Source organism: Agarivorans sp. QJM3NY_29 (genome assembly GCF_050870835.2).
Lineage (GTDB): Bacteria > Pseudomonadota > Gammaproteobacteria > Enterobacterales > Celerinatantimonadaceae > Agarivorans.
Genome location: NZ_CP194036.2, coordinates 3,526,996 through 3,584,666 on the forward strand (window position 1 = coordinate 3,526,996; position 57,671 = coordinate 3,584,666).

Annotated in this window: 45 protein-coding genes and 6 tRNA genes (2 of these 51 only partly in view); 13 read left to right on the forward strand and 38 right to left on the reverse strand. The window is 45.5% G+C overall.

The genetic code is table 11. From position 1 onward, the window contains the following. Positions 1–496: the 5' portion of a uracil phosphoribosyltransferase gene (upp, locus tag ACRRS0_RS16065; RefSeq protein ID WP_432452203.1), read on the reverse strand. 131 nt of this gene lie to the left of the window's left edge; the window shows 496 of its 627 coding nt (coding positions 1–496); it begins with the start codon at positions 494–496; its stop codon lies off the left edge, out of view. A gap of 171 nt (positions 497–667) precedes the next feature. Here upp and purM point away from each other — a divergent pair, with 171 nt between their 5' ends. Both purM and purN read left to right on the forward strand, forming a co-directional pair. Continuing rightward, positions 668–1,708: a phosphoribosylformylglycinamidine cyclo-ligase gene (gene purM / locus ACRRS0_RS16070; RefSeq protein WP_432452202.1), complete on the forward strand. Its 1,041-nt coding sequence runs from the start codon at positions 668–670 to the stop codon at positions 1,706–1,708. 8 nt (positions 1,709–1,716) lie between these two features. Further along, a complete protein-coding gene (gene purN / locus ACRRS0_RS16075) occupies positions 1,717–2,358 on the forward strand; it encodes a phosphoribosylglycinamide formyltransferase (RefSeq protein WP_432452201.1) in 642 nt (213 codons plus the stop codon). Positions 2,359–2,381: 23 nt separating this feature from the next. Here the strand turns inward: purN and ACRRS0_RS16080 are convergent, their stop codons facing one another. Together ACRRS0_RS16080 and lpcA are read right to left on the reverse strand one after the other, a co-directional pair. After that, on the reverse strand, positions 2,382–3,146 hold the full coding sequence (locus ACRRS0_RS16080; RefSeq protein WP_432452200.1) for a class II glutamine amidotransferase: 765 nt from the start codon (positions 3,144–3,146) through the stop codon (positions 2,382–2,384). A gap of 33 nt (positions 3,147–3,179) precedes the next feature. Continuing rightward, positions 3,180–3,755 carry a D-sedoheptulose 7-phosphate isomerase gene (lpcA, locus tag ACRRS0_RS16085; protein WP_432452199.1) on the reverse strand — a complete coding sequence of 192 codons (576 nt, stop codon included), beginning with the start codon at positions 3,753–3,755 and terminating at the stop codon, positions 3,180–3,182. A 212-nt stretch (positions 3,756–3,967) separates the two neighbouring features. On the opposite strand from lpcA, the gene fadE reads away from it, so the two are divergent. After that, complete coding sequence (gene fadE, locus ACRRS0_RS16090; RefSeq protein ID WP_432452198.1) at positions 3,968–6,439, forward strand: acyl-CoA dehydrogenase FadE; 2,472 nt, start codon at positions 3,968–3,970, stop codon at positions 6,437–6,439. A 121-nt stretch (positions 6,440–6,560) separates the two neighbouring features. After that, complete coding sequence (locus ACRRS0_RS16095) at positions 6,561–8,087, forward strand: DUF3369 domain-containing protein (protein ID WP_432452197.1); 1,527 nt, start codon at positions 6,561–6,563, stop codon at positions 8,085–8,087. Positions 8,088–8,271: 184 nt separating this feature from the next. Here ACRRS0_RS16095 and ACRRS0_RS16100 read toward each other — a convergent pair. The 6 genes from ACRRS0_RS16100 to dnaQ all read right to left on the reverse strand — a co-directional run bounded on the left by ACRRS0_RS16100 (position 8,272) and on the right by dnaQ (position 10,777). Further along, positions 8,272–8,348 (reverse strand) — tRNA-Asp (locus ACRRS0_RS16100). Positions 8,349–8,387: 39 nt separating this feature from the next. Further along, positions 8,388–8,464: transfer RNA gene (locus ACRRS0_RS16105), tRNA-Asp, on the reverse strand. A 23-nt stretch (positions 8,465–8,487) separates the two neighbouring features. Further along, a tRNA-Asp gene (locus tag ACRRS0_RS16110) sits at positions 8,488–8,564 on the reverse strand. 32 nt (positions 8,565–8,596) lie between these two features. Continuing rightward, positions 8,597–8,673: transfer RNA gene (locus tag ACRRS0_RS16115), tRNA-Asp, on the reverse strand. A 125-nt stretch (positions 8,674–8,798) separates the two neighbouring features. Next, positions 8,799–10,049 carry a TIGR03503 family protein gene (locus tag ACRRS0_RS16120; protein ID WP_432452196.1) on the reverse strand — a complete coding sequence of 417 codons (1,251 nt, stop codon included), beginning with the start codon at positions 10,047–10,049 and terminating at the stop codon, positions 8,799–8,801. Further along, positions 10,046–10,777 carry a DNA polymerase III subunit epsilon gene (dnaQ, locus tag ACRRS0_RS16125; protein WP_432456154.1) on the reverse strand — a complete coding sequence of 244 codons (732 nt, stop codon included), beginning with the start codon at positions 10,775–10,777 and terminating at the stop codon, positions 10,046–10,048. The genes ACRRS0_RS16120 and dnaQ overlap by 4 nt, the downstream gene beginning before the upstream one ends. 105 nt (positions 10,778–10,882) lie before the next feature. On the opposite strand from dnaQ, the gene rnhA reads away from it, so the two are divergent. Beyond that, positions 10,883–11,392 (forward strand): ribonuclease HI, encoded by a 510-nt coding sequence (gene rnhA / locus ACRRS0_RS16130; RefSeq protein ID WP_432452195.1) that lies wholly within the window; start codon positions 10,883–10,885, stop codon positions 11,390–11,392. Here rnhA and ACRRS0_RS16135 read toward each other — a convergent pair. Continuing rightward, the gene (locus ACRRS0_RS16135) at positions 11,352–12,068 is read right to left on the reverse strand and encodes a class I SAM-dependent methyltransferase (RefSeq protein ID WP_432452194.1); all 717 of its coding nucleotides are present in this window, start codon (positions 12,066–12,068) and stop codon (positions 11,352–11,354) included. The two genes, rnhA and ACRRS0_RS16135, sit on opposite strands and share 41 nt — an antisense overlap. Positions 12,069–12,139: 71 nt before the next feature. Here ACRRS0_RS16135 and gloB point away from each other — a divergent pair, with 71 nt between their 5' ends. After that, positions 12,140–12,910: a hydroxyacylglutathione hydrolase gene (gloB, locus tag ACRRS0_RS16140; RefSeq protein ID WP_432452193.1), complete on the forward strand. Its 771-nt coding sequence runs from the start codon at positions 12,140–12,142 to the stop codon at positions 12,908–12,910. Between the two features lie 60 nt (positions 12,911–12,970). Then, positions 12,971–14,569: a LysM peptidoglycan-binding domain-containing protein gene (locus ACRRS0_RS16145; protein ID WP_432452192.1), complete on the forward strand. Its 1,599-nt coding sequence runs from the start codon at positions 12,971–12,973 to the stop codon at positions 14,567–14,569. On the opposite strand, the gene ACRRS0_RS16150 is transcribed toward ACRRS0_RS16145, so the two are convergent. Beyond that, positions 14,544–15,437: an endonuclease/exonuclease/phosphatase family protein gene (locus ACRRS0_RS16150; RefSeq protein WP_432452191.1), complete on the reverse strand. Its 894-nt coding sequence runs from the start codon at positions 15,435–15,437 to the stop codon at positions 14,544–14,546. The genes ACRRS0_RS16145 and ACRRS0_RS16150 overlap by 26 nt on opposite strands. 111 nt (positions 15,438–15,548) lie before the next feature. On the opposite strand from ACRRS0_RS16150, the gene ACRRS0_RS16155 reads away from it, so the two are divergent. From ACRRS0_RS16155 to ACRRS0_RS16165, 3 genes are all read left to right on the forward strand, one after another. Further along, complete coding sequence (locus tag ACRRS0_RS16155; protein ID WP_432452190.1) at positions 15,549–16,418, forward strand: patatin-like phospholipase family protein; 870 nt, start codon at positions 15,549–15,551, stop codon at positions 16,416–16,418. Positions 16,419–16,526: 108 nt separating this feature from the next. After that, positions 16,527–18,188 carry a methyl-accepting chemotaxis protein gene (locus tag ACRRS0_RS16160; protein WP_432452189.1) on the forward strand — a complete coding sequence of 554 codons (1,662 nt, stop codon included), beginning with the start codon at positions 16,527–16,529 and terminating at the stop codon, positions 18,186–18,188. A gap of 369 nt (positions 18,189–18,557) precedes the next feature. Continuing rightward, entirely contained in the window at positions 18,558–20,219 is a 1,662-nt protein-coding gene (locus ACRRS0_RS16165) for a methyl-accepting chemotaxis protein (RefSeq protein ID WP_432452188.1), read from the forward strand. Positions 20,220–20,292: 73 nt separating this feature from the next. Here the strand turns inward: ACRRS0_RS16165 and purL are convergent, their stop codons facing one another. Then, positions 20,293–24,186 (reverse strand): phosphoribosylformylglycinamidine synthase, encoded by a 3,894-nt coding sequence (gene purL, locus ACRRS0_RS16170; protein WP_432452187.1) that lies wholly within the window; start codon positions 24,184–24,186, stop codon positions 20,293–20,295. A 179-nt stretch (positions 24,187–24,365) separates the two neighbouring features. Here purL and mltF point away from each other — a divergent pair, with 179 nt between their 5' ends. Both mltF and ACRRS0_RS16180 read left to right on the forward strand, forming a co-directional pair. Beyond that, the gene (mltF, locus tag ACRRS0_RS16175) at positions 24,366–25,835 is read left to right on the forward strand and encodes a membrane-bound lytic murein transglycosylase MltF (protein ID WP_432452186.1); all 1,470 of its coding nucleotides are present in this window, start codon (positions 24,366–24,368) and stop codon (positions 25,833–25,835) included. Between the two features lie 92 nt (positions 25,836–25,927). Then, complete coding sequence (locus ACRRS0_RS16180) at positions 25,928–26,062, forward strand: hypothetical protein (protein WP_432452185.1); 135 nt, start codon at positions 25,928–25,930, stop codon at positions 26,060–26,062. Position 26,063: 1 nt separating this feature from the next. Here ACRRS0_RS16180 and tadA read toward each other — a convergent pair whose 3' ends face one another. The 15 genes from tadA to rlmE form a co-directional block, all read right to left on the reverse strand. Next, positions 26,064–26,552, reverse strand: coding sequence for a tRNA adenosine(34) deaminase TadA (gene tadA, locus ACRRS0_RS16185; protein ID WP_432452184.1), 489 nt, complete (start codon positions 26,550–26,552; stop codon positions 26,064–26,066). Positions 26,553–26,931: 379 nt separating this feature from the next. Beyond that, positions 26,932–29,046, reverse strand: coding sequence for a polyribonucleotide nucleotidyltransferase (gene pnp / locus ACRRS0_RS16190; RefSeq protein ID WP_432452183.1), 2,115 nt, complete (start codon positions 29,044–29,046; stop codon positions 26,932–26,934). 186 nt (positions 29,047–29,232) lie between these two features. Further along, entirely contained in the window at positions 29,233–29,502 is a 270-nt protein-coding gene (rpsO, locus tag ACRRS0_RS16195; protein ID WP_432452182.1) for a 30S ribosomal protein S15, read from the reverse strand. Between the two features lie 101 nt (positions 29,503–29,603). Further along, positions 29,604–30,551, reverse strand: coding sequence for a tRNA pseudouridine(55) synthase TruB (truB, locus tag ACRRS0_RS16200; protein WP_432452181.1), 948 nt, complete (start codon positions 30,549–30,551; stop codon positions 29,604–29,606). Further along, positions 30,551–30,979, reverse strand: coding sequence for a 30S ribosome-binding factor RbfA (gene rbfA, locus ACRRS0_RS16205; RefSeq protein WP_432456153.1), 429 nt, complete (start codon positions 30,977–30,979; stop codon positions 30,551–30,553). The genes truB and rbfA overlap by 1 nt, the downstream gene beginning before the upstream one ends. 91 nt (positions 30,980–31,070) lie before the next feature. Further along, positions 31,071–33,722, reverse strand: coding sequence for a translation initiation factor IF-2 (infB, locus tag ACRRS0_RS16210; protein ID WP_432452180.1), 2,652 nt, complete (start codon positions 33,720–33,722; stop codon positions 31,071–31,073). A 23-nt stretch (positions 33,723–33,745) separates the two neighbouring features. After that, complete coding sequence (gene nusA / locus ACRRS0_RS16215; RefSeq protein WP_432452179.1) at positions 33,746–35,242, reverse strand: transcription termination factor NusA; 1,497 nt, start codon at positions 35,240–35,242, stop codon at positions 33,746–33,748. 12 nt (positions 35,243–35,254) lie between these two features. Beyond that, positions 35,255–35,713: a ribosome maturation factor RimP gene (gene rimP, locus ACRRS0_RS16220; protein WP_432452178.1), complete on the reverse strand. Its 459-nt coding sequence runs from the start codon at positions 35,711–35,713 to the stop codon at positions 35,255–35,257. 145 nt (positions 35,714–35,858) lie between these two features. Further along, positions 35,859–35,935: transfer RNA gene (locus ACRRS0_RS16225), tRNA-Met, on the reverse strand. 54 nt (positions 35,936–35,989) lie between these two features. Then, positions 35,990–36,075: transfer RNA gene (locus ACRRS0_RS16230), tRNA-Leu, on the reverse strand. Positions 36,076–36,083: 8 nt separating this feature from the next. Further along, the gene (gene secG / locus ACRRS0_RS16235) at positions 36,084–36,428 is read right to left on the reverse strand and encodes a preprotein translocase subunit SecG (RefSeq protein WP_432452177.1); all 345 of its coding nucleotides are present in this window, start codon (positions 36,426–36,428) and stop codon (positions 36,084–36,086) included. A 171-nt stretch (positions 36,429–36,599) separates the two neighbouring features. Further along, the gene (glmM, locus tag ACRRS0_RS16240; RefSeq protein WP_432452176.1) at positions 36,600–37,937 is read right to left on the reverse strand and encodes a phosphoglucosamine mutase; all 1,338 of its coding nucleotides are present in this window, start codon (positions 37,935–37,937) and stop codon (positions 36,600–36,602) included. Then, positions 37,937–38,767, reverse strand: a complete 831-nt coding sequence (gene folP, locus ACRRS0_RS16245; protein WP_432452175.1) for a dihydropteroate synthase — start codon at positions 38,765–38,767, stop codon at positions 37,937–37,939. The genes glmM and folP overlap by 1 nt, the downstream gene beginning before the upstream one ends. A 61-nt stretch (positions 38,768–38,828) precedes the next feature. Then, positions 38,829–40,751, reverse strand: a complete 1,923-nt coding sequence (gene ftsH / locus ACRRS0_RS16250; protein ID WP_432452174.1) for an ATP-dependent zinc metalloprotease FtsH — start codon at positions 40,749–40,751, stop codon at positions 38,829–38,831. Positions 40,752–40,798: 47 nt separating this feature from the next. Beyond that, on the reverse strand, positions 40,799–41,428 hold the full coding sequence (rlmE, locus tag ACRRS0_RS16255) for a 23S rRNA (uridine(2552)-2'-O)-methyltransferase RlmE (protein ID WP_432452173.1): 630 nt from the start codon (positions 41,426–41,428) through the stop codon (positions 40,799–40,801). A 114-nt stretch (positions 41,429–41,542) separates the two neighbouring features. Between rlmE and yhbY the strand changes: the two genes are divergently transcribed. After that, complete coding sequence (yhbY, locus tag ACRRS0_RS16260; protein ID WP_432452172.1) at positions 41,543–41,839, forward strand: ribosome assembly RNA-binding protein YhbY; 297 nt, start codon at positions 41,543–41,545, stop codon at positions 41,837–41,839. Positions 41,840–42,223: 384 nt separating this feature from the next. Here the strand turns inward: yhbY and ACRRS0_RS16265 are convergent, their stop codons facing one another. From ACRRS0_RS16265 to dnaK, 11 genes are all read right to left on the reverse strand, one after another. After that, entirely contained in the window at positions 42,224–42,829 is a 606-nt protein-coding gene (locus ACRRS0_RS16265) for an HAD family hydrolase (RefSeq protein ID WP_432452171.1), read from the reverse strand. Between the two features lie 60 nt (positions 42,830–42,889). After that, positions 42,890–43,366: a transcription elongation factor GreA gene (gene greA, locus ACRRS0_RS16270; RefSeq protein WP_432452170.1), complete on the reverse strand. Its 477-nt coding sequence runs from the start codon at positions 43,364–43,366 to the stop codon at positions 42,890–42,892. 145 nt (positions 43,367–43,511) lie between these two features. Continuing rightward, positions 43,512–46,730 (reverse strand): carbamoyl-phosphate synthase large subunit, encoded by a 3,219-nt coding sequence (carB, locus tag ACRRS0_RS16275; RefSeq protein WP_432452169.1) that lies wholly within the window; start codon positions 46,728–46,730, stop codon positions 43,512–43,514. Positions 46,731–46,749: 19 nt separating this feature from the next. Then, positions 46,750–47,892: a glutamine-hydrolyzing carbamoyl-phosphate synthase small subunit gene (gene carA, locus ACRRS0_RS16280; RefSeq protein ID WP_432452168.1), complete on the reverse strand. Its 1,143-nt coding sequence runs from the start codon at positions 47,890–47,892 to the stop codon at positions 46,750–46,752. A gap of 460 nt (positions 47,893–48,352) precedes the next feature. After that, complete coding sequence (gene pulA, locus ACRRS0_RS16285) at positions 48,353–52,321, reverse strand: pullulanase-type alpha-1,6-glucosidase (RefSeq protein WP_432452167.1); 3,969 nt, start codon at positions 52,319–52,321, stop codon at positions 48,353–48,355. A 333-nt stretch (positions 52,322–52,654) separates the two neighbouring features. Beyond that, positions 52,655–53,467: a 4-hydroxy-tetrahydrodipicolinate reductase gene (dapB, locus tag ACRRS0_RS16290; protein ID WP_432452166.1), complete on the reverse strand. Its 813-nt coding sequence runs from the start codon at positions 53,465–53,467 to the stop codon at positions 52,655–52,657. A gap of 444 nt (positions 53,468–53,911) precedes the next feature. Beyond that, entirely contained in the window at positions 53,912–54,532 is a 621-nt protein-coding gene (locus tag ACRRS0_RS16295) for an FKBP-type peptidyl-prolyl cis-trans isomerase (RefSeq protein ID WP_432452165.1), read from the reverse strand. A gap of 66 nt (positions 54,533–54,598) precedes the next feature. Then, positions 54,599–55,072 (reverse strand): GNAT family N-acetyltransferase, encoded by a 474-nt coding sequence (locus tag ACRRS0_RS16300; protein ID WP_432452164.1) that lies wholly within the window; start codon positions 55,070–55,072, stop codon positions 54,599–54,601. Positions 55,073–55,076: 4 nt separating this feature from the next. Continuing rightward, entirely contained in the window at positions 55,077–55,901 is an 825-nt protein-coding gene (locus ACRRS0_RS16305) for a M48 family metallopeptidase (RefSeq protein WP_432452163.1), read from the reverse strand. A gap of 327 nt (positions 55,902–56,228) precedes the next feature. Next, positions 56,229–57,371: a molecular chaperone DnaJ gene (gene dnaJ / locus ACRRS0_RS16310; protein ID WP_432452162.1), complete on the reverse strand. Its 1,143-nt coding sequence runs from the start codon at positions 57,369–57,371 to the stop codon at positions 56,229–56,231. Between the two features lie 114 nt (positions 57,372–57,485). Beyond that, positions 57,486–57,671, reverse strand: partial view of a molecular chaperone DnaK gene (dnaK, locus tag ACRRS0_RS16315; protein WP_432452161.1) — the final stretch only. It continues 1,731 nt past the right edge of the window; 186 of the gene's 1,917 nt are visible here — the last part of the coding sequence; its start codon lies beyond the right edge, outside the window — the gene reads right to left on this strand; its stop codon occupies positions 57,486–57,488.

Sequence of the window (57,671 nt, forward strand, 5' to 3'; positions counted from 1 at the left end):
AACCTTCTGGTGCAGCGACCAATACTAATACCACAATATTCTTACAGCCTTGTTCTTTGAGCAAATCGATGGTCGCGATCATCGATCCACCAGTCGCTAGCATCGGATCAACAACAATGGCTAAACGCTCTTCTATTTGCCCCACCAATTTATGGAAATACGGCACAGGCTCTAAAGTTTCTTCGTTCCGATAAATCCCTACCACACTGGTTTTTGCTGAAGGCATATGCTCTAACACACCATCCATCATGCCAAGTCCAGCGCGCAAAATGGGGACCACTGTGGCTTTTTTACCTTTAATTTGCTCAATGGTCACCGGACCATTCCAACCATTAATTGTGACCTCTTCCAACTCCAAATTAGCCGTTGCTTCATAAGTGAGCAAAGTAGAGACTTCACGCGCTAACTCACGAAAACGCTTAGTACTAATATCGGCTTCGCGCATTAAGCCAATTTTATGACGAACCAGTGGGTGCTTTACTTCAACAACTTTCATGTTTATTCCTATAATTTAGCGAATTGTGAGCCGCCAGTGTAAACCAAGCTCAATCAAGATATGTTAGCAAATATCAACAAAATGTTTTAGTTCTCGTTTACTACTGTTCCAGCGCAGCTAACACTGCTAAAATGTCGCCAAATTTTTCTCAGTTCGCTGCAAGGTAATCCTGTGACCAAACAAAACACCCCTCTGAGCTATAAAGATGCTGGCGTTGATATCGAAGCTGGTAATGCATTAGTTGAACGAATCAAGAGCGTGAGTAAACGCACCCAACGTCCGGAAGTGATGGGCGGACTCGGAGGCTTTGGTGCCTTATGTCAATTACCTTCCGGTTACAATGAACCGGTATTGGTTGCAGGCACCGATGGTGTAGGTACTAAACTTCGTCTTGCTTTAGACTTAGAAAAACACGATACCGTCGGGATTGATTTAGTCGCCATGTGTGTCAACGACTTAATTGTTCAAGGGGCTGAGCCACTATTCTTCTTAGATTACTATGCCACCGGCAAGCTCGATGTCGATACCGCTGCCGACGTAGTGAAAGGGATAGGTCATGGTTGTGAGTTATCCGGTTGCGCTCTAATCGGTGGTGAAACCGCGGAAATGCCTGGCATGTATCACGGTGACGACTACGACATCGCAGGCTTCTGTGTTGGAGTTGTAGAAAAAGCCGAAATCATTGATGGGACTAAAGTGGTTGCCGGGGATGCGCTGATTGCACTCGCTTCAAGCGGCCCTCACTCAAACGGCTATTCATTGATTCGTAAAATTCTTGAAGTCTCGAATGCCGATCCGAAGCAAATGTTAGGTGAGAAAACGTTGGGTGAAGCGCTGTTAACCCCAACCAAAATCTACGTGAAGTCGGTACTTGCCTTGCTCAAGCAATGTGAAGTACATGCCCTATCGCATATCACTGGTGGTGGCTTCTGGGAAAATATTCCTCGGGTATTACCTGCAGGTGCAAAAGCTGTGGTAGATGAGAATAGCTGGCAGTGGCCTGAAGTATTCAACTGGCTACAAGAACACGGTAACGTTGCTCGTGAAGAAATGTACCGCACCTTTAACTGTGGGGTTGGTATGGTGATTGCGCTTCCTGAAGCAGAAGTAGAGGCGGCCTTAGCTCTGTTAGCAGAACACGGCGAGAGCGCTTGGAAAATTGGTCACATTGAAGATGTAGCCACTGACGAGAATCAAGTCGAGTTCAAATAGGACACATAATGGCTGGCAACATTGTTGTATTAATTTCAGGTTCAGGGACTAACCTGCAAGCCATTATCGATGCCTGTTATGAGGGGCGTGTCAACGCCTCCATTTGCACAGTAATAAGCAATAAAGCGGAAGCTTATGGCTTAGAACGAGCAGCGCAAGCAGGCATTCATACGGTGGTACTCGACCCCAAACCGTATACTGATCGCGAAACTTATGATCAAGCCTTAGGCGATATCATTGAACAGCAGCAAGCTGATCTGATCGTAATGGCTGGCTTTATGCGGATCTTAAGTGAACCATTTGTGCAGCGTTTTAGCGGAAAAATGCTGAATATTCACCCTTCGTTATTGCCAAAATATCAAGGTTTACATACTCATCAACGCGCTATCGATGCTGGCGATCAAGAACACGGTTGCAGCGTCCACTTTGTGACGCCGGAATTAGATGGCGGACCGGTGATCTTACAAGCCAAGGTGCCAGTATTTAGCGAAGACAATGCCAATCAACTTGCTGCCAGAGTGCAAGTTCAGGAGCATGCCATCTATCCGGTGGTGGTGAACTGGTTTGTGGAACAACGACTGCTGATGCAACAAGGTAAAGCGGTACTCAACGGTCATATCCTACCAAGTGGTGGTTACGCCAATAATTAAAAAAGCGCCAACTAGGCGCTTTTTTATTGCACTTCGCCTTCCTTAAACAACACATACTCACCAATGGCGATTTTTTGCCACTGTTCATTATTGGTTAAAGGTTGAGTCGCAATCATCGTGACCACATCATTGGGTGTGGTTTCTTTACAAAAATCGATGGTGACATCGGCATCGGCTAATTGTGCTTCACCAAAGGGGGCTCGACGAGTAATCCAGTGTAAGTTCGTGGAACAATAAGCCATCACATATTCACCATTGCTCAGTAACATGTTAAACACGCCCCGCGACCTGAGTTGCTCCGCCAAGCTTGCCACAAACTTAAACATGGCGTGCATATTGTTGGGTTTACGCGGGTATTTCAGGCGTAATTGCTCTAATAACCAACAAAAAGCATGTTCGCTATCGGTGGCCCCTACCGGGCGAAAAAAACCGGTGTCGAGCTGTTTATAGCCTTTTAGCTGGCCGTTATGCGCGTAGGTCCAATTTTGTCCCCACAATTCTCGGGTAAAAGGGTGGGTATTCTCCAAAGAAACACACCCCCGGTTGGCTTGGCGAATATGGCCAATCACCGCCTTACTCTTAATCGGAAAAGCCTGCACTAACTCAGCTATTTTAGACTCACTGCTTGGGGCTGGGTCTTTAAAACTACGACAGCCCTTGCCTTCATAGAAGGTAATCCCCCAGCCATCCACATGCGGGCCAGTCACCCCACCACGCTGCACTAATCCAGTAAAAGAAAAACAAATGTCGGTGGGTACATTTGCACTCATTCCCAATAACTCACACATATTACCGCTCGCTCAATACGCTATTTGAATGGCTTATTGAGCCATATGCTTTTCAATTAATTGGATCAAAATGTGGATCACTTTAATATGAATTTCTTGGATACGATCAGCAAAACCAAAATGTGGTACCCGAATTTCAATATCCGCTTGACCAGCCATTTTCCCGCCATCTTTACCCGATAGAATAATCACCTTCATTCCTTTCGCTTTGGCCGCTTCAATTGCTTTAATAATATTACCTGAATTACCACTGGTACTAATCCCAAACAACACATCGCCCTTCTGGCCCAAGCCCTCGATATAACGCGAGAAAACAAATTCATAGCCATAATCGTTACTCACGCAAGAGAGGTGACTGGGATCAGAAATCGCGATCGCAGGCAACGCAGGACGATTTTCACGGTAACGACCCGTGAGTTCTTCAGCAAAGTGCATGGCATCGCAATGCGAACCACCATTGCCACAGGCAAGCACCTTACCTTGCTGCTTAAAGCTATCCGCAAGTAGCTGAGCCGCATTATCGATGGCGTCAATATTATTTTGATCCGTGATAAAAGCATTCAACACGTTTGCGGCTTCTTGTAACTCTTCAACTATCAGACTTTTCATTAAAACTATCTCATTTTATGCAAGCTATCAGGCTGACACTATAACGTTTTTTAATAGGATATTCAGCGCTCAAAACGAGCCTAATGCTCATTTTGTTAAACAGATATTACGCCACCAATATGTTGAGCAATTGTAAATTACTTGCGATCTTTTAACCTTTGAGTTACAAATAGCAAGAGGTCAGACCTCTTAACGAGACCAAGGAGATATTCATGCTAAGTTATTCACCGCTATTTGCCATTGTTGGTATTGGCCTACTCATCTGTGGGCTAGCCTACTTTAGGGCTTCGTTATTAGCCTTTAGCCTCGCCGTTACTGCCGCTTTAGTGGCTTACAGCGCCATCACACCATTAAGTGAAATCTTTTGGCTCGGCTTTTTAGTTGTGGTCGGAGGGATTAATTTTAAACCTTTAAGGCAACAGCTCATTTCCAAACCGATATTTAAAATCTTTAAAAAGATCATGCCAGAGATGTCACGAACAGAGAAAGAAGCAATTGATGCGGGCAGCACCTGGTGGGAAGGTGAATTATTTCGTGGGGATCCGAATTGGAAAGTGCTACACAGTTACCCCGCACCGCGTCTCAGCCCGGAAGAACAGGCTTTTATCGATGGTCCTGTAGAGCAGGTCTGCGCCATGACCAATGATTGGCAAATCACTCACGAACTCGCTGACTTACCTCCGGAAATTTGGGACTTTCTTAAAACCCATAAATTCTTCGCGATGATCATCAAGAAACAATATGGTGGCCTCGAATTTTCAGCCTACGCACAGTCCTGTGTATTACAAAAACTAGCCAGTATCTCTGCCGTACTATCAAGTACCGTCGGAGTCCCCAACTCCTTAGGTCCCGGTGAATTGCTACAACACTATGGCACCAAACAACAGCAAGACTATTACTTGCCACGCTTAGCCGAAGGGAAAGAAATTCCTTGTTTTGCACTCACCAGTCCAGAAGCTGGGTCCGACGCGGGCTCAATCCCCGACTCAGGCATTGTATGCATGGGTGACTGGCAAGGTGAACAAGTACTGGGGATGCAACTTACCTGGAATAAACGCTATATCACCCTCGCGCCTGTAGCAACCATTCTTGGGCTGGCTTTCAAACTCTCGGATCCCGAGGGATTACTGGGCGATCAAAAAGAGCTTGGGATTACCTGCGCACTAATCCCCACCGATATTGAAGGCGTTGAGGTCGGTCGTCGCCATTTCCCGCTGAATATCCCTTTTATGAATGGCCCTACAACCGCTAACCAACTATTTGTTCCTATCGATTACATTATCGGCGGCCAAGCCATGGCTGGCCAAGGTTGGCGAATGCTGGTCGAGTGCCTATCGGTCGGTCGCGGCATCACCCTGCCCTCAAGTGCAACTGGCAGTATTAAAAATGCAGCTTTAGCGACTGGCGCCTATGCCCGTATACGTCGCCAATTTAAACTGCCCATTGGTAAGATGGAAGGGATTGAAGAGCCATTGGCTCGTCTCGCCGGTAACGCTTATATGATGGGCGCGGCATCGGATCTAACCGTGACTGCCATCGATTTAGGTGAAAAACCCTCGGTGGTATCAGCTATCGTTAAATACCATTTAACCCATCGAGGACAACGCGCCAGCATCGATGCCATGGATATCGTCGGCGGCAAGGGGATTTGCCTTGGGCCAAAAAACTTCCTCGCCCGAGCTTATCAAGGTGCACCGATTGCCATTACCGTTGAAGGTGCGAATATCCTCACCCGCAGTATGATTATCTATGGACAAGGGGCCATTCGTTGCCACCCCTATGTGCTCGCTGAAATGGAAGCAGCGCAGCATCCAGACTTTCATCAAGGCCTTCAACAGTTCGATAGCGCCTTATTCAGTCATTTAGGTTTTGCGGTGAGTAACTTTATTCGTAGTTTTTGGTTTGGCCTGAGTGGAAATACGCTGCTAAAAGCGCCCTATTCCGATCAAACAGCAATCTACTATAAACAACTGACTCGCTTTAGTAGCAACTTAGCCTTGCTCTCTGATGTGGCCATGGGCACCCTCGGCGGAAGTCTGAAACGAAAAGAACGTGTTTCTGCACGCTTAGGCGACATTCTTAGTCAGCTTTATCTTTGTTCAGCAACACTGAAGCGCTATGCTGACGATGGCCGAAAACAAGAAGATCTCCCCCTGCTACACTGGAGCATGCAAGAAGCTTTATTCCAGTTACAAACCGCTCTAGATGAACTCCTTCGCAACTTCCCAAACAAATGGGTAGGCAAATTCATGCGACTCGTGGTGTTCCCGCTAGGCAAGCCATTACATGCGCCTAGCGACCAGTTGGATCATCAACTAGCCCAGATGTTACAACAACCAAGTGAAACCCGAGAGCGACTTGGTCAAGGTCGTTTTGCCAGTCGAGTCGCTGGTAATGTTTATGGCGAATTAGAGCAAACCTTAGAAGACGTGCTCGCCTGTGAAGGCCTGCATGACAAAATTTGCAAGGCGATCGGTGAAAAGCGTCCGTTCACCCAGCTCGACAAACTTGCCCTTGAAGGCCTCACGCTAGAAGTCATCACTCAAGCTGAAGCCGAATTAATGCGGCGCACCGAGCAAGGCCGTTTAAACGCAATTAACGTCGATGATTTTGCGCATCAACAATTAGAGAACAGCACCCAGCCTGCACAAGACCAAAGGTCTAGATTAGGGTCGGTCGCTTAAATGGCAAACTCAAACCAAAGCGAGCCTAGCTCGCTTTTTTTATATCGATAAAATCAATCATTAAATTGAATTTACGCCGAGAATATCCTTTACTTAATCAAAAGTATAAGTTTGGATTGTAATGGAAGATGACTTCTTTGTTTTAGCTGACAGTGCTCCTGATGATATTATTCCACGGGCCCAATGGAAGCTATTGGTGGTAGATGATGAGCCCGAAGTTCATCACATTACCACGATGGCCTTGTCTCAGTTTATTTTCGATAATAAAACCCTTCACTTCTTACATGCCAACTCAGCAAAAGAAGCCAAAGAAGTTTTCAATGCTCATTCCGATATCGCTTTAGTTCTACTCGATGTGGTCATGGAAACCGACGATGCAGGCTTACGCTTAGTCCACTACATTCGCCAACAGTTAAACAATAAGAGCGTCCGTATTGTGTTACGAACCGGGCAGCCAGGGCAAGCGCCAGAAGATGAAGTGGTAGAAAACTATGACATCAATGACTATAAAGATAAAACCGAGTTAACCTCACAAAAGCTGCGCACCCTGATCCGCGCCAGCTTACGCTCATATCGAGATATATGCGCCTTAGAAAGACATAAGTTAGGCCTAGAAAAAGTCGTTAAGGCCTCCCGCGGCATATTTGAAAAACACGCGCTTTTCGCCTTTGTTGAAGGTGCTCTCGAACAATTATCCGCCATCCTAAATATTGAAGATAGCTGTATCTACCAAGTGGAACAGTTTGCTTATCAAGTACATTCAACCCAGCTACAACTCCTAGCTTATCAAGGCAAGCACCGCCCTCAAGTTGAGAACTTGTCAATTAATGATTTTTCGGATCCCCCACAACGACTCCTAAAACAAGCCATTGAAAGCAAACTCAACGTTTTTGAAGATCAAGCGTTGGTCATTTACTGTGAAAACTCAGCCAATAGCTTATTGTTCTTAATCACCCGTAATCAGGCCTTCAATGAGGATGAACAGCATTTCATTAACTTGCTAAGTGACAATATCATCGCAGCGTTAGAAAACATTCGACTCAATGAACTCATTAGCAGCAATCAAAAAGAAGTTCTTTATCGGCTCGGTGAGATTGTCGAAACACGCTCGAGGGAGTCAGGTAAGCATGTGCGTCGAGTCGCTCTATATACAGCTTTATTGGCCCAACAAATTGGCTTACCACCAGAGAAAGTCGATCAACTTAAATTGGCCTCGCCACTACACGATGTAGGAAAAGTCGCCATTCCCGATGCTATCTTACACAAACCTGGAAAGCTGAACTCAGAAGAATGGGAACAGATGAAGACTCATGCGCTTATTGGTAAGAAGATGCTCAGTGGCTCTAGTATTGAAATTATGCGACTAGCCGCAGAGATTGCTGGCGCCCATCATGAGTACTGGGATGGTAGTGGCTACCCAGAGGGTTTAAAAGGAGAACAAATACCTCTCTGTGGCCGTTTAACAGCATTGGCAGATGTATTTGATGCACTGGGAAGCGTTCGCTGTTACAAGCAGCGCTGGGAAGATGAAGAAATCATTGACTATCTACAACAACAAAGCGGGCGGCAATTTGAACCACGGCTAATCGGTGTATTACTCGATAATTTCGAAAAATTTCAAGCGATCCGCGACAAATATCAAGACTAGTGCTCAAGTTTTGTAAGCCTTGTTTCACGATCAAATAATTCGTTTAAACCAAGGCTAATAAATCAAGCTACAGGATTGATGGCGCTCATCGATGATTGTGATGACAGCACGATCCACAATCTGAGCATGCACTGAAATAACAGACACAAAAAAACCTCATCTAGATGAGGCTCTTGTTTAGTAGTGGCGGAGTGGACGGGACTCGAACCCGCGACCCCCGGCGTGACAGGCCGGTATTCTAACCAACTGAACTACCACTCCGCATATACTAAAAGTCACATGGTATTACTCATTCAATGCTGGCGGAGTGGACGGGACTCGAACCCGCGACCCCCGGCGTGACAGGCCGGTATTCTAACCAACTGAACTACCACTCCTACGCATTAAATTGTTTCGTCGTTGGCGGAGTGGACGGGACTCGAACCCGCGACCCCCGGCGTGACAGGCCGGTATTCTAACCAACTGAACTACCACTCCGCAACATCGAAACATGCACACAGAAACAGACTTGGCGGAGTGGACGGGACTCGAACCCGCGACCCCCGGCGTGACAGGCCGGTATTCTAACCAACTGAACTACCACTCCGCAGAACCATCTCGTCTGGTGCGGCGCAGATAATACGGTTATGGCTATGGTGAGTCAACAAAGAATTGTCTTATTTCTTTAAAAACCCACTTAAGCGCCGATGTTTTAGCCAATGCACTCAAAAATCACTCAGAAGGTATCTTTAAATCACTTGAGTCTTCCATTTTAGGCTCTACTTCAGGTGTTGCTGGCGGCGCATCTCGCGCTTGTTTTAAGGCTGCAGCAAATGCCTTACGTTTACGCCACCAAATTACCAGGAAGATGACCCCTGCGAAAAGTGCAAAACCTAATATGCCTAACAAGATAATCAACCACAAAGGCGTTGGTGGTTCAGGAATCACTACTTTTTCAACCACTGGCGGTGGCGGCGGTGGCGGCGGTGGCAAAATTACAAAATCTTCTTCCGGTAACTCAATCACCAGTTCCCGGTTTTGTAAAGTCGTTGCCAACAAAGTTCCACTGACTCGATAACGGCCCTGCGACGCAGGGGTCGGTAAATCGATGGTGAATTCGTGAGTATCGGCATAAGCCTGAAAGTCTTGCTGCCAACCAACGTTATTAAATACCTTTCCTGTAATCACCACAGTTTCTGGTCTCAGTTCATCGGCATCTATCACTAAGGCCATACGAGCCTGACGCTGCTCATCTTTAGGTGAAAGGACTCGAATCGCTACCGGGTTTGGATAAATCAACACTGATGTGGATTGGGCTCGAGTAAAAATTTGGTTTAAAGTACTGACGATCATTTGGTATTTGCCAGGCTGGGTATCTAAACTCACATAAGTCGTAAATACGCCATCATTGGCAACCTCATCATAGTTTTTACCATCATCGGCAAACTTACCCAAACTTTCCTGCCTAACCTGTAGGGTTTGATCATCCAATAGCTGTTCATGGCTTAAAGCCACATCAAGGATCGCATCTTTAAGCATCACTCCCAAATCGATCCGCTCTCCTTTATTCATTAAGCGAGAACGGATCCGTAAACGTTCACCGCGATAAAGCTGATGAGGAATGGGATCGGTCACCATCTCTACATCACTGAGAATACGAACTCGGTTACGGCCTTTATTTTCAGCTACAGCCTGCCATGGCCCACGCATTGGCTTTTCGATGGTGACAATGTCTAACTCATCGGTTTCTAACCAGCTCACATTGCTCGGTAATTGCCAAGCGTAAATTTTACTACCATCGGGCCGGACCAAGATCGCCGCAGGTGAGCCTGGTGAGCGATAAAGCAAAAAGGTCACCTTATCGATGCTTTCATCGAGCCGAAAACGATTATCGATTAACGGAATATCTCGATTCTCAAAAATCGTACTCGCCTGTAAGGGTAAAACTAGCCAAAGCAATAACCACAAAAATTTTTTTATCATTGAGATGAGTCGCGCCAGCGGCACTGACCTCCTTTCTTTTCGACTAAGTCTAATCGTTGTTGGTGACTCTGCAGCTCTTGTTCAGTCGCGAATACAACTTTTAAGGGCGTGCGCTCTGCGCTAATGGGCCTCACGCCCAAACCATCACCGCTCCCCTTTTGTTTCAAGTTCAGCTTATTTTGCCCACCGGTCATCTTTAAGAAGACATCGGCTAACAATTCCGCATCCAGTAAAGCGCCGTGATAAGTTCGTGACGAGCGATCGACCCCATAGTAATCACTCAAGGAATCCAAGTTCTTTCGTGATGGAAGTGGCTTATTGCCAGCTAACTGGATCTCACGTTTATTGTATTCTCCACGACGAGCCACCAACAATGAATCGGTGATAGTACAAATATCGGCACAATTTGGCAGCGCTTTAATCAAGCCTCGAGACATCATGGAAAACTCATGATCAAGGAAGCTTATATCGAAGTTTGCGTTGTGCGCCACCAACTCAGCACCGCGAATAAATTCAATAAAATCTGCAGCGATCTCGCGAAACAAAGGCTTATCGGCAACAAACTCATCAGTGATGCCGTGAACCTGAATCGCTTCAGGATCGATCAGCTGCTCAGGATTGATATAAACATGGAATGTATTTCCGGTAAATTTTCGGTCAATCACTTCCACACAACCAATTTCAATCACTCGATGGCCCTGATAAATAGGACCGCCACTATCATTCATCCCAGTGGTTTCTGTATCAAATATAACTAAGCGATGGTTCTTCGATTGGTTCACAACAGCTCCTATGCGACACTAAGCAGATATATATTCTAGTTTAACAAAGATATGGTAAAAGAAGTTCACTTGTTTACCGATGGCTCCTGCTTAGGTAATCCAGGCCCTGGCGGCTATGCCGCGCTATTGATTTATCAACAGCATCAAAAAGAATTAAGCCAAGGTTATCGGCTTACCACCAATAATCGCATGGAAATGCTCGCAGCCATTGTCGGTTTAGAAAGTCTACGGCAGAGTTGCAAGGTGATACTAACCACCGATAGCCAATATCTGCGCCAAGGCATTACACAATGGATCCATCATTGGAAAAAGCGCGGCTGGAAGACGGCAAGCCAACAAGCGGTCAAAAATGTCGACCTATGGCAACGCTTAGATAAAGTCAGCCAAATCCACCAGATAGAGTGGCGCTGGGTGAAAGGGCATGCAGGGCATATTGAAAATGAACGAGTCGACCAACTCGCGCGCAGTGCTGCCACTGCACAAACGCTACAAATAGATTGCGACTACGAACAATCACAGCCTATCCCCCCACCGACGAAGTCACCGGGATCCGTCGTTTAACTCGCCAAGCTTTTTTAATCGGTGTTAAGGGGGCCCGACGTTTTCGAGCGACAATGAAATAGACCGATGCTGTGGCACGAAAATAGCGTTTTCCCCAGCGCTCAAACCATTGCGGTGCAGGTCTGCTATTCACAAAAGAAGTATACCCAAAACGCTCATCATTAAGCACTTCAAAACCCAGTAAATTAAGCCAATCTTTTACCCTTGCTGGTGTAAACATACGGCACGACCAAGGGAGTCCTCGCCGCCTAAACGGAAAGTAACGCCTTAGCCCCAATAAGCTAAAAGGATTAAATCCACTAATAATCAGATAGCCATCGGCAGTTAAGACTCGCTCAACTTCACGTAATACTTGGTGGGGATCTTTCGAAAAATCGAGGCTGTGGGCCAACAAGCAAAGATCTAAACTGCTTTCTTGAAAAGGCAACTGTTCAGGCTCTGCCCTCAAACCAATTAAATGACCGCGTTTTGCCACATTCAGTTGATGGCGGATCATCGAAGCATGACAGTTAAGTTGCGCGCTCAGATTTCCTAATTTTAGTAGATGATAGCCAAATACCGCAGGTAAATATTGATCAAGCAAACTTTGCTGTTGATCCATCAACCAATCACCTAAGGGCAGTTCCTGCCAAAAGTCGGGGCTGTCAATTACGTCACGAATTTTCGCGGGCTTCATCAATTCCTCATACCAATCTACTGCAGTTAAGGCAATAATGCGTCATCGACTTTAACGACAGAGATAGCATAATGCAAATCATCCATATTCCAGCATTCAGCGATAATTATATTTGGTTAATCAAAGAACCCAATAGTGATGCCTGTACGGTTGTCGACCCAGGCGATGCGGAACCAGTACTGCAACGTTTAGCGGAAATAAATGGCCGCCTGAGTAACATCCTCATTACCCATCATCATCATGATCATATTGGCGGCGTCAATCAACTTCTCAAGCATTTCCCAGAAGCACAAGTATTTGCACCGAATAACGCCAAATATCAATTTGCTCACACCATCGTCACAGATGCCATGACAATCCACCCCACAGGCTTGTCGCAGTCATTCACGGTTGTTGAATTACCAGGCCATACTTTAGACCACGTAGCCTACCAATGTAATCAGCATATTTTTGTTGGAGACACTTTATTTTCAGCCGGTTGCGGTCGATTGTTTGAAGGCAGCGCCGAACAAATGCATCACTCACTAAATAAATTGAAAGCTTTGGATCCGCAAACCTTATTGTATGCCGCCCATGAATACACCCAAGCCAATTTGCAGTTTGCTTTAAAGGTTGAACCCGATAATAAGCGATTAATCACATACCAACAAGAAGTTAGTAAACAGCGACAAATGGGCTTACCAACCCTGCCCACAACGCTTGAACAACAACTAGCGATCAACCCTTTTCTACGCTGTGAGCAAACTAGCATTAGCAGCGCCGTAAGCTTAGCGCAGATGCAAGCACTCACCAATGAAGTGGCGGTATTTACCAGTTTAAGATCATGGAAAGATCGCTTCTGACTTGCTAATTCATCTAGACCTAAATACCATTGTCAGCTATTTGAAACGAACGGATCACTCATGAAAGCGCTCATCATTAGCCTTTTTTCTTTATTATTGGGCGCTTGCCAACTTATTACACCTAGTTCCGACAACGGTATAGCACAGCAACCAGGCGCTGATACTCGGTCCGAATCAACTTCGCAAGCGTCAGAAATTGATAGGCCTTCGAGTGAAAGCTTAATCGCACCACAAATCGCAGCAGCGGCTGAGCCAGTGGTACCGATAGTATATGATGATTTATGGCAACGAATTGAACAACAATTCGAGCTTCCACTACCACAAAAAAATAAGCGCCTACAAGCCCAGCTCAATTGGTTTTTAAAACACCCAGATTACATGGCTCGGGTATCCAAACGTGCAGCCCCTTACCTGTACTTCATTGTAGAAGAAATCGAACGCCGAGACATGCCGCTAGAATTAGCGCTATTACCCATTGTCGAGAGCGCATTTCAGCCCTTCGCATACTCGCATGGCCGCGCTTCTGGTATTTGGCAAATTATTCCCGGCACCGGGACTCGCTTTGGCCTTGAGCAAAATTGGTGGTATGACGGACGGCGAGATATTTATGCTTCAACCCGTGCCGCGCTTGATTATCTCGAGTATTTAAACAAGTTTTTTGATGGTGATTGGCTACATGCTTTAGCGGCATATAACTCCGGTGAAGGTCGAGTACAGCGGGCGATTAGAGCCAATAAAAAGAAAGGCAAACCAACCGACTTTTGGTCTTTAGACTTACCCAGAGAAACCCGTGCTTACGTTCCAAAATTATTAGCACTGAGTCAACTATTACAACATCGTATCGAGTATAAGATAGACGTGCCCGCCATCAGCAATAAACCCTACTTCAGCCAAGTCGATACCCACAGTCAAATTGATCTCGCACTCGCCGCCGAGTTAGCAGATATCAAACTGCAACAACTTCACCAACTCAATCCAGCATTTAATCGCTGGGCCACAGCACCTAATGGGCCACACTATTTATTAATACCAAAAAAGAAAGCGGCTAATTTTGAATTCGCGCTTGCCTCTTTAACCAAACAAGACCGCATGCAATGGGCTCGCTACAAGGTTAAATCTGGCGACAGTTTGAGTGTCATCGCTAAACGTTATAATACGACGAGCAAACAGATCAAAGAATTAAACAAACTCAGCAGCAATAAGATCAAAACGGGTCAGCACCTATTAGTCCCGGTATCATCACGTAAACAAAGCGCTTATACACTCAGTCAAACGCAACGCTTAGCCAGTAAACAAAAAACACCGCATGGCGATATCAAACTAAGCTATCGCGTAAAATCAGGTGACAGTTTTTGGAGTATTGCCAAAGCCCACCAAGTCAACCATCGTGACATCGCGAGCTGGAATGGTATGGCCCCTAGCGATATGCTAAAACCAGGTCAAAAACTGATAATTTGGCAAAAAACTAAACTAAGTGACCAACGGATCCAAACCATCACCTATCAAGTGCGAAACGGTGATTCCTTATCACGGATCGCCCAAAAATTTAAGGTCTCGGTATCAGACTTGCTCAAGTGGAATAAACTCAACAAAAATAATTATTTAAAGCCAGGGCAAAAACTAAAGTTATATATTAACGTAGCTGAAGTGAGTGCTTAGTAAAACTAAACTTTGCCCATAATGCGTTGTGATCAGAAGCATCGCTCACGATACTTTTACTCTGATCAAGCTTAAGCCCTCGGTAAAAGATATGATCTAAGGCCTGACCATAAAAGCGACTCCGCTGATCGGGCCTAAAAATTACTTCATTCAACTGATATTGATGCGCGAGTTGCTTCAGCAGGGTTAAACGTTCGGAACTCCAAGTATTAAAGTCTCCGGCTAAAATCATTGGCCCCTCATAGCTGGCTAACCAAATATTAAGTTGTTGTAATTGTTCACGGTAATCCTGTTCGCCCCAAGTAAAATTAATGCTATGGATATTCACTAACAGCAAATCTTTGCCCTGCCAATGATAATGCTGAATCAAAGCAGATTTCGGTACTCTTATCCATGGCTCAGCTCTCAGTACAACACAACTATCTAAGCTCGCTTGCTTGGCTAGGTTCATGACACCAAACCCATCGCCGAGCCACTCAAAGGCGATTGCCTGATAACGATACCACTGTTGCCGATCGGGCCAAACCCTCATTTGTTTACGGCTCGCTTCCTGTAATAAGATGAAATCCGCTTGCTGACTCAGCTGACTCAGCGTAACCAACCAGGAGTGCTGCTGCCCTTTATAACTATTCCAAACCAATAAAGAAAATGACGTTTTATTGGGAGGCCTTGGCGCAAATTCAGCGGAAGCAGCTGTATATTCTAAGCTTTGATTTTCACAGCCAGTCCATAAGGCTTGAGCTTCGATAGAGCAGAACAGCAAAATCACAGTAAAACACCGAATCACGGTAGCAAACCAGAAAGTCTTCAGTTTGTTCGGCGATTTGTGCAGCATAACTTCTTTGTTGAGTTCATCATTGGTGGTCATATAATGCCCTTGAATTCCATCAAACTTGTGGGCCTTTACGCTAAAAAGAAAGTCTAGCGATATCAGAAATATGCGACATACTTTAGCTATCATCTGCCAAGGAAGATCCGAATGCAATCAGCAAAACCGAAGATCTTAGTCCCAATATTTGCCGGAGGTGGGACTCGCTTACCCGCCCATATTGGCATTCTGGCGGCCCTAAAAGAACTGAATGTCCAGTTTTCGCATATTGTCGGAGTATCAGGCGGCAGTATCATCAGCGCCTTATTTGCCAGCGGCATGACAATTGAACAGATTAAGGCTATTGCACTAGACACCGATTTTGAACAATTTAAGGGATTCTCACTACTGAGCTTATTACGTAACGGTGGATTGTGCTCAGGAGACAAATTTGAAGCTTGGATAGATGATTTACTCGGCGGAGTCACCTTTGAGGAGCTCCCCGTGAAACTACACGTGGTAGCCACCGATGTTCGTTCCGGTTCACCGGTCGTGTTCGACGCGATTCAAACTCCCAAAGAAAAAGTATCTCGAGCGGTGCGATTTTCTATGTCGATCCCCCTTATCTTCTCTTTTAAGCCCTATCGAGAACACCTAATGGTCGATGGAAGTATCCTATCCGAAGACGCTTTACATCAAGACTGGGCAACAGACGGGACGCCAGTGATCTGTTTTCGCTTACGTGGAGACAATGACATCAAACCCCTGCAAACCAACGGTATATTTCCTCTAGCGGCTTATATTTCACTGCTTATTCGAACCTTCATGACCACCATTTCCCGCGAATATGTCAATGAGAAATTTTGGCATCGAACTATCGTAGTCAATACCGGAAATACCTCACCAGTAGACTTTCACCTTACCGATGAAGCCAAACTCAAGCTATTTGATAGTGGCTATCAAACTGCAATTCAAATCGTACCTACCAAGATTTGGCATCAACAATGCCCACTCCCCCAAACCCAACATAACCACGACTAGCTCAAACTTTCCAAAAAAAATACACTTTATTAACATTCACTTAACTTTGGCTGTAATCTAAAAGCTACACTAGAATACAAAGTTGTATCAACAAAAGAGAGCAGCATTATGTCACTCACCATCAAACATCGGTTAATATTCTTAGCCCTCGCGCCAGTGCTTATCTTGGCCACCAGCATGCTCGCGTTGACCATTTCTGAAACGCAAAAACTCAGCCTCGCTCAATCGGTTGCTACTAAACAAAGTATGCTGCAAATGAAAAAAGCTGAGCTCAAGTCCTATATGGATATGAGTTATTCTGCCATCGCCGAAATATACGAAAATGGAGGAACGCTCGAACAGGCTTTACCAATCCTGAAACGCCTTGAATATAGTAACAGTGGTTATATTTTCGGCTATACCAACCAAGGTGTTCGCGTGTTCATGGGCGGGGTGGATAAAGGGATCGGGGATAACTTTTGGGATCTGCAAGACAAACAAGGACAATACTTAATTCAAGGCCTGATTAAAGCATCAAAAAAAGGCGAGTTTTATACTTACTATTTTCCCAAACCGGGAAGTGATATCGCCCAGCCCAAACTAAGCTACGCCATTTATCTTGAGCGTTGGCAATTAATGCTTGGTACCGGTTTTTATACCGATGATGTTGATGCGGTTGTTTCCCAATTACAACAACAAGCAGAACAAAGCCTAAAATCTTCCATTACTTTTATAACAATTACTGCATTGATCTTATTAGGTCTAGCGCTACTGATTGGCTATCTTGTCAATAGGAGCATCATGACCCCACTACAAGACCTCAATCACTCCTTTAAAAAACTCGCCAGTGGCGATGCCGACTTAAGTGCTCGCCTGGAAACACACTACGTGCATGAGTTTGGTCAATTAGCAACCAACTTCAACGCTTTCATGTCTTTATTACATGAAATTATTAACATGGTTGGCAAAGTCGCCCGTGATGTCGCAGGAGAAACAACCTCTATGTCCAAGCGTGCAAATTCCGTTGACCAATTGTTAACAGAGCAGCGTGAAGAAACTGAACAAGTGGCCACTGCAATGACCGAAATGACCGCTTCTGCACACGATGTCTCAGACAATGCCACCCAGGCGGCAAGCTCAGCCCATCAAGCGGATGTTAACGCAGAGCAAGCAATGAACACGGTTGGTAGTGCGGTAGTAACGGTAAAAGACCTGGCAGAAGAAATTGCCCAAGCCAGTGAGGTCATCAGTAAACTCGAAGGTGATGTACAAAATATTTCTTCAGCCTTAAGCGTAATTCAAGCGATTGCCGAACAAACCAACCTACTCGCGCTCAATGCAGCGATTGAAGCCGCGCGAGCTGGCGAACAAGGCCGAGGGTTTGCCGTTGTTGCAGATGAAGTCCGCCAGCTTGCCAGTCGCACCCAACAAAGCACCGGCGAGATCCACACCATGATCGAACGTTTAAAAAATGGCTCTGATGCCGCGGTTACGGCCATGGATACGAGCCAACAACGTAGTACTGAAGCCGTCACTGGTGCCGATGCTGCCAATAATGCATTACTCTTGATTAAACAATCCATTCAACACATCATGGATATGAATGCATTGATCGCAACTGCCACCGATGAGCAAAGCCACGTAGGGCAAGAAATATCACAACGCATCGTACATATCGCCGATAAATCCAGCCAGTCGACAGCACTCGCTCAAGAAAACCGCAGTGGCAGCAGCAAATTAAAACAACGAGCGGAACAATTAGAAACCTTAGTAAACCGCTTCACCTTATAAAAACTACAAACCCATATGTTTAACCCTAAAGATTGAGGAACGAAGCTAAGCACAACAGAACTAAAGACTTTCCAAGGCCGATATATCGACCTTGGAAAACTCATCTCATAAATAGCCAAATAGAGCTATGAACTCCATTTGGCTATTCATGAGATGAAAATAAACACAAGTTATCGATCCCCCCAAGAAAACTCAGAGTCATGCCATCATCTAGCAACAGTTAATTATAAAACAAACAGTAAATATATCCGTTATTTATACTACAAAATCCTAACATAGCTGCCGATAAATCGATTATGCTGGCATTAATCCGTAATCTAAATAGCTCATCATTAAAACATCAAATTGAGAATCAGGAAGGATCCACGTATGTCTCTAACTATCCGCCAACGTTTATCGGTGTTAGCTCTAGCGCCGGTGTTACTCTTAGCTGCGAGTATGTTGCTACTCACTTATCACGAAACCCAGAAACTAAACCAATCTCAAAGCATTGAAACCGAGGCCAGCTTAATTGAGATGAAAAAGGAAGAGCTCAAAGCCTACCTCGATCTCAGCTACTCAGCAATCGTTCACATCTACGAACAGGGGGGGAGCTTGGAGCAAGCCGCGCCTATCCTAAGAAATATAAAATTTGGCAAAAACGGCTACTTATTTGCCTACGATTCAAAAGGCAAGCGCTGGGTACTCGGACAGAGTGATAAAGGACTCGGTGATAACTTTTGGAACTTGCAAGATAAAAAGGGCCAATACTTCATCCAAGGTCTAATAAAAGCTGCCAGACGTGGCGAGTTCTATACCTATTACTTTCCAAAGCCTGGTAGTGATGTTGCTCAACCGAAGCTTAGCTATGCCATCTACCTTGAGCGCTGGGATCTAACCATCGGAACTGGTTTTTATACGGATGATGTGGATACGCTCATCTCAAGCTTAAAAGAACACTCCGAACAAAGCCTACAATCATCGATGTTATTTATCAGCTTAATCGGCCTGGCCTTGCTGATCGTTGCCACAGTAATTGGGTATGTAATCAACCAAAGTATCATGGCACCTTTACAAGCCTTAAATCAGTCCTTCGCTAAGTTAGCCAGTGGTGACGCCGACCTAAGTGCTCGCCTAGAAACCGATTACGTCCACGAATTTGGTCAATTGGCAACGAACTTCAATTCCTTTATCGCGTTATTGCATGAGATTATCGGCATGGTTGGAAAGGTCGCGCATGATGTCGCCACAGAGACCGCCTCAATGTCTCAACGAGCCAGCTCAGTTGACCAACTACTGGTTGAACAGCGTGAAGAAACCGAACAAGTCGCTACCGCGATGACCGAAATGACAGCCTCAGCCCATGATGTCTCCGATAACGCAAACCAAGCGGCACACTCAGCTCAAGAAGTCGACAGCAATGCCGAACAGGCGATGAACACCGTTGGTAGTGCCGTCACCACCGTACAGTCACTCGCCGATGAAATCGCCCAAGCCAGTGAGGTGATTAGTAAACTCGAAGGTGATGTACAAAATATTTCTTCGGCCTTAAGCGTAATTCAAGGGATCGCCGAACAAACCAACTTACTCGCCTTAAATGCAGCGATTGAAGCCGCGCGAGCCGGTGAGCAAGGCCGAGGATTTGCGGTGGTTGCCGATGAAGTCCGCCAGCTTGCCAGCCGCACTCAACAAAGCACTGGCGAGATCCACACCATGATCGAACGTTTAAAAAATGGCTCCGATGCCGCAGTTTCTGCCATGGACAGTAGCCAACAACGCAGTACTGAAGCGGTGAGTGGTGCCAATGCTGCCAGCGATGCACTGCAATTAATTAAACAATCGATCCAGCACATCATGGATATGAATGCACTTATCGCAACCGCCACCGATCAACAGAGTCATGTCGGACACGAAATATCACAACGGGTCGTGCAAATTGCCGACCAATCCAGCGAGTCTGCTACTTTGGCCCAAGAAAATCGCAGCAGCGGTCTCAACCTGAAACAACGCGCCGAAGAACTCGAAGCACTCGTGAAACGCTTTACTTTATAAGCCACTCGCTTAAGGCAAGCCAATCGCGACATAAAAAAGCCACCTTACGGTGGCTATTTTATCAACGAGCGCTTTAACCTACGTTAACCCGTGCGTTGCGGAAGATCCGCATCCAAGGACTATCTTCACGCCAATCATCCGGGTGCCAGGAGTTGGCAACCGTCCGGAACACCCGCTCTGGGTGAGGCATCATAATCGTCACTCGACCATCGGCAGTAGACAGCCCGGTAATACCTAAAGGCGAACCATTCGGGTTGGCTGGGTATTGCATGGTCGCATCACCATAGTTGTCCACATAACGCAGTGCAACCGTACCACTTTGCGCCAGTGCGTCGAGGTGAGCTTGGTCACGCACTTCCATCCGCCCTTCACCATGCGATACAGCGATGGGCATTTGTGAACCCGCCATCCCATTCAAAAAGATTGATGGCGATTGCTGAACTTCCACTAGACTAAAGCGAGCCTCAAAACGCTCTGATTCGTTGCGCACGAAACGTGGCCACAAATCAGCGCCTGGAATTAATTCACTTAGATTAGACAGCATTTGACAGCCGTTACAAACCCCCAAAGCGAAGGAATCATTGCGTTGGAAGAATTGACTAAATTGCTCACGAGCCCGCGAATTAAACAGGATGGACTTCGCCCAACCTTCACCCGCGCCCAAAACATCACCATAAGAAAAACCGCCACAGGCCACTAAACCTGCAAATTTATCTAAGCTGACGCGCCCTGCCAGTATGTCACTCATGTGCACATCCACCGCAGCGAAGCCCGCCCGGTCAAAGGCGGCGGCCATTTCGTGATGCGAGTTCACTCCTTGCTCACGCAAGATAGCCATTTCTGGTTTTAAACCTTTAAGGATATAAGGCGCAGCAACGTCTTCATGGATGTCGAAGCTTAAGCCCACATTTAAACCAGGGTCGGCAGCATCTAGCTTGGCATCAAATTCTTGCTTGGCACACTCAGGGTTGTCACGTAAGGCTTGCATCTGATGGGTGGTTTCCGCCCAAATGCTCCGATAATGAGTGCGAGTATTGGCAAGCACCACTTCCCCATTGCGAGTAAAGCGGATCGCATCATCGCTATTGAGTGAGCCAATCACATGACTACAGCTGGCTAAACCATGACCAGCCAAGATATTAAGTACCGCTTCTTTGTGTTCAGTTTTCACCTGAATCAAAGCGCCTAACTCTTCACTAAATAATACATCAACCACTTCACCTGCTAACAAATCAAGCGCGATATCCACGCCACAGTGACCAGCAAAAGCCATCTCTGCAACCGTGGTAAACAAGCCACCATCACTCCGGTCATGATAGGCTAGCAATTTCTGTTCTGCGGTTAATACCTGAATCGCATTAAAGAAACCTTTTAATAACTCTGGCGAATCCACATCAGGAACTTGATTACCCAGCTGCTTATAAACCTGAGCCAAACAGGATGCGCCCATGCGGTTTTTACCCTGACCTAAATCAATCAAGATCAAGTCGCTATCGCCTTGGTCATTACGCAACTGCGGCGTGACCGTTAAACGAATATCGTCAACTTTAGCAAAAGCACTAATAATCAGTGAAAGTGGTGCCGTAACCGACTTCTCTTGGCCATCTTCTTGCCAAGCAGTCTTCATCGACATCGAGTCTTTGCCCACCGGAATAGTAAGCCCTAGCGCTGGACATAACTCTTCGCCCACCGCTTTGACTGCTGCATAAAGTCCCGCGTCTTCGCCGGGGTGGCCAGCAGCCGACATCCAGTTAGCCGATAACTTGATATGATTCAGTGAACCAATGTTTGTAGCTGCAATATTGGTTAAGGCTTCGGCGACCGCTAAACGCGCCGAGGCGGCATGATCAATCAAGGCCGCAGGGGTACGCTCGCCCACAGACATCGCTTCACCATGATAGCTATCGTAACTGGCGGCCGTTACGGCGCAGTTGGCAACCGGCACCTGCCAAGGGCCAACCATTTGATCTCGCGCCACCAGTCCAGTTACACTGCGATCACCAATGGTAATCAGAAAGGTTTTCTCAGCAATCGTTGGCAAACGCAATAAGCGTTCAGCCGCTTCACCTAGCTCAATTTTTGCGGTATCAAAAGCGGGACCGTTAAAGCGAGCGCTTTGCACATCGCGATGCATCTTCGGCGCTTTACCCAGTAAAACTTCCAAGGGCATACGGATCGGATCATTAGCAAAGTGCGAATCATGCAAAACAAGGTCACGCTCTTCGGTCGCCACGCCAATCACTGCGTAAAGTGCCCGCTCACGCTTACAAATCGCGTCAAATACCTCGAGGTGTTCCGGAGCAACCGCTAACATATAGCGCTCTTGTGATTCGTTACACCATATCTCTAAAGGTGACATGCCAGGCTCATCATTCGGAACCGCGCGCAGATCAAACACACCGCCACGGCCACCGTCATCGACCAGCTCAGGACAAGCATTGGATAGGCCACCAGCACCAATATCGTGAATGAAGGCAATGGGATTATCGTCCCCCATTTGCCAACAACGATCGATCACTTCCTGACAACGGCGTTCCATTTCTGGATTTTCTCGTTGCACCGAAGCAAAATCGAGATCTTCGCTGGATTGGCCAGAGGCCATCGAAGAGGCTGCACCGCCGCCAAGTCCAATATTCATAGCTGGGCCACCCAGCACGATGATTTTGGCTCCGACTGGAATTTCGCCTTTTTCTACGTGATCTTCGCGAATATTCCCCAAACCACCAGCCAACATAATGGGCTTGTGATAACCGCGAACTTCTTGGCCGTTAAAACTTTCCACTTGTTCTTCGTAAGTACGGAAGTAACCTAAAATATTCGGTCGACCGAACTCATTGTTAAAGGCCGCGCCACCTAATGGCCCTTCAATCATAATTTCTAAGGCGTCAACGATGCGGCTTGGCTTACCAAAATCACTTTCCCAGGCTTGTTCAAAACCAGGAATACGCAGATTACTGACGGTAAAACCAACCATACCAGATTTAGGTTTTGACCCTCTGCCAGTTGCCCCTTCATCACGAATTTCACCACCAGAACCGGTTGCGGCACCAGGATAGGGAGAAATCGCCGTGGGATGGTTATGAGTTTCAACCTTCATCAAAATATGGATTGCTTCTTGATGGTAGTTATATTGTTTAGTTTCACTATTCGGGAAAAAACGCCCAGCCACCGAACCAGTCATTACCGCGGCGTTATCTTTGTAGGCAGATAACACATAATCACTATTCAACTCATAGGTATTTTTGATCATTTTGAACAAAGACTTAGGCTGTTTCACCCCGTCAATCGTCCAATCTGCATTAAAGATCTTATGGCGACAGTGTTCCGAGTTTGCTTGCGCAAACATCATCAACTCGACGTCATTCGGATTACGCTTCATCTTCTCGAAATTTTCCACTAAGTAGTCAATCTCGTCATCCGCAAGCGCCAAGCCCAAGGCTTGGTTGGCTTGCTCTAAAGCAGCCTTACCGCCACCAAGAATATCGACCGATGCAAAAGGCGCTGGGCTAGCATGTTCAAATAAAGCCGCCACCGACTCCATTTCAGCAAATACAACTTCCATCATGCGATCATGAATTAAAGCCTTCACTTGGCTCAACTGAGCTTCGTTTAAAGTCTCAGTTGACTCAATATAATAAGCTATCCCGCGTTCTAAACGTTGCACATTGCTTAAACCACAATTGTGCGCAATATCGCTCGCTTTTGAGGACCAAGGAGAAATAGTGCCTGGGCGAGGAGTGACTAATAGTAATTGCCCTGCAGGTTGATGTTCCGCAATAGTCGGACCATAGGTCAACAGCTTATCCAATATTTGCTGCTCGACATCGCTTAAATCATTAGCAATATCAGCAAAATGCATAAACTCAGCATAAATAGAACTAATGTTCAGATCTTGCTCTGCGCAACGTTTTAGCAATTGCGCAACTCGAAACTCAGACAGTGCAGGTGCACCACGTAGTACCAACATATTAATGTGCTCGCTTTTCCAGATGGAGGTGGGAGGGGGAAATTGCGCGTATTATAGATAAAAACCGCCACAATGGTAAACAAAACGTTAGCTTAACGAGGAAAAGCAAGCTTAATGCTAGACAGCTAGCCAGATATCCATAAAATCAAAGCTAATTATAGAAATAGGAAGCACATTAGATGATGAAACAGCAGCGCTCAGCAATCTTATTAGCGTTGCTTGCCTTATTGTTTTTACAAGGCTGTGACCCAAAACCCTTTAGTTCTGAGCTGGAGCAGATCCGTCAACGTGGTAAACTGCGAGTCGGCACCTTATATAATCAGCAGGTATTTTATTACGACCAGCATGAACAACCTGCTGGTATGGAATATGAGCTGCTGGAAGGTTTTGCTACCTACTTAGGTGTCGAGTTACAGATGGTGCCACTCTATAATCAAACCGAACTGTATCGTGGATTACAGCATCAACAGGTCGACTTACTGGGCGCTGCGCTTTCCCCAACACCGGCACTCGCCGAAAACTTTCGCTTCTCACCAGAAATTTACCAAGTAGATGCCAAGGTGGTTTATAAAAAGAACACCTTTAGACCACGAGATATTAGCCAGGTGGATGCGCCCATATGGATCACCGCGGGAAGTTACCATCAACCCTTGTTAAACGCTTATAAAAAGGACAATCCCGAACTAGAAATTGAAGTCACTGATCGTCTGGATAGCAGCGAATTACTAAAAAGCATCGTCGATGAAGAGATCCGTTTTGCCTTGGTCGACAATACGACCCTCTCCCTACATCAACGCTTTTATCCGGATTTAGCCGAAGCCTTTACCCTTCATCAGGGCGCTCCCGTGGTATGGATGGTGAAACGCTTCAGTGATGACAGCCTCTATAGCGCGTTAATCGAATACATCGGTCAAAAGCACGCAAACGGCGATATTACTCAACTCTATGAACGCTATTTAGGCCATATTCAGCGATTTGACTATGTCGATACCCGAGCCTTTTTACGAGCAACAGCATCTCGCCTACCTAAATATAATAATTGGTTTAAACAATATGCGGGACAGCTAGATTGGCGTTTGTTAGCCTCTGTCTCCTATCAAGAGTCTCATTGGCGACCTCAGGCTAAATCATTTACCGGCGTGCGTGGTATGATGATGCTCACCCTCCCCACAGCAAAATCGGTGGGTGTGACCAATCGACTCGACCCCGAACAAAGTATTCGCGGAGGTGCGCAATACTTAGAAAAGCTGATTGAAAAAGTTCCCGATAGTGTTCATAACGAAGATCGGATCTGGTTTGCTTTAGTGGCCTATAATATTGGTTTTGGTCATATGCTGGATGCCCGCAGAATCACTCGCATCCAAGGGGGCGACCCAAATGCGTGGGTAGATGTCAAAGAAAGTCTACCCTTGTTAATGCGCAAGAAGTGGTACCAACAAACCCGCTACGGCTATGCACGAGGACAAGAAGCCTATAACTACGTGAATAATATTCGGCAATATTACCAAAGCTTGTTATGGCTAGAAGCGCAGAAAAAAGAAGAACAGCGCCAACAGCAATTAATACAAAATATGCAGCCCCCCTTAGACGATAACTTCGAAGATGAGCATAATATTCCGAACAAAATAGAGGTAAGCACCAAAGATTAGAGAATCATCTTGACGAAATGTCATAATTTTGTCATGTTTTACACTTAATCTTGCTTAAGATTAAAATGTAAAAGCGTCCTAGAGAGGATAGTATGATAAGAAGAAAACGTGTTACCCTTCATTCGCCACGTCGCCGTATTCAATTGGCTCGTCAGCATCGTAAGGTTTTATTAAGACAACGCTCTTATGCCTTGTCAGAGATGGAGTTCGTCAGTTACGCTGAATAACTCACTTTAACTGTTGTTTTTTTCGCAACTTATGTTGTTCACGACGACCGCGAAAAAAACGACTAAGTTTCTCACTACAACACTCCGCTAATATCCCTCTTTCAATCTCAACACGATGATTTAACTGTTCTGTGTCGACAATATTAAACACACTACCAGCAGCCCCCGTTTTTAAATCCTGAGCACCAAATACCAGGCGTTTTATTCGGGCATGAACCATTGCACCAGCACACATCGTACAAGGCTCGAGAGTGACGTACAGGGTTGTATCAAGCAGCCGGTAATTCCCAATTTTTTTTCCCGCTTCACGTAGCGCCAATATTTCAGCGTGAGCCGTGGCATCATTCAGAGTAATGGTTTGATTCCAACCCTCTCCAACCACTTTCCCTTGATGCACGACCACAGCCCCCACTGGCACTTCACCTTGTTGTTCAGCTCTATCGGCTAAAGCCAAGGCATGCTTCATCCAGTCTATATCTGTCGTATCCAAAGGCTTTCTCAGCTTCAACAAAATCGGGTCGCTATTGTAAACCTGAACCACTATAAGTTGAAAGACACTCTGCCCTTTGTTTTTATAACAGGAGATTAATATCAATTTGATGAATAATATGATCAACTTATTGCACAGAATAAATCGGCCAGCCACGAGGTATAAAGTGCTGTCATTGGTCGCTCTAATTACAAGGCGTATAACGCTACTACGGCGATTTAGGCCCGTAAAAATGAACAGATAATTCGTCATACCGAAAGCCATTAAAGCTCAACGAACAGCGCATCCTCATGCCAACTAGGCACACTTACTCTATAACTTGATTTTTTGGCAATAAAAAAGCCGACCAAGGTCGGCTTTTTTCGTTCAGTAAACCCGCTTATTCAGCAGGGGTTTCCACGGCGGCTTCAGCTGGTGCTGCAGCTTCTTTAATGCTCAAGCGAACGCGACCCTGGCGGTCTACTTCCAACACCTTAACTTTAACGATATCGCCAACAGTCAAGTGGTCAGAAACGTTAGCAACTCGCTCTTGAGAAATTTGCGAGATGTGAACTAAACCATCTTTACCAGGAAGAATTTCAACGAATGCACCGAAGTCTGCAAGACGAACCACTTTACCTTCGTAGAATTGACCCGCTTCAACTTCTGCGGTGAGCTGCTGAATACGCTTAATCGCTTCTTGCGCTTGCGCGTTGTCAGTTGCGGCAACTTTCACGGTACCGTCATCTTCAATTTCAATAGTGGTGCCGGTTTCATCGGTCAATGCACGAATAGTTGCGCCGCCTTTACCGATCACATCTTTGATCTTCTCTGGGCTGATCTTAATGGTGTGGATACGTGGTGCAAATTCGGAGATCTCTTCACGAGAAGTACCAATCGCTTGGTCCATCACACCCAAAATATGTAAACGCGCGCCTTGTGCTTGACGTAGGGCGATTTCCATAATTTCTTTGGTAATACCTTCAATTTTGATATCCATCTGCAATGCAGAGATACCTTCAGAAGAACCCGCTACTTTAAAGTCCATGTCGCCTAGGTGATCTTCATCACCTAAAATGTCAGAAAGCACAACAAAGTTATCACCTTCTTTCACCAGACCCATTGCGATACCCGCAACCGAAGCTTTAATTGGAACACCAGCATCCATCAATGCCAATGAGCTACCACAAACCGAAGCCATTGAGCTTGAACCGTTTGATTCAGTAATTTCTGAAACTACACGTACTGTATACGGAAACTCCTCAGAACTTGGCATTACCGCAGCAACACCACGTTTTGCCAGGCGACCATGACCAATTTCACGACGTTTAGGTGAGCCAATAAAGCCAGTTTCACCAACACAGTAAGGAGGGAAGTTGTAGTGCAACATAAAGCGAGAGGTTTGCAAGCCAGCCAATGAATCAATCATCTGAGCATCACGTTCGGTACCTAAAGTACAAGTCACTAAGGCCTGAGTTTCACCACGAGTAAAGACCGCACTACCGTGAGTCCGCGGTAATACACCAGTCATCACGTCCAGCGCGCGGATCATATCAGGTTCGCGACCATCGATACGAGGCTCGCCAGCAATAATGCGTGAACGCACTACATTTTTCTCTAATTTACCGAGTTCATCGCCAATATCTTGTGAGTCAAGTTCAACATCTTCGGCACTAATGGCTTCGATTACTTCTTTCTTGATTTCGCCAACTTTCGCATAACGCTCAGCTTTATCGGTAATTTGATAAGCGGCAGTTAATTTTGCTTCAGCAAGTACCGCGACTTTATCTTTAAGTTCAACGTTAACTGCCGGCGCTTGCCAATCCCATGCGGGTTTAGCTGCTTCTTCACATAGTTCTTTAATCGCAGTAATGACTGCATTCGATTGCTCATGACCGTAGACTACCGCGCCTAACATCACTTCTTCAGATAATAGCTCAGCTTCAGACTCAACCATCAATACTGCACTTTCAGTACCCGCAACAACTAAATCTAGTTTGCTTTCTGGTAGTTCTTCGGTGGTTGGGTTAAGAATGTAATTACCATCAATGTAACCCACTCGAGCCGCGCCAATCGGGCCATTGAATGGAATACCAGAAAGGCTTAACGCTGCAGAAGTACCAATCAAAGCCACAATATCAGGCTGCACTTGTGGGTTGACAGACACCACAGTCGCAACAACTTGAACTTCGTTGACGAAGCCTTCAGGGAACAGTGGACGGATTGGACGGTCAATCAAACGTGCGATTAAGGTTTCATCTTCTGAAGGGCGACCTTCGCGTTTGAAGAAACCGCCAGGAATTTTACCTGCTGCGTAAGTACGTTCTTGGTAGTTCACAGTCAACGGGAAGAAATCTTGGCCAGGCGTAGCGGTTTTCTTACCCACTACCGATACAAATACTGTTGTATCATCCATAGTTACCATTACAGCAGCGGTTGCTTGGCGAGCGATTGCGCCAGTTTCGATGGTGACTGTATTCTCACCGTATTTAAACGTTTTTACGATAGGATTCACGTGAATTTCCTTTAATTTATGTGCTCTTTTAATTCGCGCTAAAGTATAAAACAATGCTATGCCAAAAGATAACTTTATCCTTACTAAAACCGTCGTTATCGGGCTGGTTTTATGAATTTTATTAAGCGAACGAAAAAGGGAGCCATTAGGCTCCCTTTAGATATTCTGTTTTGCTAAGGTCTATGATTAGCGACGTAGACCTAATTTAGCGATCAATTCAACATAGCTCGCTTGATTTTTACGCTTCAAATAGTCAAGCAATTTACGACGTTGGCTAACCATACGTAGTAGACCACGACGACTGTGGTGATCGTGAATGTGCTTCTTGAAGTGACCTTGCAAATGGTTGATTTGTGCAGTTAACAAAGCAACTTGAACTTCAGAAGAACCAGTGTCTCCTGCTTCACGCGCGTATTCTGCAACGATTGCTGCTTTTTCTGTGCTACTTAGTGACATACTAACTCCTAAAAATTTAAATTTACTCATCGCCAATCACTAACTCAGCGATGAAGGACGCGCATTATATAGCGCTAAATTCGTAGTTGCAAGCGAAACACTTAACTATCGACGCTCTGAATTAAGCGCTTCGGTGCAACCAAACCATCATCATTCAGCTGGCCTATTCCCACAAAACGAGCAGGCTCACCAATGGTGATTCTAAATACATCATTCAGCGGCGCACCGGCAACTTGTAGTGCTTGTCCCTGCATTAAGTAGCCGCCTAAGTCTTCAGGAATGTTTACCTCAGCTAAATGCGCAACCGCCGAATCCATCGGCAACAATAGCGGGTCTAACAACTCTTTAGGTGCAATCTCGCTTTGATTCGCTTGCTCTAACAGCGCATCAAGCTGCTCGGGAGTCACCATCCGCTCACTTGGGTAATCAGCCACCTGTGAGCGATGTAATTTCACCACATGCGCACCACAGCCAAGCATCTCACCTAAATCATCAATAATGGTGCGAATATAGGTACCTTTACTGCAATGAACATCCAGTGTCAGCATATCGCCATCAAGAGAAATAAAGTTATTCTCGTAAACGGTAATCGGTCGAGCCTCGCGCTCAATCGTGATGCCTTCACGAGCATAGCTATATAAAGGACGACCATTATGTTTTAGTGCCGAAAACATCGATGGAACTTGATTGACTGGCCCACGAAATGAATCTAAAGTCTGCTCAATTTGAGTTTTAGTCACCTGAACCGGGCGCGTGTCGACCACTTCACCATCCGAGTCTGAAGTATTGGTTCGAACACCTAACTGAGCCGTCACCTGATAACGCTTATCCGAATCGAGTAAAAACTGAGAAAATTTAGTCGCTTCACCTAAGCAAATCGGTAACATACCGGTAGCCAGTGGATCAAGTGCGCCAGTGTGTCCAGCCTTCTGGGCGAAATAAATACGCTTCACTCGCTGAAGGATACCGTTTGAGGACACCCCCGTCGGTTTGTTTAGCAGTAAGATGCCGTCAATCGCACGGCCCTTTTTTCTGCGCCCTTGCACCATTACTCGTCCTCTTTCGCTTGCTCATCTGATTGTTCTTGTTCAAGAGTACGACCCGATGCAGCGGCTTTCTGCTGATCATTTTTCACTGCGCTACTCGCCAACTCAGTCATCCTCAAACCTTCACGTAAAGAACCATCATATTGGAAACGTAGTTCCGGCACTGCACGTAGACGCATTGCTTTGGCTAACAAGTGGCGAACATAGGGTTGATGTTCACTTAACGCTTCCAAGCTAGCTTTAACCGCTTCTTCGCTGTCATCTAAGAAAGTGACAAACACTTTGGCATAGGATAAATCACGGGTCACATCAACGGCAGACACCGTGACCAGACTTAAACGGGAATCACGTACTTCGCGTTGTAATATCACCGCGACTTCTTTCTGAATTTGTTGGGCCACCCGGTCTGGACGGCTAAATTCTCTAGGCATCATTATTCTCCTGATACCACTCCCATAGGGAGCGTAGAAACAACAATGGGGGCGCAAGCCCCCATTTAAGAGATATCGTTAAACCTTACACCTAAAGTGTACGTTGAACTTCAACAATCTCAAATACTTCAATTTGGTCGCCAGCACGAACATCATTATAGTTCTTCACGCCGATACCACATTCCATACCGTTACGAACTTCGTTCACATCATCTTTAAAGCGACGTAATGATTCAAGCTCGCCTTCATAGATAACAATATTATCACGTAATACACGAATAGGATTTGAGCGCTTCACGCTACCTTCCAGAACCATACAACCAGCAATCGCACCCAGTTTTGGTGACTTAAATACGTCACGAACTTCAGCTAAGCCCATAATTTGTTGTTTGAATTCTGGCGCTAATAGGCCGGTCATTGCGCTCTTCACTTCATCGATCAGATCGTAAATTACACTGTAGTAATGTAAGTCAACATTTTCTGATTCGATAATACGGCGAGCGGTCGCATCGGCACGAACGTTAAAGCCAAGCACAATCGCATTTGAAGCGGCAGCTAAAGTCGCATCAGTTTCGGTAATACCACCAACACCACGGCCAATGATACTAACTTTGACTTCATCAGTAGACAATTTTTGCAATGAATCCGAAATCGCTTCTAGTGAACCTTGTACATCAGACTTCAAGACAATATTTAATTCTTGAACTTCACCTTCTTCCATGTTGGCAAACATGTTTTCTAGTTTAGATTTTTGCTGACGCGCTAGTTTCACATCACGGAATTTACCTTGGCGATACAAGGCAACTTCACGCGCTTTTTTCTCATCACGAACAACCGTTGCTTCATCACCCGCTTGCGGAACACCAGAGAGACCAAGAATCTCTACAGGAATAGACGGTCCGGCACCTTCGATGTCTTTACCATTTTCATCTTTCATGGCGCGAATACGTCCGTACTCTAAACCACAAAGTATAATGTCACCACGTTTCAATTGGCCATGTTGAACCAAGATTGAAGCTATCGGGCCGCGGCCTTTATCAAGACGAGATTCGATGACCACACCCGATGCAGCACCGACATGACTCGCTGTAAGCTCTAATACATCAGACTGCAATACAATGGCTTCTAAAAGCTCATCGATCCCTTCACCACTTTTCGCCGAGACGTGAACAAACTGAACATCACCGCCCCAGTCTTCTGGGATAACTTCGTGTTGAGAAAGCTCATTTTTGACCCGATCCGGATCAGCGCCTTCTTTATCCATCTTGTTCACAGCAACCACTAACGGAACGCCAGCTGCGCGAGCGTGCTGGACGGCCTCTACAGTCTGTGGCATCACACCGTCATCAGCAGCAACGACTAATACCACGATATCAGTCGACTTAGCACCACGAGCACGCATAGAGGTAAACGCCGCGTGTCCCGGAGTATCTAAGAAGGTGATCATGTTACCATTAGTTTCTACATGGTAAGCACCAATGTGCTGGGTGATACCGCCAGCTTCACCATCGGCAACTTTAGCGCGACGAATATAGTCAAGTAAGGATGTTTTACCGTGGTCAACGTGGCCCATGATGGTCACAACTGGCGCACGGGTTGTTTTCTCACCCGTCGATTCAGCTTCTTGCATCACTTGTTCTTCAAGCGCGTTTTCTTTAACCAGCACCACTTTATGACCAAGCTCTTCAGCAACCAAAGTTGCAGTTTCTTGATCGATGACTTGGTTAATGGTTGCCATTGCACCCATCTTCATCATCGCTTTAATGACTTCGGTCGCTTTTACCGCCATTTTAGAGGCTAGCTCGCCGACAGAAATGGTTTCACCAATGCGCACTTCACGTTCTACTGGTTGAGCTGGTTTGTTAAAACCATGCTGCATTGCTGTAGGCGTAGCCACTTGACGTTTGTTTCCTTTGCGGCCACCACGACGAGAGTTGTTATCGTCGTTTTGCTTCGCTTTACGCTTCTTACGACGAGGAGCTTCGGCTTTTTGCTCTTGCTCATCTTCAGCAGCACGCGCATAAGTAGACGTTGTTACATGGTAATCAGCTGACTCTTCTCGCTTCTTACGTAGTTTTTCTTCTTCAGCCCAGCGCGCAGCGTTTTCAATCGCTAGCTTTTTAGCTTCTTCTGCTTTTTTCTCAGCTTCAGCTTCAGCTTTAGCCACTGCAGCTTCTTCTTGCTTGCGTAAAATATCAGCCGCTTCTTTCTCTGCAGCTAATTGCTCTGGTGATTTTGCTGCATCGGCCTGTTGCTTCTCAGCTTCCTTCGCTTTAGCGGCTTTCGCTGCAGCGGCAGCTTTTTCTTCGCGTTTCACTTTTTCTTCAGCTTCGCGCTTAGCATTTTCTTCAGCCGCTTTCTTAGCCGCTTCAGCTGCAACTAAACGTGCTTGTTCTTCCGCTTCAAGACGCGCTTTTTCTTCGGCTTCTTGTTTCGCTTGCTCTTCTACGGTGCTACGTTTGACATAAGTGCGTTTTTTACGCACTTCAACTTGCACTGCGCGCTTACCGCCGCTACCCGCGACACTCAAGGTGCTCTTGGTGGTGCGTTTAAGTGTCATACGGCTTGGAGAGCTCTCTTCGCCGTGCTGTTGTTTTAGATGCTCAAGAAGCTTAGCTTTCTCTTCTTGAGTCACCGAGTCCGTTAAAGATTTCTGAATGCCTGCATCTGCAAATTGCTGAATTAGCTTATCTTCGTTTGTTCCCACGTCGGTCGCGAGTTGTTTAATTGAAACTTCTGTCATCGGGCTATTATCCTCCGTCGACCTTATTCTTCGTCGCCAAACCAGCAAATCTGTCTGGCAGCCATAATTAGTTCGCCGGCTTTTTCGTCCGACAATTCTTCAATATCTTCTAGCTCATCAATCCCTTGTTCTGCGAGATCTTCAAGGGTCACAATCCCCTTACTTGCCATAACAAATGCCAAGTGGCGCTCCATTCCCTCGAGAGCGAGTAATTCTTCGCTAGGCTCAGCATTATCCAAAGACTCTTCTTTCGCTAAAGCTTCGGTCACCAATGCCGCCTTGGCTCGTTCACGCAAGGCATTAACTGTGTCTTCATCAAGACCATCAATACTTAACAGCTCATTCACTGGTACGTAAGCGATCTCTTCTAAAGTGGTAAAACCTTCATCAGCCAGTACCGTTGAAAACTCTTCATCAATATCAAGGTATTGAATAAAAGTATCGATGGCTTTTTGTGCTTCCGCTTGATGCTTGTTATTTGCCTCTTCAACTGTCATTACGTTCAGTTCCCAGCCAGTAAGCTGTGAAGCCAAACGAACATTCTGACCGTTGCGGCCAATTGCTTGAGCTAGATTATCTTGTTCAACGGCGATATCCATAGAATGGCTATCTTCGTCGACAATGATAGAAGCAACTTCCGCTGGAGCCATTGCGTTAATCGCAAACTGTGCGGCGTTGTCATCCCATAATACAATATCAACACGCTCATTATCCAACTCACCCGAGACGGCTTGAACACGTGCACCACGCATACCAACACAAGCACCCACAGGGTCAATGCGTCGGTCATTACTCTTCACCGCAATTTTTGCACGAGAACCAGGATCACGAGCAGCCGCGACGAGATCGATCATCTCTTCAGCGATTTCTGGAACTTCAATGCGGAATAACTCAATCAACATTTCCGGACGAGTACGGCTCATAAATAACTGAGCACCGCGAGCTTCCGGCTTCACTTCGTATAGCAAACCGCGTACTCGGTCACCGGGGCGAAACGCTTCACGCGGTAGCGATTCTTCGCGATGGATAACCGCTTCTGCATTGTTGCCTAAATCAACAATGATATTTTCGCGGCTTACTTTTTTAACAATACCGGTTACTAATTCATTCACTTGATCAAAGTACTGTTCGACCACTTGAGCACGTTCTGCTTCACGTACTTTTTGAACAATAACTTGCTTAGCTGTTTGCGTGGTAATCCGGTCAAATACAACCGACTCAATTTGTTCCTCAACGTAATCACCAAGTTCGATGCTAGGCTCTTCATATTGAGCCGCATCTAGGGTGATTTCACGATATGGATTTTCAATGGCTTCTTGATTTTCTACCACTCGCCAGCGACGGAACGTTTCAAAACTACCGTCTTTTCGGTCAATATCGACACGAACTTCGATATCACCTTCGTATTTTTTCTTGGTTGCTGTAGCTAAAGCCACTTCCATAGCTTCAAAAATCTTCTCGCGCGGCAATGCTTTTTCATTCGATACCGCGTCAACAACCAACAAGACTTCTTTGTTCATTCCTCACCCTCTTCAATCAAATTGGGGAACTAGATGCGCTTTTTGCACGTTGCCTAGCGCTATCCGATGTTGTTCTGATGCAACTGCGAGCACGACGGTGTCGTCTTCAACAGCAATGATTTCGCCCTGCCATTTTCGACGGTTACTCACTGGCATACGTAATTGAATAAATACAATTTCGCCAATAAAACGTTGATAATGCTCTGCTTTAAACAGAGGACGCTCTAAACCAGGAGATGACACCTCAAGGTTATATTCTGTACTAATTGGATCTTCTACATCCAATATGGCGCTAGCTTGTCGACTAACATCCGCGCAATTGTCTACATTAATCCCATCTTCATGATCGATGAAAAGACGAACAATAGAATGCTTGCCAGCACTTACGTATTCGATGCCTAACAACTCAAACCCTAGCGCTTCAACCGCTGGTGTAAGCATGTCAGTGAGTCTTTGTTCTACAGTTGCCAAGGTTTCCCTCCAGAAACAAAAAAAGGGCGTAATAGCCCAGTTCTAGCACCTAAGGTGCGGCGAAAAAATAACAAAAAGCCCCGATGAAGCGGGGCTTTTAAATTTCTGAGCCTTTAAAAACTATTCACACCAGGTGTTGAATAGTTGGTTGCGGGAGCCGGATTTGAACCGACGACCTTCGGGTTATGAGCCCGACGAGCTACCAGACTGCTCCATCCCGCGTCCGAATTGCCGAAGATTATACCAATCACTCGTCAAGGATGCAAAAATAACTATTGGTGCCGAGAGCGGGACTTGAACCCGCACGTCCATAGGACACTACCCCCTCAAGGTAGCGTGTCTACCAATTCCACCACCTCGGCAGTTTAAACTAGTTTGGAACGTCACTACCTGGTGTAGCCGGCAATGCTGGTACATCACCTTCAGGTACTACTTGCTCAGCAACTGGCTGAGACAAATCGCTCCACTCATCAACTTGTTTACTTTGTTTGGCTGAAAGGTTGCCTAACGCCAAGCTGATAAGAATAAATAACATTGCACAAATAGCGGTTGAACGAGTTAGGAAGTTACCTGAACCAGAAGAACCAAATACTGTGTTAGATGCACCGGAACCAAAAGATGCACCCATATCAGCGCCTTTGCCTTGTTGGATCAATACGAGACCAATCAACGACAATGCCACTAACAAATAAACTACTAATAAAATTTCGTACATTCTCTTTCACCTAAGTGTGGGTCGGTCATTATTCCGACCGTCAATTAGTGAAACACAAGTCACCAAAGCGGGCGAGATATTAGCGAACCTATGCGTTTAATACAAGCAACAACTTAAAAAAAGTCACATTCTTCGTTCAACCGTTTAAATATCGTGCACTTCAAACAAATATTAAGCACATGCGGCGCGCACGGCTTCGGCAATATCATTGGCACATTGTTCAACCAGAGCTGAATCAGCCCCTTCGACCATCACTCTTAATAACGGCTCGGTTCCAGACTTGCGCAATAAAACTCGACCACTATCGGCCAATTGTTGTTCAGCTTTCGCCTGCGCTAATTTAACCAGTTCACTATTTAAGGGATCCGACTCGCCTTTAAAACGAACATTCACCAATAACTGAGGATAAAGAGTGAGCTCAGCCAACAAACCACGTAGGCTTTGCTTTTGAGCCAACATCGCCGCTAATACTTGTAAGGCGGCAACAATACCATCACCGGTGGTGGTATGTCCTAAACAAATAATATGTCCTGAGTTTTCTCCACCGAAAGACCAACCTTTCTCTGAGAGCTGCTCCATGACATAGCGGTCACCAACTTTGGCTCGACTAAACGGAATATCCATGCCCAAAAAGGCTTGCTCAAGCGCCAAATTACTCATCAGAGTCCCCACAACACCACCGCTTAGGCGCTGACCTAACTGGGCATCTTTGGCTAAAATATAAAGGATCTCATCACCATCAACTTCGACACCATATTGGTCAATCATCATGACGCGGTCACCATCACCATCGAGGGCAATTCCTAAATCTGCTTGATGCTCTAATACTTGCTCCGCCAATAAACGGGTATCGGTCGCACCACACTTGTCATTGATGTTTAATCCATTGGGTTGGTTACCAATAGCGACAACCTCGGCACCCAGTTCACTGAAGACCTTCGGCGCAATGTGGTAAGTCGCACCATGCGCACAGTCAACCACAATTTTTAAGCCCGCGAGACTAAATTTGTTAGGAAACGTACTCTTGCAAAATTCGATATAACGACCAGCTGCATCTTCAATACGTCTGGCCTTCCCCAAGCTGGCTGAATCGACACAAGTCATGGGATTGTCCAACTCTGCCTCAATCGCCAGTTCAACATCGTCAGGTAACTTGGTTCCACCCGCAGAGAAAAATTTAATGCCGTTATCGTAATAAGGATTATGTGAAGCGCTAATCACAATGCCAGCTTCGGCTCTAAAGGTGCGTGTTAGATAAGCCACCGCAGGAGTGGGCATAGGCCCCACAAAACTGGCTTGAACACCGGCTGCGGATAAACCTGCTTCTAGGGCCGATTCCAACATATAACCAGAAATCCGCGTGTCTTTGCCAATTAATACTTTTCGAGTACCAGTACTCGACAATACCTTCCCTGCAGCCCAACCCAATTTTAATGCAAATTCTGGGGTAATTGGGTAATCACCCACCTTACCGCGGACACCATCCGTGCCAAAATATTTTCTTGTCATTATTTACTCATCTGTACCATAGAAAAAACCTTTAAAGCGTCAGCCGTGGCTTGCACATCATGCACACGAAAGATCTGCGCCCCTTGTTCAGCAGCCAGCATAACGCCGGCAATACTCGCAGCCAACAACTGTTCCGTCGGCCGATCCAGCAACTTACCAAACATGCTTTTACGAGACATACCGGCCAACACTGGCAGTTGCAACTGTTGACACTCGGCTAAGCGCGCTAACAGTTGATAATTATGCTGTACGCTCTTACCAAAACCAAAGCCAGGATCAACAATTATATTAGAACGAACGATTCCTACTGCTACACAGTTCTCAACTCGCATTTTTAGATAATCAATCACCTCTGTAACAACATCCTTATATTCTGGATTCGCCTGCATGGTTCTTGGTTGCCCTTGCATATGCATTAAGCAAACGGGTACCGCTAGCTCTGCCGCGACTTCCAATGCTTGAGGCTGACTCAGTGCACAAATGTCATTAATCATGTCAGCGCCATTTAATACCGTTTGACGCATCACTTCAGCCTTGCTGGTATCGATAGATACCAGGCATGAAAAGCGCTGTTTAATCGCCGCAACTAAGTCTACGGTGCGGGCTAATTCGTCTTCTAGGCTCACCGCTGGCGCGCCAGGGCGAGTTGATTCCCCGCCAATATCGATAATGTCGGCACCCTCAGCCAACATTTGTTCAACTCGCTGCAATGCCCGCTGCTTAGAGAGGTACTGACCACCATCTGAAAATGAATCAGGGGTAACATTAAGAATGCCCATGATAACTGGACGAGTGAATTGGTGAGGGCCAATTTGAAAGGATTGTGTCATATCATTTTACTTATAAAAAAGCCCTGTAAGTAACTTACAGGGCTAATAGCTCAATGAGCAATTACTGTGCTGGATCTTCGCCCATAGACTTAGGCTGATCTACCGAATCAGACGAGTTGTCATCTGGCTTAATATCCGCTTTAGAAGGAGTGTCTCCATCATCCCAATCCGCTGGTGGACGAGGCGTTTTACGCATCATCAAATCATCAATCTGTTTCGCATCAATCGTCTCGTATTTCATCAAGGTGTCTTTCATGGCATGCAAAATATCTATATTTTCTGCAAGCAAGGATTCAGCACGGTGATAATTACGATCAATGACCGAGCGAATTTCAAGATCAATGGCTTTCGCAGTATCGTCGGACATATGCTTGGTTTTCGCTGCAGTACGCCCTAAGAACACTTCACCTTCTTCATCAGCGTACAACAATGGCCCCATCGATTCCGACAGGCCCCACTGAGTCACCATTTTACGAGCAATTTCAGTGGCGCGTTCGATATCATTACTGGCACCTGTGGAAACTTTCTCATCACCATAAATAATCCGCTCCGCGAGGCGTCCGCCATACAAACTCGAGATCATGCTCTCAAGATGCTGTTTACTATGGCTCACCCGATCCTGCTCAGGCAGGTACATGGTTACCCCCAGTGCGCGGCCACGTGGTATAATACTCACCTTATAAACTGGATCATGCTCTGGCACCAAGCGGCCAACAATCGCATGACCCGCTTCGTGATAGGCTGTCATTTCTTTTTCGCTTTCAGTCATCACCATTGACTTGCGCTCAGCACCCATCATGATTTTGTCTTTGGCTTTTTCAAACTCTTCCATGGCGACCACTCGCTTACTACCACGAGCAGCGAATAATGCGGCTTCATTGACCAGGTTAGCCAAATCGGCACCAGAAAAACCAGGCGTTCCACGAGCAATGACACTTGGATCGACGCCATCGCCTAAAGGCACTTTACGCATATGGACTTTAAGGATCTGCTCACGACCGCGAATATCTGGTAAACCAACAGTGACCTGACGGTCAAATCGACCAGGACGTAACAAAGCGGGGTCAAGTACATCGGGGCGGTTGGTTGCCGCAATCACAATAATCCCTTCGTTACCTTCAAAACCATCCATTTCGACTAACATTTGGTTTAAAGTCTGTTCACGCTCATCATGTCCGCCGCCGAGACCAGCTCCACGCTGGCGACCAACTGCATCGATTTCATCGATGAAAATAATACAGGGCGCTGACTTTTTAGCTTGTTCAAACATGTCTCGTACCCGTGAGGCACCCACACCAACAAACATTTCAACGAAGTCTGAACCAGAAATGGTAAAGAAAGGTACTTTTGCTTCACCAGCAATCGCTTTGGCGAGTAGCGTTTTACCTGTACCAGGAGGACCTACCATCAAAATACCAGTGGGAATTTTTCCGCCCAGTTTTTGGAATTTAGTTGGGTCACGCAAGTAATCGACTAACTCAGCAACTTCTTCTTTTGCTTCATCACAACCAGCTACGTCAGCAAAATTAGTCTTAATTTGATCTTCGCTCATCAAGCGTGCTTTGCTTTTACCAAAAGACATTGCCCCTTTACCACCGCCGCCTTGCATTTGACGCATGAAGAATATCCATACCCCAATAAGCAGTAACATAGGGAACCACGAGATGAAGATCTGCGCCAACATGCCTTGCTCTTCTGGCTGCTCGCCCAACACTTTCACATTATGATTAATCAAATCATTTAGTAAGTCTTTGTCGTGTAAAGGAATAATGGTGGTAAACTGCTCGCCAGTACGCTTAGTACCTTTAATATCTTGCCCACTAATTCTCACTTCACGGATCTGCTCTTGATTCACATCCTTAACAAAGGTTGAGTAATCCATTTGCCGACCATTGTTTGAATCAGGACTAAAGCTTTGAAATACGGACATCAATACAACCGCAATCACTAGCCACAGAATCAGATTTTTTGCCATGTCACTCAAGACGAAAACCTCATCGGTTATTTAAATACGAATTATTACCTAGCGTACTATAGTTTAAAGCCACTAGCTACTATATAGACCTCTCTAGAGCGAGCCCTAGAGGAATCTGGTTTGCGCGTTTTTACACTACTGAACATAGAACGCACATCTTGCAGATATCGATCAAAGCCTTCACCTTGAAACACCTTCACCACAAAGCAGCCTTTGGGGGCTAATACTTCCCGGCACATCTCTAAAGCTAACTCAACCAGATACATCGCTCGTGATTGGTCAACATTACTATTACCACTCATATTCGGTGCCATATCAGAAAGCACCACATCTACTTTCTTCTCACCGACTCGTTCGAGCAGAGCATTTAACACGTCTTCTTCACGAAAATCTCCGCATAAGAAATCAACGCCAGCAATCGGGTCCATTGGTAAGATATCGCAAGCAATTACATGCCCATTCAAGCCCAGTTGCTCAACACAATATTGCGACCAACCGCCAGGAGCGGCACCTAAATCAACCACCGTCATACCAGGTTTTAATAACTTATCTTTATTTTGGATCTCTTCTATCTTAAACACTGCGCGAGAACGCAGCCCAAGTTTCTGAGCTTTTTGAACATAATGATCATCAAAATGTTCGGTTAACCAGCGTTTGGAGCTCGCCGTATGTTTTTTATTGGTCACAGATAGTTTCCACTATAGTTACAAAACCACACCGTATAGTGATTATAAAATAGTATTCATCCATAGATGGCGCTAGAATGTGCCTTTTTCAACCCCGAGTAAGCAGAAAGTTTCATGCGACTGACTAACAAACAAAAACAGCACCTAAAATCCTTGGCTCATAACCTTAAGCCAGTTGTGATGCTTGGGTCGAATGGACTCACCGAAGGAATTCTAGCAGAAATTGATATCGCCTTGGCGCATCACGAGCTGATTAAGGTGAAAATTGCAACCGACGACAGAGAAATGAAACAATTAATTGCCGATACCATCGTCAGCAAGGCGGAAGCGGTCAAGGTCCAAGTGATTGGTCACATTTTAATTCTTTACCGCCCGAGTGAAGCGCAAAAAATAGAATTACCTAAGAAATAAAAAAAGCGGCAATAGCCGCTTTTTTATACTGCAAATTTCAGTACTTGAGAAAACGCTGAGCTTGGATGCTGGCTAGCACCCTATTTTGCATGAAATTAACCAACTCTGATGGCGGTTACTGCAGCAAGTCATCAATGATGCGAGAAACAACGCGTTAGTTTAAGAGCAACACCCAGCTTTTTTCGCGGGTATGCTCCCATCGATTGCCAACTAAAACACCTCTTTGCCCAGACTCGACGAGCAGCCGTTTTACCGATAAATTTCGAGCGATTACCGAGTATATAAAGGCTCATGGCGCTGAGCAATTCTCTCTATATGCCTTAGCCAACGAAGCGAAATCGTCAACGAGTATCACCACCTGATACAACAAACGCTCGCATTTATTTAACCTGCGGCAACAAACTCAGCCAAACTAAAATCTTTCACCAGCACACAATCCATTTTCGCATTTTGTGCGGCCTGTAAGCCAAAAGGAGTATCTTCAAACACCAAACAGCGTTTGGCAGGCACATTCAACCGCCTTGCGGCTTCAAGAAAGGTATCAGGTTCGGGTTTATGCGCATTCACATCATCGGCACTGACCAAAGCCGAAAAATGTCCAGTTAAATTTAAATTATCCATAATACGCTGCATATTAACTCGCTCGGCTCCTGTTCCCAATGCAAAGCGCTTATGCCCTTTAAAACGATCCAAGAGTTGGCAAGTCACTTCTATCTTATTTACCTGTTCCCAGTGGCCTTCAAAGCAGGCTCGCTTATCCATCAATAACTGCTGAGCATCGAGTGTGAGCTGAAAATGCTGCTGATATTGTTGGGCAATTTTTAAGGTCGGCATACCGCCTCGTTGGCCGATAAAGTCGATATATGCGGGTAAATTTTGCTTTGCCAAGGCCTGTTCCCAAGCCGCTAAATGCGCAGGCATCGAATCAACTAAAGTCCCATCCATATCAAAAATTAAAGCATCGTATTTCGAGTAATCAATATCTAACACTGCGCATCTCCAACAAAAAACGCAGCAAATTGCTGCGTTTAAGTGAATCAAATAACTAGGTTATTTATATTCAACATTAACAATTTCGTATTCAACTTCACCGCCAGGGGTAATCACATTGACACAGTCATCCATTTCTTTACCGATCAACGCTCTGGCAATTGGTGAATTAACTGAAATAAGATTCTTTTTAAAATCAGCCTCATCATCACCCACAATACCATAGGTAACTTCTTTATCGGTCTCAACATTTAACAAGGTGACCGTGGCACCAAAAATCACTTTACCAGCATTCACTATCTTCGTAACGTCAATCACCTGAACATTACTCAACTTGCCTTCAATATCTTGAATTCGGCCTTCACAAAAACCTTGCTGCTCGCGAGCCGCATGATATTCAGCATTTTCTTTTAAATCACCATGCTCACGAGCAGTGGCAATATCTTCAATAATTCTAGGGCGAACAACCGTTTTCAGATGTTCTAACTCTTCACGTAATTGCGTCGCTCCGCGCACCGTCATTGGAACAGGTTTCATATTCACTAACTCAATCAAACAAGAAAAACAGAAAAAAATTGGCTGTCGATGACAGCCAATTTACTTTTATTTATAGGTGCAGTGTAACGCGATTTTAAGCTGCGGTGAAGTGATTCACCGCCAAAGTCATCGCGATTACTAATGATTACACTATACGTTTATGCAAATCTTGGAGGGAAGTCACAGTACCACGGTCATCGGCATTATGTGCTAAACAAGTTGCAAAGGCCCCGTTTAAGGTAGTGGTATAGTTTATTTTTTGCACCAAAGCAGCCCGCCGCAATTGACGAGAATCTTCGATAGATTGACGCCCTTCAGTGGTATTGATGACATAACTGTACTCACCATTTTTTAAACGGTCCAAAATGTGTGGCCGACCTTCGTGTACCTTATTCACCAAACGAGGATTAATACCCGCTTCGCCAAGCGCCACAGCTGTACCGTGAGTAGCATCGAGTTGATAACCCAACTCGACCAGCTTAGCCGCAAGCTCTGCCACACGCTTCTTATCGGAATTACGCACCGACAACAACACACGACCACTCTTCGGTCCGTCATTGCCAATCCCTAGCTCAGCTTTAGCGTAGGCTTCAGCGAAAGTATCACCTACCCCCATCACTTCACCCGTAGAACGCATTTCAGGGCCTAAGATAGGGTCAACACCGTGGAATTTGTTAAACGGCAATACCACTTCTTTAACAGAATAAAAAGGTGGGATCACTTCTCTAGTAATGCCCTGCTCAGCTAAGGATTTACCAGCCATAACCCGAGCAGCCACTTTAGCAATTGGAACCCCAGTTGCCTTAGAAACAAATGGCACGGTGCGCGCAGCACGAGGGTTGACTTCGATTAAGTAAATTTCGTCATCTTTCACTGCAAACTGGGTATTCATTAAGCCAATCACACCCAGCTCTAAAGCTAAGGCTTTCACCTGTTCACGCATTCGGTCTTGAATTTGTGGGCTTAAGGTATAAGCAGGCAATGAACAGGCAGAATCACCCGAGTGAACTCCCGCTTGCTCAATGTGCTCCATAATGCCGCCAATCACCACATCTTTACCGTCACAAATGGCATCAATATCGATTTCAATGGCATCATTTAGGAAGCTATCAAGCAGTACCGGCGAGTCATTCGATACACTAACCGCTTCTTTGAAGTAGCGACGTAAATCGATTTCGTCATAAACAATTTCCATGGCTCGTCCGCCTAACACATAAGAAGGACGTACCACTAAGGGGTAACCAATACGCTCTGCAGAAATAAGGGCATCTTCCGTCGTGGTTACCGTATCATTCTCAGGCTGTTTCAGCTTCAAACGATCGACAGCTAGTTGGAAACGCTCACGATCTTCGGCGCGGTCAATCGCGTCAGGCGAAGTACCAATAATCGGCACGCCAGCCGCTTCTAGCTCACGTGCGAGCTTAAGCGGCGTTTGGCCACCATACTGCACAATCACCCCAGTTGGCTGCTCAACACGAACAATTTCCAGTACGTCTTCTAAGGTGACCGGCTCAAAGTACAAGCGGTCAGAAGTATCATAATCGGTCGATACCGTTTCTGGGTTACAGTTCACCATAATGGTTTCGTAACCATCTTCTCGCATCGCAAGCGCTGCATGAACACAACAGTAGTCGAATTCAATACCTTGACCAATACGGTTAGGACCGCCACCTAAAACCATGATTTTTTTATTGTTCGTAGGATTGGCTTCACATTCTTCATCATAAGTTGAATACATGTACGCAGTATCAGTAGCAAATTCTGCGGCACAAGTATCAACCCGTTTGTAAACCGGTAGCACTTCTAAACGGTGACGTAGTTTACGAATTTCTTTCTCAGACACCCCAGTAAGCTTTGCCAAACGCGCATCGGCAAAGCCCTTGCGTTTGAGTTTGCGCATCGTCGCCTCATCTAGGCTAGCAACGCCTGCTTTGGCAACTTGATTTTCCAGCAGTATAATGTCTTCAATTTGTACCAAGAACCAACGGTCAATATTGGTCAGGCCAAAGATATCTTCAACGCTCATTCCGGCACGGAATGCGTCTGCGATATACCAGATACGGTCACAGCCTACGTTTTGCAATTCGTGACGAATAGTTTCCATGGCATCAGGCGCATTTAAATCAACAATCGGGTCAAAACCATCCACCCCAACTTCTAGGCCGCGTAGCGCTTTTTGCAGTGACTCTTGTTGGTTACGACCAATCGCCATCACCTCACCCACCGACTTCATTTGGGTGGTTAAGCGGTCGTTAGCACCAGCAAACTTCTCAAAGTTAAAGCGAGGGATTTTAGTGACTACATAGTCAATGGAAGGCTCAAACGACGCAGGTGTCTGACCACCGGTAATATCGTTTTGCAGCTCATCAAGGGTAAAGCCGATGGCTAACTTAGCTGCAATTTTTGCGATGGGGAAACCAGTTGCTTTAGACGCGAGTGCAGATGAGCGCGATACCCGCGGGTTCATCTCAATAATCACCATACGGCCAGTGTTTGGACAAATCCCAAACTGAACGTTAGATCCACCCGTTTCTACGCCAATTTCGCGTAAAACCGCTAACGAGGCATTACGCATCAATTGGTATTCTTTGTCAGAAAGCGTTTGTGCAGGAGCAACCGTGATTGAGTCACCGGTGTGTACGCCCATTGGGTCGAAGTTTTCAATAGCACAGACAATGATACAGTTGTCGTTTTTATCACGAACCACTTCCATCTCGTACTCTTTCCAACCAATTAAACTTTCGTCAATCAATAACTCACTGGTTGGAGAAAGGTCTAAGCCTCGAGTACAAATTTCATCGAATTCTTCTTTGTTATAAGCGATACCGCCACCGGTACCCCCCATGGTGAAAGAGGGTCGAATAATACAAGGGAAGCCGACTTCGTCTAAGACCTTGTAAGCCTCTTCCATAGAATGAGCAATACCAGCATTTGGACAAGCTAAACCAATACTTTTCATAGCCTTGTCGAAACGGCTGCGATCTTCTGCTTTATCAATCGCGTCCGCTGTAGCACCAATCATTTCAACATTGTATTTTTCGAGTACGCCTTTGCTCTCAAGCTCTAGCGCACAGTTCAATGCGGTTTGACCACCCATCGTCGGCAGAACTGCATCCGGACGTTCTTTGGCGATAATTCGTTCTACAACTTCCCAATGAATCGGTTCGATGTAGGTGGCATCAGCCATCTCCGGGTCAGTCATAATGGTCGCGGGGTTAGAGTTAACCAAAATGACTCGGTAACCCTCTTCACGCAAGGCCTTACAAGCCTGGGCACCAGAGTAGTCAAACTCACAGGCCTGACCGATAACAATCGGGCCTGCGCCCAATATCAAAATGCTTTTTATATCATTACGTTTTGGCATAAGTTCTGCTGCTCTCTACCTACGCTTGGCCGTTAAGGCGCTGCTCAATTAATTCAATGAAATGGTCAAACAATGGCGCTGCATCATGCGGACCAGGGCTCGCTTCAGGATGACCCTGAAAACTAAACGCAGGCTTATCGGTGCGATGAATCCCCTGTAAGCTTTGGTCAAACAGTGAGAAGTGGGTCATTGTTAGCGTATCTGGCAAGGTTTTTTCGTCAACGGCAAAACCGTGGTTTTGTGCGGTAATCATGACTCGATTCTGCTCAATGTCTTTCACCGGATGGTTCCCACCATGATGACCAAATTTCATCTTCACGGTTTTAGCGCCACTGGCTAAAGCAAGAATTTGATGACCTAAACAGATCCCAAATACGGGGATATCTGTTTCGAGGAAGCGTTGAACCGCCGCAATGGCATAATCACATGGCTCTGGATCACCGGGGCCGTTTGATAAGAAGATGCCATCGGGATTCAGTGCTAAAACCTCTGCTGCAGAAGTTTGCGCTGGCACCACCGTAAGCCGACAACCCCGATCTACTAACATACGTAAGATATTACGCTTCACGCCAAAGTCGTAAGCAACCACATGAAATTTACTATCTTCACTGTCTGCCGGTAAGCCATTGACTAAGTCCCAACTGCCTTGCGCCCAGGAATAAGACTCCAAAGTTGTTACTTCTTTAGCCAAATCCATGCCCTTTAGACCCGGGAAAGCTTTCGCGTCCGCTAGAGCTTTTGCTTGGTCCAGATCTTCCCCAGCCACAATACAACCCGCCTGAGCACCTTTCTCTCGTAAAATACGGGTTAACTTACGGGTATCAATGTCAGCGATCCCCACCACATTACGAGACTCTAAATATTCACTCAAACTTTGCTGGCTGCGGAAATTGCTCGCTAACAAAGGTAAATCACGAATCACTAAACCACAGGCATGAATACTCGAAGACTCTTCATCTTCAGGTGTTGTTCCGTAGTTTCCAATATGGGGGTAAGTGAGGGTGACTATTTGGCGAGCGTATGAAGGGTCAGTTAAAATTTCTTGATATCCGGTCATCGAAGTATTAAAAACAACTTCTCCAACGGCACTTCCATTGGCTCCGATTGCAGTACCACGGAACACGGTACCGTCTTCTAATACCAGCAGCGCTGATTTGCTCAAGGCAACCTCCTAACAAAGAATTGTCGATACGACAAAGTTGAACTAAAGCCTAACTTTAGCCCAACACAATAAAAATTTGGCAAATTCCGCGGATTATAGAAGAGATAAGGCAAGAGATCTATTGTTTTTTATACAAACTTATGAAAATAAGTTATTTAGCTGAAAATACGACTTTAATAGCGATAAATACAATTTTTCCACTTCAATTGAAAACTTAAACTGATAAAAACAACAATATAAGAATGCTAATTATCCACATAAATATTCTAACAACTTTTACTAAACAGAAAGCGGATTTTCACTTATAACGTTCTGACACAAGCTTATCAATTCAGTCTTGGGCCTGTACTTCATTCATCAAATAACAATTAATGTAATAACTATGTAAACCAACTGAAATTTATTGCGCATAAAAAAGCCGACCTTAAGGGTCGGCAATTAATCAGTTTAAGAAATTTTGTTATTGGCTCACAGTTAACACTGGTGCATCCGCATTAGCGGTATTAAGTGTGAAAGTATAACTCCCCGCTTCCGTAACCGAGAACTTCATATTGGCACTTGCGCTACCGCCATCTAAAGTCACTGGTGAGTCTAGAGCGACGCTAGTATCTGCCCCAAAATTAACAGCTGCGGTCCACGCTGCATCTGCAATCTTCATCTCGTAATCTCCAACCGTAAGGTCCAAGGTCAAACGATAAGTATTAGTAGCAGTGTAAGCAAATTTGGCACTTGAATCCTCTGCAGGCGTATCCCAAGTGGTAATGGTTCCGCGCAAGAAAATATCGGAGCTATAAGTTGGAGTTAAGCTTTGCTCAGATTTTGTTACTGAAACAATCGCTTTATCATCCTCACTGTCAGTTTGTACATATTTCGCATCTAAAGTGAACTTATACAGACCGTCTTCGCTTACTGGCAATTTACAGTTTTCCGCATCACCTAAACTAATTGAAGTTTCGGCCTGAGTCGCCCAATCACAGCCAATATTTGGGCTCGACCAAGATGAATCAGCAAACTTAAACTCATAACCATCATTGGCATTCAAACTAACCGTCAACTCATAGATGCCATCCCCTTTAAAGGTCATGGCATAGTCATCGTTATCGGCCCAGTCATTCATACTACCTTTCACATAAACGGTCTGGTTAAATGGCGGTATTGTGGTTAAGTCTTTATTACTGGTATTCACTGGTAAACCGGCACCTTGCGCGCCATCTTGCGGTTGTACAAATACCGCGGTGGTGCGTGCTGGCACAGTAAAGCTTGCGTTAGCGAAACTTGCGCCTTGCACAACATCATCAGCAGAATTTTTCTGAACGGGGTGTAACTCAAAACCGCTAGCACCCGCTATTTCAAAGCTTTGCTCCTCATCTGTAGCATTCAGTACCACAACAATCGCATCATTGTTTGCATCCAAGTCAGGGCCAGCACTCGTGCCATCATCAATCGACATCACGATCAGGCCTTGCACCTGTTCTTTACCAACGTTGCGGAAATCAACCCTCGCTTTAACCGCATCCGCATCTTTCAATCTAAATAGTTCACTCCCTGAGCGTATTTTTAATAACTCAAGAAACTGCTCTTTAGTTAATGCGATATCAGCAGGCTTAACTTGCGTCGTCTGGTCGGCGATAATCTTCTTGATTAAGTCCCAGTTTGCCTCATCTTTATCGGCTCTCGGTAGGCCTACATTCCAGTTATTGCTTTGACCTGAGAAGTCGACTCGGTTAAACCAATCACCCGAATCATAACTATCTCGTTGCATCGACTTAGAACGCAGTAATTCAGATCCCATGTGAATAAATGGGATCCCTTGACCTAACATCACCGTCGATAAACTTACCGTTTGCATCCGGGCACGATCCGCGGGGGAAGTTCCAGTGGTCGCTTTATAGGCATTGTTATCCCAAAGCGTTTGGTTATCGTGCTTAGAAACATAGGAGATATTTTCCGAAGGACTCAGTGTATAACCCGCTTTTGCGCCGTTATAATCGACATCTTCACCGCGCTTGGTATTCCCCTCTGCATCCAACAACACAAATTTCTGTAAGTTGCCAGCCATTCCCAAACGAATTAAGTCTTGATTGTGGAGTGCATCAGCACGGAAGCTATCCGCATCGGAATTGAGATCGTTCAGCGTGTCCGCATTACCAAAGCCTTGAGTTTTACGAATGCCATCACCACTATCAAATGGACTCCCTCCACGTACCGCGTCGCGTAAACGATCGGAGAAGGTACCAATACCAGTGCCGGCCATATTCCATTGGGTTGATTGCTCGAAACGAGCGTTATTAGAGACTTCACCGAAGTCCCAGCCTTCCCCATAGAAATAAGTATCATCATCCACTTTTCTAACTGCAGCCAAAGAATCAACCATTAAATCTTTCGGCTGATGCCCCATCAAATCAAAACGGAAACCATCAATTTTATACTCTTTAGCCCAAGTCACTAATGAGTCGGTCATGAGTTTACCCATCATCAGATTTTCGGTAGCAGTGTTGTCACAACAGGTTGAGGTTTCCACATCGCCAGTATTAGGGTTTCGACGATGATAGTATCCGGGGACAATTTTATCGAGTACCGACTTATCCTCTACTCCCGAAGCATTGGTATGGTTATACACTACATCCATAACAACCTGCAGTCCCATATCGTGAGTAGCCTTCACCATTTCTCGGAACTCTTTGATCCGAGTCGTGCCTTCTGCATCTGTTGCGTAACTACCTTCAGGCACGGTGTAATGATAAGGGTCATAACCCCAGTTAAAACTATCTAAAGCACGTAAATCCCCCATCAGTGCTTGTGCGTCACCCGTGGTTGGGTCGTAAGAATCTAATAGATCTTCAATAACTTTGCCTTTATCGGCAGTCTCACAAACTTGAGCACTGGGTTTTAAGTCACATAGCTTAGCCACAGTATCGGTGATGTTCACCACCTTATCGGGGTCTTCATCTACTGTTGCAATATCAAAGGCAGGCATAATATGTAAGGTGGTTAATCCAGCTTGTTGCAACTCTTTAAGATGAACTACCGAATCCCGTTCAGCTTCCGTCAAAGCTAAGTACTTACCATTGTATGCCTTGGTACCAAGACTATCACTGGCGCTAAAATCACGCAGATGAGATTCATAGAGTACATGGTCAATATCTTTGGCTAGCTTGGGTACTTCATCACTGTCCCAACCCGTAGGTTTTAAATCCGTAGACTCTAAATCAACCACTTGAGAATAAGCGGAATTAGCCGACAAACTTAAGGAGTAAGGGTCGGTCACCATACGCGTTTCAATGTTACTGGTTGTAGGATGATAAACCGTCACTTCATAGCGATAGTATTTACCAACGACGTCCGATTGCTGAGCCGACCACACGCCGTTTGCAGCTTGAGTCATCACAACAGGCTGACCAAAAGCCTTCAGTTGGTCGTCATACAGATACAGTTTTAGATTTTGCGCCGTAGGTGCCCACACCTTAAAGGTCACACCATCATCGCTCACAATAGCACCGAGCTCTTCCGACAGAGCACCTTTGTCACCCTGTACAAACACAGCGTCAATCACCCCCGCTTTTTGCACTTGAGTGGCTGCGGTCGCTTTCCCTTCGGCATTTTTTGCCACCACCACAATTTGGCTCTTCAAAATAGTTTTAAGCGTTGCATCATCAACGTCAATACTGGCCGCGGCTAAACTCGCTAAATGTGGAAAACGCTTTTTAACTGCATCACTCAAGGTTCCTTCACTCAAAGTAACTGCGGTACCACCGCTAACTTCTTTGGTTTCTGGATCCATTGCGATTTTATTTTCAAGATCATAGCGTAGCTCTAAAGAACTCGCGCTACCAACAGATTCCCAGGCGATGGTTTTTGCATCCACCCAGTGCGCTTTAGCACCATCAATTGCCACCGGGCGTTCGGCAATCGGCGCATAGAAAATCTCGCTACTGCCATGAAAACCGAATAAACCTTGAGACTCACCCAATTTTGTTAATTCTACTTTTGAATTTGCACTTCCAAATGCCTTGTCATCTCCATTATGCAGAATAAAATTCATACACTGATATGGGTCATTAGCATCGGGATCAACTTTTAATACATAATAGGCACCGTAAGTTTCACTAATACCCGTAGCAAGATAAGGTGAAGACCAATCCGTTCCCGCTTCGGCGACACCCATCGCTTCCAAATCAGTACTGGTACAGCCCTCACCATTCCACAAATGCAGCCCCCAACCTGCATAGGCTGATTCATTAACCTTTGCCTGTGCATCATCGCGCTTATAATAGATAACGACTTCATTTTCAGCGGCAGAGTACAGCCCATCAATCACTCCACTATTACCTGAACCACTCGATTCATCACTACTCCCACAACCCATCATTGCTACTGCCGCAATAAATGGCATGGTGAGCTTTGCTAGCTTCGTTATTTTTATGTCCATGTTAACCTTCCTTTCCTCATTGCTAATCCAATCTTCAACAACTCTGTTTAGATTTTTTTGGTTCTCGCCTTCCATTGGACGAGATGACAATAAGGTAGAATTTCAACAAAAAAAGGACTGTGACTTCAGCGTAACTTTATGTAACACAGCGTAAGTTACCTGTATTTTTTATAACCTTTGTGAGGCCGATCAAGCACATAATTCTTGAAAGCGATTTCAAAACATTCGTTGATAACGCTTTCAAATGTCATTTTAGTATATTATATCGATAGTTAAATTCAGCTCCAAAAAAAAACGCCGCAAAGCGGCGTTCTAAAATCCAATAAGAAAACCTTAATCGTTTAAATTTAATACATCACGCATATTAAACAATCCCGACGGTTTATCTTGTAACCACACAGCAGCCCTTACAGCGCCATTGGCGAAGGTCATTCGACTAGATGCTTTATGAGTTATTTCAACTCGCTCACCAATATCGGCAAACATCACGGTATGTTCTCCCACTAAATCTCCAGCACGAATGGTTGCAAAACCAATCGTCTCTCGATCACGCTCGCCAGTGATCCCTTCTCGACCGTAAACGGCTACTTTTTTCAGGTCTCTGCCCAAGGTGTCAGCGATCACCTCACCCATCCCTAAAGCCGTTCCCGAAGGCGCATCTACTTTATGTCGATGGTGACCTTCGATGATTTCAATGTCGGTGTAATCTCCCATCACTTGGGCTGCGATTTCCAACAACTTAAAGACTAAGTTCACACCAACACTCATATTCGGCGCAAACATAATGGCAATATCGTCAGCCGCTTCTTCTAGCTGTTGTTTTTGTTCATCGCTAAAACCAGTGGTGCCAATCACCATCTTTTTGTGGTTAGCCCGAGCCCATTCAATATGAGATAAGGTAACGGCTGGGGCGGTAAAATCAATAATCACATCGATGTCATCTTTCACTCGTTCCAAGTTCTCGACAATCGCTATATTCAGCTTGCCAAAACCCGCTAAGTCACCCACATCAATCCCAATTAAACTGGAACCGGGTCGTTCTGTTGCGGCCCCCAAGATCGCAGCATCACTATGATTCACAGCCTCCAGTAAATTTTTCCCCATTCGTCCATTGCATCCAACAATCGCTACTCTCACTTGCGACATTTTAACTCTCCTTTTCGAATCAGACTCTGCGACCGCAATTTGGAGTCGACTATAGCAAAGCAGATAAGATAAAACGAGGCTTCGCAATGATTTGAAACCACCTCAGCTAAAGCCACGAAGAGTAATCTTCTCCCCCAAAATTAGCAGTAACAGCAAATCTAATACCAATCTGATTCGCTATATAATCAACTTATTGCGCAGAATAAATCTGCCGTTAACGAGGCAGTAAGTGCCGTAACTAGCGGCTAAAATTACAAGATGCATAACGCAGTGAGCGATGATGTAGTCCAATAAGAATCAACTGATAATGAGTTAGATTGATATAAACAGTGGGTCAAGCAAATACCAAACATCGCAGGATGCCACGCAAGCCATTCCTATTGCGCCGGGATCGCAGGCACAAAAAAACCGGCTATAAAGCCGATTTATCAACAGAAGGGGCGATTAACCAAGAATGGCTAATAACTCAACTTCAAATACCAAAGCTGCAAACGGAGGGATGGCTGCGCCAGCACCTTGAGAGCCATAGGCAAGTTCTTGCGGGATATATAGCTTCCACTTATCACCCACTTTCATGCGCTGTAGGGCTTCAGTCCAACCTTTAATAACACCATTCACAGGAAACTCTGCAGGCTGGCCTCGTTTTACCGAGCTGTCGAACACTTCACCAGAAATTAAAGTACCTTCATAATGAACTTGTACCTTACTGCTTGCGCTCGGCGTTTCACCATCACCTTCAACCAAGACTTCATATTGAAGGCCTGTTTCGGTTTTATTGATTTCTGGGCGTTGGCCATTTTCCATTAAGAAATTTTCGCCTTCTGCCATTGCATCTTTATGTTGCTCGGCTTTCTTGGCTTCGATTTCTTTGGTTATTTCTTGGAATGCTGCGGCAATTAAAGCCTCTTCAACTTGCGGCTCCGCACCTTGCATGACGTCACGGATCCCATCTAGCATTGCGTTTACTTCTAAACCATCGAATGCGGCACGCCCAATTTGCTCACCAATTTGTAGGCCGTAGCCATAACTTGCTTGCGCAGCAGCGCCTTGATATTTATCGCTCATTTGCTCTCTTAAATCTACTTGCTAAAAACCACAAAGGTTAACATAAAGTTACTATAAAAACCGCGATTAGCGGACTAATTGCGCCTTTTTTTGAATAAAATGACTACCACAAAAATTAAATTCTCGTCGCTCATCACTAAATTCAAAACCAAGGTGTTGGTAAAACCCTTGCGCATGGTGGTTGTCTTCCATCACCCAACAATATAGTGCTTTAGATTTTACTTCACGGCAGGCATGCTCGAACAACAGCCTTCCCCAACCCTGACCAATCGCATCGGGGTCCAGATACAGGGCAGCAAGTTCGAGCTCCTGATCCACTTGCTCTAACATCAACAAACCTGAAACAAGGGGGGTATTCACTGTCCATGTACTACAATCTGTTGAGGCTATACGCTGCATCCACAACCGTTGATGTAATGAGACCGGTAAAGCCTGCAACATATTTTCTATCAACTGATGGTCATAAACGTGTTGCCAACTTCGTCGCTGCACCAAACAAATAGCGGCAGCATCGGCAGCCTGTGCTAACTGGATTTTCATTCGTTCAGCTAGGCTTAGCAGGCCGAACGCACTGCGGATTTTTCCCTTGCGCAAGAGCTTGCTTAGTCAATTGTTCCGCCCGCGGGAGCCGAGTTTCTAAATCACCAATTCGGGTCGTATTTGAGGGATGAGTAGAAAGAAATTCAGGAACCGAAGCTCCGCCAGCTTTTGCCATATTCTGCCACAAAGTCACGCTAGCCTTTGGGTCAAAACCAGCGCTCGCCATTAAATCTAAACCCATCAAATCGGCTTCGCTCTCTTGAGTTCGGCCATAGGGCAACATCACCCCATATTGTACGCCTAAGCCAAGAGCCGCCATCGCCAAGCCTTTATTATCGATGCTGTCACTCACCCCAATAGCCACCGCAGCCACCGCAGTTCCAACACCAACAATTTGTCCGCGAGATAAGCGCTCATTACTATGTTCAGCTAAAACGTGAGAAATTTCATGGCCGATCACTGTCGCCAATTGATCCGGTGTTTCAGCAAGCTCAATTAAGCCCGTGTAAACACCAATATGCCCTCCAGGTAAAGCGAAAGCGTTCACTTGTTCTGAATCGAAAACCACAACTTCCCATTGTTGTTGACCATAGTCACCTGGGATCTCAGCGGTCACGGCATTCGCCACGCAACTCACATAGGCATTGGTCGCAGGATCGTGAAAGATTTTCTCTTGTTTTTTGATCTCATCAAAAGATTGGGCTCCCAATGAACTCATTTCCGAGTCATCATAAAGTAATACCCGCTTTCGCCCTGTTGGCGAGGAAGAGCAGCTAAGTAAAACTAACAATGAGCTGGTTAACAGCCCCAATTTAAGCGATTTATTCATGAAATAATTCCATATTTGACAGTGCAGCAAGCCACCCAGATATCAATATCCTCAGTCTAGTCCACCATTTGAGCCAACGATAAGACCAAGGCACTAAAGCCATTGCTCTGGTCACGAACAAAAGGAGGGACTCTACCATCAACCACAAGTCGTGTCCTCGACTCGCTATAATAAGTATTCTCTGGTCGCCGCCCTCGCCACACAAAGCACCCTTTGCCAAAATCATAACATAGACCAATATCGCCTGAGTATTCGATTTAAGAATTCCGAGCCCTAAAATGAAGACATAAAAAAAGCGGCTATCGCCGCTTATTCATCTATAACTCGTTAGCTAGTGAGGTCATCAAAGAACTTTTTTACCCCATCAAAAAAGCCTTCAGCCTTAGGCTTATGTTTACTGCTGGCAGAGCCTCCACAGCTATCTTCAAGATCTCGAAGCAATTGTTTTTGAGTCTCATTAAGCTTCACTGGCGTCTCAACTATCACCTTACAGATCAAGTCTCCAATTGGACCACCACGAACCGACTTCACACCTTTACCACGCATTCTGAACATCCGTCCGCTTTGCGTTTCGTTCGGCACTTTTAAGCTCACACGACCGTCTAAAGTTGGAACCTCTATTTCTCCACCGAGAGCCGCTAGGGTAAAGCTAATAGGGACTTCACAATAGAGGTTATTTTGCTCACGTTGGAAAATAGGGTGTTCTTTCACATGAACTTGAACATACAAGTCACCCGCTGGGGCACCATTTTCGCCCGCTTCACCTTCACCGGATAAACGAACTCGGTCACCTGTATCAACGCCTGCAGGAATACTAACCGACAAAGTTTTAGAGCGCTCATAACGACCTTCGCCATGACACTTATGGCATGGGTCAGAAATAATCGAACCTTTACCTTTACAGGTTGGACAGGCTTGTTGCACCGCAAAAAAACCTTGGCGCATTTGCACCTGGCCCTGACCATGACAAGTACCACAGGTTTTTGGCTGAGAACCTTTCTTCGCACCACTCCCGTTACACTGTTCACAGTGAACTAAGGTTGGCACCTTAATCTCTTTCTTAATACCTTTAACGGCTTGTTCTAAGGTTAACTCTAAGTTGTAACGTAAGTCTGAGCCACGTTGCGGTTGGCGACGTCCACCACCACCGGCACGGCCGCCACCAAAGATATCACCAAAGATATCACCAAATGCGTCGCCAAAATCACCTTGTCCGCCGCCAAAGCCACCCGCACCACGGTTCGGATCAACCCCCGCATGACCATAATGATCATAGGCCTCTTTTTTATTGGCATTGCTAAGCACTTCATAGGCTTCTTTCACTTCTTTAAATTTTTCTTCAGAAGCTTTATCCCCCTTAGTGCGGTCAGGGTGGAATTTCATCGCCAAACGTTTGTAGGCTTTTTTAATGTCTCGTTCAGTGGCATCTTTGCCTAGACCAAGAACTTCGTAATAATCGCGTTTTGACATAGTTGGTGTTCTACTTTCTCGCTACCGCAAGTATTGGCTGTGATAGATGATAGAGATACGGGCGTTGCTCACACAACGCCCGTTATTTAGTTCATTTGAATCCAGATTTAAGAATTACTTCTTATCGTCTTTTACTTCTTCAAATTCGGCGTCCACAACATCATCTTGAGTCTCAGCAGTTGGTTCAGCATCTGCATCACCCGCATTCGCTTGTGCTTGTTGCTGAGCAACTTCCATAAGTTTTTGAGAGGCTTCGATCAGCGCTTGAGTTTTCGCTTCAATTGCAGCTTTATCTTCACC

What these genes read in the sequence shown, in the direction of transcription:
- purN (WP_432452201.1), top strand. Translation starts at nt 1,717, where the DNA reads ATGGCTGGCAACATTGTTGTATTAATTTCAGGTTCAGGGACTAACCTG.
- ACRRS0_RS16080 (WP_432452200.1), bottom strand. Translation starts at nt 3,146, where the DNA reads ATGTGTGAGTTATTGGGAATGAGTGCAAATGTACCCACCGACATTTGT.
- lpcA (WP_432452199.1), bottom strand. Translation starts at nt 3,755, where the DNA reads ATGAAAAGTCTGATAGTTGAAGAGTTACAAGAAGCCGCAAACGTGTTG.
- fadE (WP_432452198.1), top strand. Translation starts at nt 3,968, where the DNA reads ATGCTAAGTTATTCACCGCTATTTGCCATTGTTGGTATTGGCCTACTC.
- ACRRS0_RS16095 (WP_432452197.1), top strand. Translation starts at nt 6,561, where the DNA reads ATGGAAGATGACTTCTTTGTTTTAGCTGACAGTGCTCCTGATGATATT.
- ACRRS0_RS16120 (WP_432452196.1), bottom strand. Translation starts at nt 10,049, where the DNA reads ATGATAAAAAAATTTTTGTGGTTATTGCTTTGGCTAGTTTTACCCTTA.
- dnaQ (WP_432456154.1), bottom strand. Translation starts at nt 10,777, where the DNA reads ATGAATGATAGTGGCGGTCCTATTTATCAGGGCCATCGAGTGATTGAA.
- rnhA (WP_432452195.1), top strand. Translation starts at nt 10,883, where the DNA reads ATGGTAAAAGAAGTTCACTTGTTTACCGATGGCTCCTGCTTAGGTAAT.
- ACRRS0_RS16135 (WP_432452194.1), bottom strand. Translation starts at nt 12,068, where the DNA reads ATGAAGCCCGCGAAAATTCGTGACGTAATTGACAGCCCCGACTTTTGG.
- gloB (WP_432452193.1), top strand. Translation starts at nt 12,140, where the DNA reads ATGCAAATCATCCATATTCCAGCATTCAGCGATAATTATATTTGGTTA.
- ACRRS0_RS16145 (WP_432452192.1), top strand. Translation starts at nt 12,971, where the DNA reads ATGAAAGCGCTCATCATTAGCCTTTTTTCTTTATTATTGGGCGCTTGC.
- ACRRS0_RS16150 (WP_432452191.1), bottom strand. Translation starts at nt 15,437, where the DNA reads ATGACCACCAATGATGAACTCAACAAAGAAGTTATGCTGCACAAATCG.
- ACRRS0_RS16155 (WP_432452190.1), top strand. Translation starts at nt 15,549, where the DNA reads ATGCAATCAGCAAAACCGAAGATCTTAGTCCCAATATTTGCCGGAGGT.
- ACRRS0_RS16160 (WP_432452189.1), top strand. Translation starts at nt 16,527, where the DNA reads ATGTCACTCACCATCAAACATCGGTTAATATTCTTAGCCCTCGCGCCA.
- ACRRS0_RS16165 (WP_432452188.1), top strand. Translation starts at nt 18,558, where the DNA reads ATGTCTCTAACTATCCGCCAACGTTTATCGGTGTTAGCTCTAGCGCCG.
- purL (WP_432452187.1), bottom strand. Translation starts at nt 24,186, where the DNA reads ATGTTGGTACTACGTGGTGCACCTGCACTGTCTGAGTTTCGAGTTGCG.
- mltF (WP_432452186.1), top strand. Translation starts at nt 24,366, where the DNA reads ATGATGAAACAGCAGCGCTCAGCAATCTTATTAGCGTTGCTTGCCTTA.
- ACRRS0_RS16180 (WP_432452185.1), top strand. Translation starts at nt 25,928, where the DNA reads ATGATAAGAAGAAAACGTGTTACCCTTCATTCGCCACGTCGCCGTATT.
- rpsO (WP_432452182.1), bottom strand. Translation starts at nt 29,502, where the DNA reads ATGTCACTAAGTAGCACAGAAAAAGCAGCAATCGTTGCAGAATACGCG.
- truB (WP_432452181.1), bottom strand. Translation starts at nt 30,551, where the DNA reads ATGGTGCAAGGGCGCAGAAAAAAGGGCCGTGCGATTGACGGCATCTTA.
- rbfA (WP_432456153.1), bottom strand. Translation starts at nt 30,979, where the DNA reads ATGCCTAGAGAATTTAGCCGTCCAGACCGGGTGGCCCAACAAATTCAG.
- infB (WP_432452180.1), bottom strand. Translation starts at nt 33,722, where the DNA reads ATGACAGAAGTTTCAATTAAACAACTCGCGACCGACGTGGGAACAAAC.
- nusA (WP_432452179.1), bottom strand. Translation starts at nt 35,242, where the DNA reads ATGAACAAAGAAGTCTTGTTGGTTGTTGACGCGGTATCGAATGAAAAA.
- secG (WP_432452177.1), bottom strand. Translation starts at nt 36,428, where the DNA reads ATGTACGAAATTTTATTAGTAGTTTATTTGTTAGTGGCATTGTCGTTG.
- glmM (WP_432452176.1), bottom strand. Translation starts at nt 37,937, where the DNA reads ATGACAAGAAAATATTTTGGCACGGATGGTGTCCGCGGTAAGGTGGGT.
- folP (WP_432452175.1), bottom strand. Translation starts at nt 38,767, where the DNA reads ATGACACAATCCTTTCAAATTGGCCCTCACCAATTCACTCGTCCAGTT.
- yhbY (WP_432452172.1), top strand. Translation starts at nt 41,543, where the DNA reads ATGCGACTGACTAACAAACAAAAACAGCACCTAAAATCCTTGGCTCAT.
- greA (WP_432452170.1), bottom strand. Translation starts at nt 43,366, where the DNA reads ATGAAACCTGTTCCAATGACGGTGCGCGGAGCGACGCAATTACGTGAA.
- carB (WP_432452169.1), bottom strand. Translation starts at nt 46,730, where the DNA reads ATGCCAAAACGTAATGATATAAAAAGCATTTTGATATTGGGCGCAGGC.
- pulA (WP_432452167.1), bottom strand. Translation starts at nt 52,321, where the DNA reads ATGGACATAAAAATAACGAAGCTAGCAAAGCTCACCATGCCATTTATT.
- dapB (WP_432452166.1), bottom strand. Translation starts at nt 53,467, where the DNA reads ATGTCGCAAGTGAGAGTAGCGATTGTTGGATGCAATGGACGAATGGGG.
- ACRRS0_RS16295 (WP_432452165.1), bottom strand. Translation starts at nt 54,532, where the DNA reads ATGAGCGATAAATATCAAGGCGCTGCTGCGCAAGCAAGTTATGGCTAC.
- ACRRS0_RS16300 (WP_432452164.1), bottom strand. Translation starts at nt 55,072, where the DNA reads ATGAAAATCCAGTTAGCACAGGCTGCCGATGCTGCCGCTATTTGTTTG.
- ACRRS0_RS16305 (WP_432452163.1), bottom strand. Translation starts at nt 55,901, where the DNA reads ATGAATAAATCGCTTAAATTGGGGCTGTTAACCAGCTCATTGTTAGTT.
- dnaJ (WP_432452162.1), bottom strand. Translation starts at nt 57,371, where the DNA reads ATGTCAAAACGCGATTATTACGAAGTTCTTGGTCTAGGCAAAGATGCC.